At 66.7% G+C, this 56,379-nt stretch carries 53 protein-coding genes and 1 pseudogene (2 of these 54 running past the window's edge); 28 read left to right on the forward strand and 26 right to left on the reverse strand.

What is annotated here, in order from left to right; genetic code table 11:
* On the forward strand, positions 1-833 hold the 3' portion of the coding sequence (locus tag IAG41_RS17545; protein ID WP_316251182.1) for a class V aminotransferase. Its footprint begins 280 nt before the window's first position; the window shows 833 of its 1,113 coding nt (coding positions 281-1,113); its start codon lies off the left edge, out of view; its stop codon occupies positions 831-833.
* Positions 834-861: 28 nt separating this feature from the next.
* Here IAG41_RS17545 and IAG41_RS17550 read toward each other — a convergent pair whose 3' ends face one another.
* Positions 862-1,290 (reverse strand): CoA-binding protein, encoded by a 429-nt coding sequence (locus IAG41_RS17550; RefSeq protein WP_187729944.1) that lies wholly within the window; start codon positions 1,288-1,290, stop codon positions 862-864.
* A 70-nt stretch (positions 1,291-1,360) separates the two neighbouring features.
* Positions 1,361-2,317, reverse strand: coding sequence for an Mrp/NBP35 family ATP-binding protein (locus IAG41_RS17555; RefSeq protein ID WP_187729945.1), 957 nt, complete (start codon positions 2,315-2,317; stop codon positions 1,361-1,363).
* A gap of 73 nt (positions 2,318-2,390) precedes the next feature.
* Between IAG41_RS17555 and hflK the strand changes: the two genes are divergently transcribed.
* From hflK to IAG41_RS17580, 5 genes are all read left to right on the forward strand, one after another.
* Positions 2,391-3,524 carry a protease modulator HflK gene (hflK, locus tag IAG41_RS17560; protein ID WP_187729946.1) on the forward strand — a complete coding sequence of 378 codons (1,134 nt, stop codon included), beginning with the start codon at positions 2,391-2,393 and terminating at the stop codon, positions 3,522-3,524.
* Complete coding sequence (hflC, locus tag IAG41_RS17565) at positions 3,521-4,378, forward strand: protease modulator HflC (protein WP_187729947.1); 858 nt, start codon at positions 3,521-3,523, stop codon at positions 4,376-4,378. The genes hflK and hflC overlap by 4 nt, the downstream gene beginning before the upstream one ends.
* 94 nt (positions 4,379-4,472) lie before the next feature.
* Positions 4,473-5,990 carry a Do family serine endopeptidase gene (locus tag IAG41_RS17570; protein ID WP_187729948.1) on the forward strand — a complete coding sequence of 506 codons (1,518 nt, stop codon included), beginning with the start codon at positions 4,473-4,475 and terminating at the stop codon, positions 5,988-5,990.
* Positions 5,991-6,057: 67 nt separating this feature from the next.
* Complete coding sequence (locus IAG41_RS17575; RefSeq protein WP_187729949.1) at positions 6,058-7,719, forward strand: helicase HerA-like domain-containing protein; 1,662 nt, start codon at positions 6,058-6,060, stop codon at positions 7,717-7,719.
* 22 nt (positions 7,720-7,741) lie between these two features.
* The gene (locus tag IAG41_RS17580) at positions 7,742-8,413 is read left to right on the forward strand and encodes an FABP family protein (RefSeq protein WP_187729950.1); all 672 of its coding nucleotides are present in this window, start codon (positions 7,742-7,744) and stop codon (positions 8,411-8,413) included.
* Positions 8,414-8,546: 133 nt separating this feature from the next.
* On the opposite strand, the gene IAG41_RS17585 is transcribed toward IAG41_RS17580, so the two are convergent.
* Positions 8,547-9,383, reverse strand: coding sequence for a class I SAM-dependent methyltransferase (locus tag IAG41_RS17585; protein ID WP_187729951.1), 837 nt, complete (start codon positions 9,381-9,383; stop codon positions 8,547-8,549).
* A gap of 76 nt (positions 9,384-9,459) precedes the next feature.
* On the opposite strand from IAG41_RS17585, the gene IAG41_RS17590 reads away from it, so the two are divergent.
* Together IAG41_RS17590 and IAG41_RS17595 are read left to right on the forward strand one after the other, a co-directional pair.
* On the forward strand, positions 9,460-9,939 hold the full coding sequence (locus IAG41_RS17590) for a helix-turn-helix domain-containing protein (protein WP_187729952.1): 480 nt from the start codon (positions 9,460-9,462) through the stop codon (positions 9,937-9,939).
* 149 nt (positions 9,940-10,088) lie between these two features.
* Positions 10,089-12,110: an OPT family oligopeptide transporter gene (locus tag IAG41_RS17595; protein WP_187729953.1), complete on the forward strand. Its 2,022-nt coding sequence runs from the start codon at positions 10,089-10,091 to the stop codon at positions 12,108-12,110.
* Between the two features lie 12 nt (positions 12,111-12,122).
* Here the strand turns inward: IAG41_RS17595 and IAG41_RS17600 are convergent, their stop codons facing one another.
* The 3 genes from IAG41_RS17600 to queF form a co-directional block, all read right to left on the reverse strand.
* Positions 12,123-13,409 (reverse strand): glycoside hydrolase family 130 protein, encoded by a 1,287-nt coding sequence (locus IAG41_RS17600; protein ID WP_187729954.1) that lies wholly within the window; start codon positions 13,407-13,409, stop codon positions 12,123-12,125.
* Positions 13,410-13,454: 45 nt separating this feature from the next.
* On the reverse strand, positions 13,455-15,725 hold the full coding sequence (locus IAG41_RS17605; protein WP_187729955.1) for a glycosyltransferase family 4 protein: 2,271 nt from the start codon (positions 15,723-15,725) through the stop codon (positions 13,455-13,457).
* A gap of 138 nt (positions 15,726-15,863) precedes the next feature.
* On the reverse strand, positions 15,864-16,310 hold the full coding sequence (gene queF, locus IAG41_RS17610) for a preQ(1) synthase (protein WP_187729956.1): 447 nt from the start codon (positions 16,308-16,310) through the stop codon (positions 15,864-15,866).
* A gap of 53 nt (positions 16,311-16,363) precedes the next feature.
* On the opposite strand from queF, the gene IAG41_RS17615 reads away from it, so the two are divergent.
* The 4 genes from IAG41_RS17615 to IAG41_RS17630 are packed head-to-tail and all read left to right on the forward strand — an operon-like array spanning position 16,364 to position 20,838.
* Positions 16,364-17,197, forward strand: a complete 834-nt coding sequence (locus IAG41_RS17615; RefSeq protein ID WP_187729957.1) for a sulfurtransferase — start codon at positions 16,364-16,366, stop codon at positions 17,195-17,197.
* Positions 17,194-18,378: a cystathionine beta-lyase gene (gene metC, locus IAG41_RS17620; protein WP_187729958.1), complete on the forward strand. Its 1,185-nt coding sequence runs from the start codon at positions 17,194-17,196 to the stop codon at positions 18,376-18,378. The genes IAG41_RS17615 and metC overlap by 4 nt, the downstream gene beginning before the upstream one ends.
* A complete protein-coding gene (locus tag IAG41_RS17625; protein WP_187729959.1) occupies positions 18,378-19,649 on the forward strand; it encodes a mechanosensitive ion channel family protein in 1,272 nt (423 codons plus the stop codon). The genes metC and IAG41_RS17625 overlap by 1 nt, the downstream gene beginning before the upstream one ends.
* A gap of 52 nt (positions 19,650-19,701) precedes the next feature.
* On the forward strand, positions 19,702-20,838 hold the full coding sequence (locus tag IAG41_RS17630; protein WP_316251183.1) for a GNAT family N-acetyltransferase: 1,137 nt from the start codon (positions 19,702-19,704) through the stop codon (positions 20,836-20,838).
* A gap of 37 nt (positions 20,839-20,875) precedes the next feature.
* Here IAG41_RS17630 and IAG41_RS17635 read toward each other — a convergent pair whose 3' ends face one another.
* From IAG41_RS17635 to IAG41_RS17650, 4 genes are all read right to left on the reverse strand, one after another.
* The gene (locus IAG41_RS17635) at positions 20,876-22,549 is read right to left on the reverse strand and encodes a hypothetical protein (protein WP_187729961.1); all 1,674 of its coding nucleotides are present in this window, start codon (positions 22,547-22,549) and stop codon (positions 20,876-20,878) included.
* Between the two features lie 39 nt (positions 22,550-22,588).
* The gene (locus tag IAG41_RS17640; RefSeq protein ID WP_187729962.1) at positions 22,589-24,334 is read right to left on the reverse strand and encodes a hypothetical protein; all 1,746 of its coding nucleotides are present in this window, start codon (positions 24,332-24,334) and stop codon (positions 22,589-22,591) included.
* The gene (locus tag IAG41_RS17645) at positions 24,331-25,845 is read right to left on the reverse strand and encodes an NAD(P)/FAD-dependent oxidoreductase (RefSeq protein ID WP_187729963.1); all 1,515 of its coding nucleotides are present in this window, start codon (positions 25,843-25,845) and stop codon (positions 24,331-24,333) included. The genes IAG41_RS17640 and IAG41_RS17645 overlap by 4 nt, the downstream gene beginning before the upstream one ends.
* Positions 25,846-25,938: 93 nt before the next feature.
* Complete coding sequence (locus tag IAG41_RS17650; RefSeq protein WP_187729964.1) at positions 25,939-26,430, reverse strand: winged helix-turn-helix transcriptional regulator; 492 nt, start codon at positions 26,428-26,430, stop codon at positions 25,939-25,941.
* A 150-nt stretch (positions 26,431-26,580) separates the two neighbouring features.
* Here IAG41_RS17650 and IAG41_RS17655 point away from each other — a divergent pair, with 150 nt between their 5' ends.
* From IAG41_RS17655 to IAG41_RS17690, 8 genes and pseudogenes are all read left to right on the forward strand, one after another.
* Positions 26,581-26,892: a CC_3452 family protein gene (locus tag IAG41_RS17655; RefSeq protein ID WP_187729965.1), complete on the forward strand. Its 312-nt coding sequence runs from the start codon at positions 26,581-26,583 to the stop codon at positions 26,890-26,892.
* Positions 26,893-27,053: 161 nt separating this feature from the next.
* On the forward strand, positions 27,054-29,141 hold the full coding sequence (locus tag IAG41_RS17660; protein ID WP_187729966.1) for a RelA/SpoT family protein: 2,088 nt from the start codon (positions 27,054-27,056) through the stop codon (positions 29,139-29,141).
* Between the two features lie 184 nt (positions 29,142-29,325).
* Positions 29,326-29,673: pseudogene (locus IAG41_RS17665) on the forward strand (YciI family protein); the annotation flags it as partial.
* 114 nt (positions 29,674-29,787) lie between these two features.
* Entirely contained in the window at positions 29,788-31,047 is a 1,260-nt protein-coding gene (locus tag IAG41_RS17670; RefSeq protein ID WP_187729968.1) for an RNA polymerase sigma factor, read from the forward strand.
* A gap of 123 nt (positions 31,048-31,170) precedes the next feature.
* Positions 31,171-32,109 carry an acyl-CoA thioester hydrolase/BAAT C-terminal domain-containing protein gene (locus tag IAG41_RS17675; protein ID WP_187729969.1) on the forward strand — a complete coding sequence of 313 codons (939 nt, stop codon included), beginning with the start codon at positions 31,171-31,173 and terminating at the stop codon, positions 32,107-32,109.
* Complete coding sequence (locus tag IAG41_RS17680) at positions 32,106-32,648, forward strand: hypothetical protein (protein ID WP_187729970.1); 543 nt, start codon at positions 32,106-32,108, stop codon at positions 32,646-32,648. The genes IAG41_RS17675 and IAG41_RS17680 overlap by 4 nt, the downstream gene beginning before the upstream one ends.
* Complete coding sequence (locus IAG41_RS17685; RefSeq protein WP_187729971.1) at positions 32,645-32,956, forward strand: winged helix-turn-helix domain-containing protein; 312 nt, start codon at positions 32,645-32,647, stop codon at positions 32,954-32,956. Before IAG41_RS17680 ends, IAG41_RS17685 begins: the two co-directional genes overlap by 4 nt.
* A 54-nt stretch (positions 32,957-33,010) precedes the next feature.
* Positions 33,011-34,036: a glycosyltransferase family 2 protein gene (locus IAG41_RS17690; protein ID WP_187729972.1), complete on the forward strand. Its 1,026-nt coding sequence runs from the start codon at positions 33,011-33,013 to the stop codon at positions 34,034-34,036.
* A 218-nt stretch (positions 34,037-34,254) separates the two neighbouring features.
* Here IAG41_RS17690 and IAG41_RS17695 read toward each other — a convergent pair whose 3' ends face one another.
* Both IAG41_RS17695 and IAG41_RS17700 read right to left on the reverse strand, forming a co-directional pair.
* Positions 34,255-34,983: a class I SAM-dependent methyltransferase gene (locus IAG41_RS17695; RefSeq protein WP_187729973.1), complete on the reverse strand. Its 729-nt coding sequence runs from the start codon at positions 34,981-34,983 to the stop codon at positions 34,255-34,257.
* A gap of 1 nt (position 34,984) precedes the next feature.
* The gene (locus IAG41_RS17700) at positions 34,985-35,377 is read right to left on the reverse strand and encodes a GtrA family protein (RefSeq protein ID WP_187729974.1); all 393 of its coding nucleotides are present in this window, start codon (positions 35,375-35,377) and stop codon (positions 34,985-34,987) included.
* A 91-nt stretch (positions 35,378-35,468) separates the two neighbouring features.
* Here IAG41_RS17700 and IAG41_RS17705 point away from each other — a divergent pair, with 91 nt between their 5' ends.
* Positions 35,469-37,346, forward strand: coding sequence for an AcrB/AcrD/AcrF family protein (locus IAG41_RS17705; RefSeq protein ID WP_262408743.1), 1,878 nt, complete (start codon positions 35,469-35,471; stop codon positions 37,344-37,346).
* Here the strand turns inward: IAG41_RS17705 and IAG41_RS17710 are convergent.
* From IAG41_RS17710 to IAG41_RS17740, 7 genes are read right to left on the reverse strand one after another with little or no spacing between them, the layout of a single operon-like run.
* Complete coding sequence (locus tag IAG41_RS17710; RefSeq protein ID WP_187729975.1) at positions 37,303-37,944, reverse strand: MarC family protein; 642 nt, start codon at positions 37,942-37,944, stop codon at positions 37,303-37,305. The two genes, IAG41_RS17705 and IAG41_RS17710, sit on opposite strands and share 44 nt — an antisense overlap.
* Complete coding sequence (locus IAG41_RS17715; RefSeq protein ID WP_187729976.1) at positions 37,941-38,531, reverse strand: hypothetical protein; 591 nt, start codon at positions 38,529-38,531, stop codon at positions 37,941-37,943. Before IAG41_RS17715 ends, IAG41_RS17710 begins: the two co-directional genes overlap by 4 nt.
* Positions 38,531-39,406, reverse strand: a complete 876-nt coding sequence (gene folD / locus IAG41_RS17720; RefSeq protein WP_187729977.1) for a bifunctional methylenetetrahydrofolate dehydrogenase/methenyltetrahydrofolate cyclohydrolase FolD — start codon at positions 39,404-39,406, stop codon at positions 38,531-38,533. The genes IAG41_RS17715 and folD overlap by 1 nt, the downstream gene beginning before the upstream one ends.
* Positions 39,396-39,704: a DUF167 domain-containing protein gene (locus IAG41_RS17725; RefSeq protein WP_187730143.1), complete on the reverse strand. Its 309-nt coding sequence runs from the start codon at positions 39,702-39,704 to the stop codon at positions 39,396-39,398. The genes folD and IAG41_RS17725 overlap by 11 nt, the downstream gene beginning before the upstream one ends.
* Position 39,705: 1 nt before the next feature.
* Complete coding sequence (locus IAG41_RS17730) at positions 39,706-40,020, reverse strand: YggT family protein (protein ID WP_410468093.1); 315 nt, start codon at positions 40,018-40,020, stop codon at positions 39,706-39,708.
* 60 nt (positions 40,021-40,080) lie between these two features.
* A complete protein-coding gene (gene argB / locus IAG41_RS17735; protein WP_187729978.1) occupies positions 40,081-40,980 on the reverse strand; it encodes an acetylglutamate kinase in 900 nt (299 codons plus the stop codon).
* A 20-nt stretch (positions 40,981-41,000) separates the two neighbouring features.
* Entirely contained in the window at positions 41,001-41,648 is a 648-nt protein-coding gene (locus IAG41_RS17740; RefSeq protein ID WP_187729979.1) for a queuosine precursor transporter, read from the reverse strand.
* A 132-nt stretch (positions 41,649-41,780) separates the two neighbouring features.
* Between IAG41_RS17740 and IAG41_RS17745 the strand changes: the two genes are divergently transcribed.
* Positions 41,781-43,046: a NupC/NupG family nucleoside CNT transporter gene (locus IAG41_RS17745; RefSeq protein ID WP_187729980.1), complete on the forward strand. Its 1,266-nt coding sequence runs from the start codon at positions 41,781-41,783 to the stop codon at positions 43,044-43,046.
* Between the two features lie 226 nt (positions 43,047-43,272).
* Here IAG41_RS17745 and IAG41_RS17750 read toward each other — a convergent pair whose 3' ends face one another.
* Positions 43,273-44,142, reverse strand: coding sequence for a 3-hydroxybutyryl-CoA dehydrogenase (locus IAG41_RS17750; RefSeq protein WP_187729981.1), 870 nt, complete (start codon positions 44,140-44,142; stop codon positions 43,273-43,275).
* Between the two features lie 65 nt (positions 44,143-44,207).
* Here IAG41_RS17750 and IAG41_RS17755 point away from each other — a divergent pair, with 65 nt between their 5' ends.
* Positions 44,208-45,218, forward strand: a complete 1,011-nt coding sequence (locus tag IAG41_RS17755) for a DUF1176 domain-containing protein (protein ID WP_187729982.1) — start codon at positions 44,208-44,210, stop codon at positions 45,216-45,218.
* Here IAG41_RS17755 and egtD read toward each other — a convergent pair.
* The 6 genes from egtD to IAG41_RS17785 form a co-directional block, all read right to left on the reverse strand.
* Positions 45,215-46,192: an L-histidine N(alpha)-methyltransferase gene (egtD, locus tag IAG41_RS17760; protein ID WP_187729983.1), complete on the reverse strand. Its 978-nt coding sequence runs from the start codon at positions 46,190-46,192 to the stop codon at positions 45,215-45,217. The genes IAG41_RS17755 and egtD overlap by 4 nt on opposite strands.
* Positions 46,192-47,460, reverse strand: coding sequence for an ergothioneine biosynthesis protein EgtB (egtB, locus tag IAG41_RS17765; RefSeq protein WP_187729984.1), 1,269 nt, complete (start codon positions 47,458-47,460; stop codon positions 46,192-46,194). The genes egtD and egtB overlap by 1 nt, the downstream gene beginning before the upstream one ends.
* A gap of 51 nt (positions 47,461-47,511) precedes the next feature.
* Positions 47,512-48,069 carry a cob(I)yrinic acid a,c-diamide adenosyltransferase gene (locus IAG41_RS17770; RefSeq protein ID WP_187729985.1) on the reverse strand — a complete coding sequence of 186 codons (558 nt, stop codon included), beginning with the start codon at positions 48,067-48,069 and terminating at the stop codon, positions 47,512-47,514.
* Positions 48,070-48,111: 42 nt separating this feature from the next.
* Positions 48,112-48,450, reverse strand: a complete 339-nt coding sequence (locus IAG41_RS17775) for a hypothetical protein (protein WP_187729986.1) — start codon at positions 48,448-48,450, stop codon at positions 48,112-48,114.
* Between the two features lie 96 nt (positions 48,451-48,546).
* Positions 48,547-48,774 (reverse strand): twin transmembrane helix small protein, encoded by a 228-nt coding sequence (locus IAG41_RS17780; protein ID WP_187729987.1) that lies wholly within the window; start codon positions 48,772-48,774, stop codon positions 48,547-48,549.
* Positions 48,775-48,783: 9 nt separating this feature from the next.
* The gene (locus tag IAG41_RS17785; protein WP_187729988.1) at positions 48,784-49,767 is read right to left on the reverse strand and encodes a glutamyl-Q tRNA(Asp) synthetase; all 984 of its coding nucleotides are present in this window, start codon (positions 49,765-49,767) and stop codon (positions 48,784-48,786) included.
* Between the two features lie 97 nt (positions 49,768-49,864).
* On the opposite strand from IAG41_RS17785, the gene IAG41_RS17790 reads away from it, so the two are divergent.
* From IAG41_RS17790 to IAG41_RS17810, 5 genes are all read left to right on the forward strand, one after another.
* The gene (locus IAG41_RS17790; RefSeq protein WP_187729989.1) at positions 49,865-50,431 is read left to right on the forward strand and encodes an HNH endonuclease; all 567 of its coding nucleotides are present in this window, start codon (positions 49,865-49,867) and stop codon (positions 50,429-50,431) included.
* 210 nt (positions 50,432-50,641) lie between these two features.
* Positions 50,642-52,228 carry a serine hydrolase gene (locus IAG41_RS17795; RefSeq protein ID WP_187729990.1) on the forward strand — a complete coding sequence of 529 codons (1,587 nt, stop codon included), beginning with the start codon at positions 50,642-50,644 and terminating at the stop codon, positions 52,226-52,228.
* 303 nt (positions 52,229-52,531) lie between these two features.
* Positions 52,532-54,580, forward strand: a complete 2,049-nt coding sequence (locus IAG41_RS17800) for a transglycosylase domain-containing protein (RefSeq protein WP_410468097.1) — start codon at positions 52,532-52,534, stop codon at positions 54,578-54,580.
* 33 nt (positions 54,581-54,613) lie between these two features.
* Complete coding sequence (locus IAG41_RS17805; protein ID WP_187729992.1) at positions 54,614-55,615, forward strand: threonine aldolase family protein; 1,002 nt, start codon at positions 54,614-54,616, stop codon at positions 55,613-55,615.
* A gap of 160 nt (positions 55,616-55,775) precedes the next feature.
* Positions 55,776-56,379, forward strand: partial view of a DMT family transporter gene (locus IAG41_RS17810; protein ID WP_187729993.1) — the 5' portion only. 308 nt of this gene lie beyond the right edge of the window; the window shows 604 of its 912 coding nt (coding positions 1-604); the start codon lies at positions 55,776-55,778; the stop codon falls past the right edge of the window.

Raw genomic sequence — 56,379 nt, forward strand, 5'->3', positions numbered from 1 at the left:
TCTCGGCGCTGCCCAGGCGCCCCTTGCGCATCCTGGCGAGCGATGGCGAGTTCCACAGCTTCCGCCGGCAGAGCATGCGCTGGCAGGAGTCGGGCGCCGCGACGGTGGACCGCGTCCCGCTCGATCGCCTGCTCGATGCCGCCCGCACCGGCGACTATGACCTGATCTTCACCAGCCACGTCCAGTTCGGCACCGGCCATGTCTTCGAGGGCATTGCCGAACTCGCCGCACTCGCCGGGCCCGAAGGCCCCTGGGTCGTCATCGACGGCTATCACGGCTTCATGGCGGTCGAGACCGATCTCTCTGCCGTGGCCGACAGCATCTTCTACCTCGCCGGCAGCTACAAATATGCGATGGCCGGCGAAGGCTGCGCCTTCCTCCACGCCCCGTCTGGCTTTGGCCCTCGCCCCGAGATCACCGGCTGGTACGCCGAGTTCGACGACATCTCGCTTCCGCCCGATCGCATCGGCTATGCCCCCGACGGCCGCCGTTTCCTCGGCGCGACTTTCGATCCCTCGGGCCTCTACCGCTTCGTCGCGGTGCGCGACATGCTCGCCGGCGAAGGTCTGACGACGGCGTCGATCGCCGCGCATGTCGCGGCGCTCAGGGCGCAGGTGCTCGCGCGCCTGCCGCTCGACGCGAAGCTGCTCAACCCCGGCTCGCCGGCACGCTTCCTCGCACTGCGCAGTCCCTATGCGGCGCGCTGGGAGGCGGAACTTGGAGAGCAGGACATCATCACCGATGTGCGCGGCGACGTGCTGCGCATCGGCTTCGGCTTGTATCAAGACCGCCGCGACGTCGACCGGCTGATCGAGGCGCTTTCCAAGCTATAGGCAAAGCGCCTGTTGATCTTTCTCGCGACTAGCCGACCTTCGCCACCCCCAGCCGGGGAATCTCGATCGCCGGGCAGCGGTCCATCACGACCTTGAGGCCCGCCGCCTCGGCCCGTGCTGCGGCTGCCTCGTTGATCACGCCGAGCTGCATCCACACCGCCTTGGCGCCCACCGCGATCGCTTCGTCCACCGCCTCGCCCGCCGCGATCGGGCGGCGGAAGATATTGACCAGGTCGATGGGCTCGCCGATCTGCGAGAGCTCGCGGAACACGAACTCGCCATGCACATGCTCGCCGGTGATCTGCGGATTGACCGGGATGACCCGGTAGCCCTGGCGTTGAAGGAACGCCATCACGCCATAGCTCGGCCGGTCGGGCCGGTCCGACGCACCGACCATCGCGATCGTCCGCGTCGCTTCGAGCAGCGCCTTGATGTCCTCGTCACGGGTCAGCGGCATGGTCTAGCCTCCTCAAGCATTGCGCGAAAAAGTGGGAACCGGTTTTTCGCTTCAGCAATGCGCCAACAAATTACGTCTTGAGCCAGCCGTCCACCTTCGCGGCCAGTTCGGCAAACACCTGTGCTTCCGGACCGTTCCCGGCGGCGGGAGGCTGGCCGGCGTCGGACGCAGTGCGAATCGCGATGTCGAGCGGCACGCGGCCGAGAAAGGGTATCCCCAGCCTCATTGCCGCCGCCTCGGCGCCGCCGGCGCCGAACGGGTTCGATACCTCGCCGCAATGCGGACAGGCATAGCCGCTCATATTCTCAATGAGGCCGATCACCGGGATGCCCGCCTTGCCGAACAGGTCGATCGCGCGCGTCGCGTCGATCAGCGCCAGGTCCTGCGGGGTCGACACGATCACCGCGCCGGCAGGCTTGTGCTTCTGGATCATGGTGAGCTGGACGTCGCCGGTGCCCGGCGGCAGATCGAGCACCAGCAGCTCGGCGTCGCCCCAATCGGCATCGACCAGCTGACCCAGCGCTCCGCCCGCCATCGGCCCGCGCCAAGCGATCGCCTGTCCTTCGGCGACCAGCCCGCCCATCGACAGCATCGGCACGCCATAGGGCGTGTCGATCGGCAGCAATGTCTTGTCGCGCGCCTTGGGGCGGATGCCCTCGACGCCCATCAGCTTGGGCTGCGACGGACCATAGATATCGGCATCGACCAGCCCCACGCGCCGGCCCAGCTTCGCCAGCGCGATCGCCAGATTGGCGGAGACGGTGGACTTGCCCACGCCGCCCTTGCCGCTGGCGATAGCGATGATCCGGCGCGTGCGGCGCTCGCTGGTGAGGAGGACCCGCACTTCCTCAACCCCCGGAATCGCCGCAGCGGCGTCGCGCACATCGGCTTCCAGCGCGTCGCGGGTTTCGGGCGCCAGGCCGGTCACGTCGAGGACGATGCTGGCGCGCCCGCCTTCGTAACGAATTGTTGCCCGGCCCGCCGAAATCGGAGCGAGCACGGCTTCTATCTCTGCAGAATTGGTCATCTGCCGGGTCACATAGGGACACAATCGGCACACGCCACTGTAAATCCGCGCATCCAGCCTTATAAAGGCAGTCATGGCGAACATTTCTGTCCGGAACATTTTGTCCGGCATCTTCAAGAACGAGGCTCCGAAGAGCCCCTGGGGCGGCGGAAGCGGGGGCGGCAATGGCGGTTCCGGCGACGGCAAGGGCGGCGGCTCCGGGCCGCGCAATCCCTGGTCCCTCCCGCCCGATGGACGGCGTCCGCGCCCCGGTGCCGGCGGCACGCTCGATGAGCTGCTGAAGCGCGCGCGCCGCGGCGGCGGCGGTGGCAATGGCGGCGGTTCGGGCATTCCCGGCCTGCCTACGGGCCCGCGCCTCTATGTGCTGGTCGCCGCCGGACTGCTGGCGATCTGGATCGCCTTCACCTCGTTCCATTCGATCGGGCCGCAGGAACGCGGCGTGGTCACCACGCTAGGCCGCTTCTCGGGCCAGCTCGAACCGGGCTTGCGCTTCACGCTTCCCGAACCGCTTTCGTCGGTCGACACGATCGACGTCCAGGCGATCCGGGACGAGAATTTCCCGGAGAACGGCAGCGGCGAGAATCTGATGCTGACCGGCGATCAGAACATCGTCGATCTGGCCTATCTCGTGCAGTGGAGCGTCCGCGACGCACCCGATTATGTCTATCAGATCGCCAAGCCGCGCGAGACCGTGCGCGCCACCGCCGAGACCGCGATGCGCGCTGTCGTGGCCACCGCTTCGCTCAACGACACGATCACCTCGGGCCGCGCGCGGATCGAGGCGCAGGTGCTGCTGACGATGCAGCAGATCCTCGACGAATATCATTCGGGCATCGTCATCCAGAGCGTGTCGATCCAGAAATCGGCCGCCCCCCAGGCGGTGGACGAGGATTTCAAGCAGGTCACCGCCGCCCAGCAACAGGCGCAGGCGAACAAGAACAACGCCCAGGCCTATGCCCAGCAGGTGATCGCCGCCGCGCAGGGCGACGCCGCCGAGTTCGACAAGATCTACGAGCAATACAAGCTCGCGCCTGAAGTCACCCGGCGCCGCATCTATTACGAGACGATGGAACAGGTATTGTCGCGCACCAACAAGACGATCGTCGAATCGCCGGGCGTGACGCCCTATCTCGCGTTGCCGACGCTCAAAAAGCCGGATGATGGTGTCGAAACGCCGGCCAAGCCCGTGCAGGGAGGCAGCCGATGAACACGTCCTTCCTTCGCGGCCCCTGGGCGATCGTCATCCTCGCGGTGCTCGCGCTCGTGCTGCTGCTCGGCAGCATCGTGATCGTGCCCGAGCAGAAGCAGGCGGTGATCCTGCGGCTCGAACAGCCGCTGACGACGATCAACGCCTATCGCAAGGGCGAGGAGTTCGGCCGCACCCGTGCGGGCGTCTATTGGCGCATCCCGTTCATCGACCGCATCGTCTGGGTCGACAAGCGCGTGCTCGACATCGATCTGCAGAACCAGCCGGTGCTGTCGACCGACCAGCTCCGCCTCGAAGTCGATGCCTATGCGCGGTTCCGCGTCGTCGATCCGCTCAAGATGGTCATCACCGTCGGCTCGTCCGATCGCGTCACCGACAAGCTCCAGCCGCTGTTCAGCTCGGCGCTGCGCAGCGAGCTCGGCAAGCAGCCCTTCGCGGCCCTGCTCAGCGCCGAGCGCGGTCAGGTGATGGACAATATCCAGAGCAATCTGCAGAAATACGCGTCGCAATATGGCGTCGAAGTCGTCGACGTGCGGATCAAGCACGCCGATCTGCCGGTCGGCTCGCCGCTCGACAGCGCCTATGAGCGGATGCGGACGGCGCGCCAGCAGGAAGCCGCGACGATCAAGGCGCAGGGCCTGAAGGAAGCGCAGATCATCCGCGCCAACGCCCAGGCCAATGCCGCGCAGATCTATGCCCAGGCATTCAACAAGGATCCGCAATTCTACGATTTCTACCGCGCGATGCAGTCATATCGGACGACGTTCCTGAGCCCGGTCGACGGCAAGGGCGAGACTTCGATCATCCTGTCGCCCCAGAACAGCTATCTTCGCGAGTTCATGGGGCAACGATGATGCTGCAGGTTCGTTCATATTCAATCGCCGTTCAGCCGGATTGCGCGAAGTCGCGGGCTGAAAGCGACTTGTTCCTTTGAGAGGAAGACCCCCAGTGCGTTACGTCTACGCTCTTACCACTGCCATCATCCTGGGTGGCGCCGCCACCGCCATGACCCTCAACCAGCCCGCCGGCGCGCAGACCGCGCAGAACGAGCCCGGCGCGATCCAGGCTGCCGCGCCCAAGGCCGGCGCGCCGATGAGCTTCGCCGACATGGTCGCCAAGCTCCAGCCCGCGGTCGTCAACATCTCGACCACGCAGCGCGTCCAGGTAAACTCCAATCCGTTCGCCGGCACCCCGTTCGAGATGTTCGGCAACCAGCAGGGCGGCGGCCAGCCCGTCACCCGCCAGGCCGAATCGCTCGGCTCGGGCTTCATCATCTCGGCCGATGGCTATGTCGTCACCAACAACCACGTGATCTCCGCCGGCCAGCGCGGCGCGGTGGTCGAATCGATCACCGTCACTTTGCCCGATCGCCGCGAGTTCAAGGCCAAGCTGATCGGCAACGACGCGCAGTCGGACCTCGCCGTGCTCAAGATCGAGGGCGCCAACCTGCCCTTCGTCAAGTTCGGCGATTCGAGCCACGCCCGCGTCGGCGACTGGGTGGTCGCGATCGGCAACCCCTTCGGCCTCGGCGGCTCGGTCACCGCGGGCATCATCTCGGCGGTGCACCGCGTCACCGGCCAGGGTGGTGCCTATGACCGCTTCATCCAGACCGATGCCTCGATCAACCGCGGCAATTCGGGCGGGCCGATGTTCGATCTCCAGGGCAACGTCATCGGCATCAACTCGCAGATCCTGTCGCCCACCGGCGGCAATGTCGGCATCGGCTTCGCTATCCCCGCCGAGGAGGCCCAGCCCGTCATCGCCACGCTGATGAAGGGCGGGAGCATCGACCGCGGCTATCTCGGCGTCGGCATGCAGGACCTGACCGACGACATCGCCGACGCGCTCGGCCTGCCCAAGGATCGCGGCACGCTCGTCTCGCGCGTCGAGCCGGGCCAGGCGGCGGAGAAGGCCGGCATCAAGCAGGGCGACGTGATCGTGAAGGTCGCCGGCAAGGACGTCACTCCCGATCAGACGCTCAGCTATCTCGTCGCCAACACCACGCCGGGCAGCCGCGTGCCGGTCGAGATCCTGCGCGACGGCAAGCGTCAGACGCTCACCGTCACCGTCGGCAAGCGCCCGCCCGAGGATCAGCTCGCCCAGTTCGATCCCGATGACGACAATAGCGCACCAGGCGGCAGCACTCCGGGCGCCGACGCGATGGCAGCCGCCTCGCTCGGCGTCGCGGTCACTCCGCTCACCCCACAGATCGCCGGCAGCATCGGCGTCGATGCTACCAAGGTGAGCGGCGTGGTCGTGCTGACCGTCGATCCGAACAGCGACGCCGCCGGCAAGGGCCTCAAGCGCGGCGATCTGATCGTCTCGGTCAACCGCACGCCGGTCGCCAATGCCGCCGACATTGCCAAGATCGTCACGGCATCGAAGAGCGCGGGACGCACCCAGGTGCTGCTCTATGTCCAGCGCCGCAATATCGGCCAGTTCGTGCCCGTCCAGATCCCGGGCTAATTGCCCAAGATCGGGCTGACCAATGCCCGTTTCTCGCCTATGACGGCCTCCTGAAAAGGAGTTCGGCATGGGTGGAGAGACGGGCATTTTCATTGGCGCGGCCGGCGACAAGCGCCAGTCGCTGGTCCTCAAGCGGGCAAACCGCCACGGGCTGATCGCGGGCGCCACCGGCACCGGCAAGACCGTGACGATCCAAGGCATCATCGACGGCCTGTCCCGGGCCGGCGTCCCCTGCTTCGTCGCTGATGTGAAGGGCGACCTGTCCGGCCTCGCCATGGCCGGTTCGCCCACCTCCAAGACCCACGAGATCTTCGCCGCCCGCGCCGCCGAGATCGGCTATTCTGACTGGACCTATAGCGACAATCCGGTGCAGTTCTGGGATCTCTACGGGACTCAGGGCCATCCGATCCGCACCACGATCAGCGAGATGGGCCCGCTGCTCCTCTCGCGGCTGATGGACCTCAACGAAGTCCAGGAAGGCGTGCTGACCATCGCCTTCACCGTCGCCGACAAGGACGGGCTGTTGCTGCTCGACCTCGACGATCTCCAGTCGATGCTCGCCCACTGCGCCGAGCGCGCCGACGAACTCACCACCACCTATGGTAATGTCTCGAAGCAGAGCATCGGCACGATCCAGCGCTCTTTGCTCCAGCTGCGCAGCCAGGGCGGCGAGCATTTCTTCGGCGAGCCCGCGCTCAGTATGGAGGATTTCCTCGGCGTGGACGACAAGGGCCGCGGCGTGGTCAACATCCTCGCCGCCGACAAATTGATGGCGTCGCCGAAGCTCTACGCCACCTTCCTGCTCTGGCTGCTCTCCGCCCTGTTCGAATCGCTTCCGGAGGTCGGCGATCCCGACAAGCCCAAGCTCGTCTTCTTCTTCGACGAGGCCCATCTGCTGTTCGACGACGCGCCCAAGGCGCTGCTCGAGAAGATCGAGCAGGTCGTCCGCCTGATCCGCTCGAAGGGCGTCGGCGTCTATTTCATCACCCAGAACCCGATCGACGTGCCCGATACGATCGCCGGCCAGCTCGGCAACCGCGTCCAGCACGCATTGCGCGCCTTCACCCCGCGCGACCAGGCCGCGGTCAAGTCCGCGGCGACCACCTTCCGCGCCAACCCGGGCGTCGACGTCGCCACCGCGATCACCGAATTGAAGGTCGGCGAGGCCTTGGTCTCGCTCCTCCAGGAAGACGGCTCGCCCGCCCCGGTCGAGCGCGCGCTGATCAAGCCGCCCGCCTCGCGCGTCGGCCCGGTCACCCCGGTCGAGCGCGGCGTGCTGATCCAAACCGACGCGATCGGCAGCAAGTACGACCAGCTCATCGATCGCGAATCGGCCGAGGAGCTGCTCGCGCTCAAGTCGCAGGAAGCCTCCGCCGCGGCCGCCGAGGCCGCCGCCAAGACCGAGGCCGAGAAGGCCGCCGCCGCCCAGGCCAAGGAAGACGCCCGCCTCGCCAAGGAGGCCGAGCGCACCCGCCTCGCCGAGCAGCGCGACGCGGATCGCCGGGCCCGGCTCGACGCCCAGGCCCAGCGCGCCGCCGAACGCGAAGCCGCCAACAATCCCTGGAACCGCGCGATCAACTCCGCCACCCGGTCCGCCACCTCAGCGGTAGGCCGGTCGGTTGCCAACGAAGTCAGCAAGGCGGTGTTCGGCAAGTCGAGCGGTGTCGGCGGGTCGCTGATCGGCGGGCTGGTACGCGGCGTGCTCGGCGGCCTGTTCAAGGGCCGCTGAGGCGCAACCGGGAGCACCGAGCATGGACTCGTATCACCGCGACATCTTCACCGAGCAGGAGGATGTCGATCCGAACACGCTCGCCAATCTCGGGCCGCTCCGCCGGCTCGCCGGCACCTGGCGCGCGACCAAGGGCATCGATCTGGCGCCCAAGGAAGCAGGCCCCGAGCAGCGCACCTTTATCGAACACATCACCTTCCAGGCGATCGACCCGCAGGCCAATGGCCCGCAGCTCTTCTACGGGCTGCGCTACCATATCCACATCACCACCGTGGAAGAGGACATCACCTTCCACGATCAGGTCGGCTACTGGCTCTGGGAGCCTGCCACCGGGCTGATCCAGCAGACCCTGGCGATCCCGCGCGGCCAGGTCCTGCTCGCCTCGGGCCAGGGCAAGCCCGAGGACACAACGATCACCGTCACCGCCACGCGCGGCCAGACCAGCTACGGCATCTGCTCGACCGACTTCCTCGAAGACGCGTTCCGCACCCTTGCCTATCGCATCGAGATCGTCTTCCACGACGAAGACAGCTGGAGCTACGACATCCAGACAACGCTCACCGTGCGCGGCCAGGCCGAGCCCTTCAACCACCACGACCGCAACACGCTGCACCGGACCGGCGCGGCCAAGCCCAACCCTTGGGCGCAGATCATCGCCAGGCGGGCGGCGAAGGCCGGGTCGGGCGGAGCCTGACTCGCCCGGCCGAATCGAGGCCTTGCTCGTGCTCCTGCGAACGCAGGAGCCCAAGGGTCACACGCGACTCCCCGGCAACTCTAGGCTCCCGCTTTTGCGGGAGCGCGATTTTGGCGAAAGGCTCCCGATGGGGTCACACCCCCGCCGACGCCTCCACCATCCAGCACGCCGCGGTGAAGCGGACCTCGTCGACGTGCACAAAAGGATCGAACGCGGCGCGGGCCGTATCGACGATCCGAGCGCGCGTCACATCGTCCACCGAGCCCAGCACGCGCGCCAGCGGCCCGAACCGGGTCAGATAAGGCACCAGCGCGCTTTCGGGGATCGCGCACTCCACATCCACCGGCCGGATGTCGATCGCGCCCCAGCCGCTCGCCTCCAATATGCCTTGCACGCGGCTCTTATCGGCAAAGGCGAACTGCCCCGGCGCGTCGGGATCGCGGGCAGGCATGGCCGGCAGCAGCGGCGCGGCCGCGCGCTCGGCGGTGGTCATGAACGGGTTCTCCTCTGCGCCCCGCCAGACGAGCGGCCGTAGCGCAGCTCCGTCGTGCGCCGCGCGCCGCAGGTTCGCGAATGCCGCGACGGGATCGTCGAAGAACATCACGCCGAAGCGCGACACGATCATGTCGAAGCGCGGGGACTCGAAATCATGGACCTGCGCATCGGCACAGACGAAGCGCGCCGGCGATCCCTCTTCCCGCGCGCGCTCGGTGGCAACGTCGATCATCGGCTCCGAAATATCGAGCCCCAGGCATTCCGCCCCCGCGCCGATCCGTCGGGCGATCGCGAGCGTAGTCGCGCCCGTCCCGCAACCCACGTCGAGCACCCGGGTCGCGCCCGATTCGGCGACCGTATCGACGAGCATCGTCTCCAGCCGCGCGAACATGCCGTCGAGCACCGTCTGCGCCTCCACCCAGGCGCGCCCCGAATCGCCGTTCCACAGCATCGCCTGTTCGTCATTGGCACCCATCATCGTCTCCTTTTCGCTTGCCCCGGCAGGGCGGAAGCAGCACCCTGCCACTTCAAGTCAACTTGAGGTCAAGAGCGTGCGGGACCTGGACATATCGGAAGTCGCGACGCGCTCGGGCGTTCCGGCCTCGACGCTCCGATATTATGAGGAGAAAGGGCTGATCCGCTCGGTCGGCCGGCGCGGGTTGCGCCGCTTGTTCGACGGCCAGGTGCTGGAGCGGCTGGCGCTGATTACGCTGGGTCGCGTCGCCGGCTTCTCGCTCGACGAGATCGCGCGGATGTTCGGTCCCGACGGGCTTCCGCAGATCGACCGGCAGCTGCTGGCGGACAAGGCCAACACCCTGGACGACACGATCCGCCGGCTGGGCGCGCTCCGCGACAGCCTGCGCCACGCCGCCGCCTGCCCGGCGCCGAGCCATTTGGAATGCCCCAGCTTCCGCCGCATCGTCCAGGCGGCGGCCTCGGGCGCGATCGCCCCGCCCGGCAAACGCCCGCCCCTGCCGCGCCGAGCGGCGAACCGTGCCAAAGCGGCGCCGGGCCAAAAATCGCTGTCCTAGTAGGATTTGCGATGCCACGATGGCGGGCATGAAAGCATTCTCCTTTTCGATCCGTCGCCCGCAAATCTCTCACCCGCGCGCGCGCGTTGGACCCGTGACCTTTGTGACTTTAGGGTATCTGGCTACCGCTCGGGGCGGGAACTGACCGCATGGCCACCGCACCTGCGCGCCCGCTCGCCGAGCTCACCGTCCGCGGAATCATCCTCGGCGGGCTGATCACTATCCTGTTCACCGCCGCGAACGTCTATCTCGGCCTAAAGGTCGGCCTGACCTTCGCCACCTCGATTCCCGCCGCGGTGATCTCGATGGCGATCCTGCGCTTCCTGCCCGGCGCGTCGATCCTCGAGAACAACATCGTCCAGACGATCGCTTCGGCGGCAGGCACGCTCGCCGCGATCATCTTCGTGCTGCCCGGGCTGATCCTGGTCGGCTGGTGGACCGGCTTCCCTTATTGGACCACGGTCCTGGTCTGCGCGATCGGCGGCATATTGGGCGTGATGCTCTCCGTCCCGCTCCGCCGCGCGCTGGTGACCGGATCGGACCTGCCTTACCCCGAGGGTGTCGCCGCGGCGGAAGTGCTGCGCGTCGGCGCGGGATCGGCCGAGGGCGCCGAGGAGAATGCGAAGGGCTTGCGCGTGATCGTGCTCGGCTCGCTCGTCTCCGCCGGCTTCGCCTTGCTCGCCGCGATGAAGGTCGCCGCCGCCGAGGCTGCGAAGAATTTCCGGCTCGGCGGAGGCGCCACCGGCGTCTCGACCAGCTATTCGATGGCGCTGATCGGCGTGGGGCATCTGGTCGGCCTTTCGGTCGGCGCCGCGATGTTCTTCGGCATGATCATCGCCTGGGGCGGGCTGATGCCCTATCTCACCCATGGCATGACGGGCGATCTCGACACCGTCGTCAGCGCCACCTTCCGCAGCCAGGTGCGCTTCATCGGTGCCGGCACGATCGGTGTCGCGGCGATCTGGTCGCTGCTGCGCATCCTCGGGCCGATCGTTGGCGGCGTCCGCTCGGCGATGGCGGCATCGCGCGCGCGCCAGAGCGGCGAAACGCTGCCGCTCACCGAGCGCGACCTGCCGATCGGCATCGTCGCCGGCGTGGTGGCGTTCATGCTGATCCCGATCGCCTGGCTGCTCTGGAACTTCTCCGCCGGCGGCCCGGTCCACGAATATCCGCTGGCGGTGATCGGTGGGACCACCCTCTACATCCTGATCGTCGGCGTGCTCATCGCAGCGATCTGCGGCTATATGGCCGGCCTGATCGGCGCGTCGAACTCGCCGGTCTCGGGCGTCGGCATCCTCGCGGTGCTGGGCGCCGCGCTACTGCTGGTGGCGATCTTCGGCCACAGCACCGATCCGGCGCGGACCAACGCGCTGATCGCCTATGCCTTGTTCACCACCGCGATCGTCTTCTCGGTCGCGACGATCTCGAACGACAATCTCCAGGATCTGAAGACCGGCCAGCTTGTCGGCGCGACGCCGTGGAAGCAGCAGGTCGCTTTGGTGATCGGCGTGATCTTCGGCTCGCTCGTCATCCCAATCGTACTCGATCTGCTCAAGAACACGCTCGGCTTTGTCGGCATGCCCAATGCCGGGCCCAACGCGCTTTCGGCGCCGCAGGCGGCGCTCATCTCCAGCCTGGCCAAGGGCGTGCTGGGCGGCGACATCGATTGGTACCTGATCGGCTCGGGCGCGCTGATCGGCCTGGTCGTGGTCGCGATCGACGAGATCCTCGGCCGCACCGGCAAGATGCGGCTTCCGCCGCTCGCGGTCGGGATGGGCATCTATTTGCCGATGTCCCTGACCCTGCTGATCCCGGTCGGCGCGGTGGTCGGGCATTTCTACGAGAAATGGGCGAAGCGCACGGCCAATCCGGATTTCGCCCAGCGCATGGGCGTGCTGGCCGCCACCGGACTGATCGTCGGCGAGAGCCTGTTCGGCGTGGTGTTTGCCGGCATCGTCGCCTGGGTGAACCGCACCTCGCCGATCCCGCCGATCGACGCTCCGCTCGCGGTCGTCGGCGAATCGTTTCTGGGCGTGGCGATGTGGATCGCGCCATTGCTCTTCGCGGGGCTGATCGCTTTGCTCTATGCGCGCACGCGCAGCCTCGTCAGCAGCGCGCCCGTGCCGCCGCAGGCCGAACCCGAAGTCGAGACGCCCGCCAGCTTCCGCTGACGAGCACCCTCGTTAGGCCATCTGTTCGAGGATCGAGCTGATCGGCACGAAGGCAAAGGCGACTGAGCTGTCCGCCACGCCATAGGGGATGAACAATTTGTCGCGGTGGCGGATCGCGCCGCAGGTATAGACGACGTTGGGCACATAACCTTCGCGGTCCTGGTCCGCGGCGGCGAGCAAAGGCTGGGGCGAGCGGGCGAGCACCTTCGACGGATCATGCTTGTCGAGCAGGGCTGCGCCGATCGAATATTTGCGCATCGCACCCACGCCATGGGTGAGCACCAGCCACCCTTCGTCGAGCTCGATCGGCGGGCCGCAATTTCCCATCTGGACGAGCTCCCAGGGAAATTGCGGCTTGATGAGGAGATCGCCGCCCTCCCAATGGGTGATCGTGTCGGACGAATGGAGGAAGATGTTCTCGCCGTCCTGCCGGCCGAGCATCATGTATCGGCCATCCACCTTGCGGGGGAACAGCGCCATGCCCTTGTTACGCGCCGCGCTGCCGGTCATCGGCACCAGGTCGAAGCTGCGCCAGTCGCGGGTACGCAGCAGCTCGGACTGGATCACCGATCCGTTATAGGCGGTGTAGGTGCCGATCCATTCGTCGCTGCCGTCTTCGTGGGTGAAATGGCAGATGCGCAGATCTTCCAGGCCGTTCGACTGCGCCTTGGTGATCGGAAAGATGACCGTGCCCGACAGCGTCGAATCGCGGTGCCGGTACACCGTCACCGGCCCCTCGGGTATCTGGTCCTCATCCTCCTCGCGCGCATCGGCGGCGGTCGCGAAGGGCGGCTCGGGCGCCAGCGTCAGCTCGTTATGGTCGGTGATGATGCCTTCGCGGAAAGCGACCGAGGAGATATGCCCCTCGCCCACCGCGCGCAACGACATAAGGATGCGAAGCGAGCCCTTGGGCATGCCCGACTGGTCGTAATGCGGCACGGCACTGGGGTTCATCAGCGCGGCGGCGGCATAGCTGTATTCGTGGCAGAAATAGGCGCCGATCAGCTGGCGCTTCTCGTCGCCGATCTCGCTGCCGTCGAGCCCCAGCTGCGCTTCGATCTCGTCGTACCGCGTCATGAACACGCGCCGCGTCTGCCAGTGGCGCGCTTCGAAATCCTTGAGCACGATCTCCAGCTCGGCGCGCGCCTGGGCGGGCGACATGTCGAGCACTTCGGTCACCAGCCGCTCGGTACGGCTCGGCGCGGTGCCGTTCGTCGTCCAGGCGATGTGGAACGGCCGCACCACGACCCGCGAAGGGTCGGCCTTCAGCCGCAGGCTATGAGTAAACAAGTCGAGCAACGCATCCCCCGCAAAGGCCGAGCGAGCCGTCGGCACTAACGAAGGTTAAGCGACGGCCCGTTTCGGTCCTGCCACGTTTTCCGCGCTCTTTGATAGAGCGGAAATTGCGCAACTTGCCAGTTGCAGCGCCAAAATCGACTCGGCGCCCTGGTTGCGGTTGAGCCCGGTCGGCATCAGGCCGTCGAAGCAGCCGCCGTCCTGCGGACTGGCGAGCGGCATTTCGAGATCGTTGGCACCCAGATACCAGCGATAGGCGCGCATCGCCTCTTCCGCCCAGTGCGGATCATGCGTCACCTGATGCGCGGCGACACAGGCATCGATCGTCGCCTGGGCTTCCAGCGGCTGTTGGTCGAACGGCAGCGGGTCGGCATAGGGCCGGCCGAAGCTCTCGGTGCCGACCGCGCGGAAGCGGCCTTCGGGCGAGGTCTGCCGCTCGACGATCCATTCGAGCGTCTCCAATCCGACGCTGACGAAATCGCTGCGACCGAGCACCTGGCCGGCGCGCAACAGCGCCTCGGGCAGCCGCGCATTGTCATAGGCGAGCACGATCTCGAACCATTGCCATTCGGGGCGGCGTGCGCCGTCGAGAAGCGCGATCAGCTCGTCGCCGAAGCGCGTCAGGATCGTGCGGCATAGCGGGTGGCCCGGATGCGCCTCGATCATCGCCGCGGCCGCGAGCATCGCAAAGGCGCGCGCCCGGGGGCTGCCGAGATCGAGTGCGATCGACGCGGTGGAATCGAACATCGCCGAGGCCCAGTCGCGATGCTTCTGCGCATGGGCATCGCGCGCCGTGACACCCAGTGCCCATAGCCCGCGGCCGTTCGAATCTTCCGAGCCGACATCCTCGCACCAGGTACGATCGAAGTTCATGAAATTGCGGAAGCGCCGCTTGTCGCCGTTCCAGGCATATTGGACGAAGGCCGCGTAGACGCTGGTCCATTTGTCGCGGACCGCGTCGTCGATATCCTCGATCCGGCACATCAGGATCAGCGCGCGGGCATTGTCGTCGATGCAATAGCCGTGGCGGCGATCGGGCACCGAATAGATCGAATGCTGGAGCATGCCGGTCGAATCGCTCATCCGCTCGACTGCACTGATATCGGGCTTGAGCGGCGCCAGCTCGACGCGCGCCTTGACGAAGCGGCGCGGCTTGGCGGCGACGATCGTTTCGATCTCGGCCATCGTGCGCTCGGCGAGGCACGGCCACAGCATCGTGCGGCCACGGGCATAGGCACGCGCCGACAGCGCAATCAGCGCCGCCTTGTCCGACAAAAGCTTCGCGATCTCGCGGGCGAACCCGGCGCTGTCGCAGAAATCGACGAGCACGCCGTGACCATCGGCCAGGATCTCGGTCGCGTGGACATAGGGCGTGGAGACCACCGCCTTGCCGACGCCCACCGCGTAGGAAAGCGTGCCCGAGGTGATCTGCGCCGGATTCATATAGGGCGTCGCGTAGATGTCCGCCGCCTGGAGATAGTCGATCAGCTCGTCCTGCTCGACGAACACGTCGATGAAGCGGACATGGTCCGCCACGCCCTTCTCGGCCGCCAGCGCGACAAGACGGTCGCGATAGGCTTCGCCTTCATTGGCGACGAGATTGGGGTGCGTGGCGCCGAGCACGACATAGAGCGCCTCCGGCCGCGCCGCGACGATCGCGGGCATCGCCGAGATCATCGTCTCGATACCTTTGTTGGGCGCGAGCAGGCCGAAGGTGAGGATGACGTCGCGGCCTTCCCAGCCGAATGCCGGCTTGAACATATCGGGGTCGGCAAAGGCCCGATCGGGCACGCCGTGCGGGATCATCACCAGCTTGGAATCGGAGACGCCGTGGACGCGCTTCAATATGTCGCGACCCCGCTCGGCCATGACGACGACGCGCGACGCGCGACGCAGCAGCGCCTCCATCACGCGGCGCTCGTCGGCGCTTGGCTTCTCGAGCACGGTGTGGAGCGTGACGATTACCGGGATCGACAGCCGATCGGTGAGCGCGAGCAGGAAGTCACCCGCCGAGCCGCCATAGATGCCATATTCGTGCTGGATCCACAGCGCCTGCGCCCCGCTCGCCTCGATCTCCCGGGCGGCGTCGACATAGGCGGCGCGATCATGCTGCGGGATCGCGCGGGTCACTTCGGGCGGATAGGCGTAGAGCCCAGGGTGATCGTCCATCGCATAGACATCGACCTGAAGGCCGGCATAGCGCTCGACAAGTGCGTTGTAAGTATCGGTCGTGTAGGTAGCGAGGCCACACTTGCGCGGGAGGAAGTTGCCGATAAGGGCAAGGTGCCGGATTCCCGGAATTTTCTGCGCCGGTGTCATTCTCGACCTTTCGCTAGTGCAACTCGATTCTGGGCAGAGCGCCCTGTTCCTCCTTAGAAACTCGCATTTTTCGATATGGTTGCATTATTGTGCAATGCAACATGGTACAGCAGCGGCAGGCCGTTGTAAATGCGAGGTTCAGCCGCGCCCCCGGTAGCCGGGCACATCCTGGGCCGGTACCCAGACGCCGGCCGGGGGCTCACCCGACTGCCAGAACACGTCGATCGGGATGCCCCCGCGCGGATACCAATAGCCGCCGATCCGCAGCCATTCGGGCTGCATTTCGCGAAACAGCCGCTCGCCGATCCCGACGGTGCAATCCTCGTGGAAAGCGCCATGGTTGCGGAAGGATCCGAGGAAGAGCTTGAGCGATTTGGATTCAACGATCGTTTCGCGCGGCACATAATCGATCACCAGATGCGCGAAATCGGGCTGGCCGGTGATCGGGCATAGCGAGGTGAATTCGGGCGCGGCGAAACGCACCAGATAGCGCGTGCCGGCGCGCGGATTGGGAACATAGTCGAGCTCGGCCTCGTCGGGCGAGGCGGGGAGCGCGGAGTGTTTTCCGAGATGCTTGGCGTCCATCGCGGCTATGTAGGCGTTTGCTCCCCGCTTTCCATCCTTCTAGGAGCAGGGCGATGGACGGACTCGTAACGACCGAATGGCTGGCAGGCGCGCTGGGCGCGGACGACCTGCTGGTGCTCGACGCAACCTATACTTCGACCCTGCCCGGCGCCGCGAAGCAGGATCCGCGCGCGGAATTCGTCGCCGGGCATATCCCCGGGGCCTGGTTCCTCGATCTCGACACGCTGGTCGATGTCGAGGATCCCCTGCCCTCGATGCTGCCGCCCCGCGCGGTGTTCGAGGCACGGATGGTCGAGCTTGGCGTGACGCCGGGCAGCCGGATCACCCTCTACGACAACAGCCCGCACCACACTTCGTGCCGCGCCTGGTGGGTGCTGCGGATGCACGGCGTCGAGGCGGCGATCCTCGACGGCGGCATCGCCAAGTGGAAAGCCGAAGGGCGCCCGCTGGAGACCGGCGTCGTCGAGGCGACGCCCGGCAGCTTCACAGCGGGGCCGGCCAAGGCCAAGGTCCGCACTCTCGCCGAGATGAAGGCGACATCGGAGCAGATCGTCGACGCCCGTTCGCTCGCCCGCTTCACCGGCGAGGAGCCCGATCCCCGCCCCGATTGCGGTTCGGGCCATATCCCGGGATCGAAGAGCCTCACCTATGGCAAGCTGTTCAATCCCGACCGGACCTGGAAGCCGTTCGATGCGATCCGTGCCGAGTTCGATGCCGCCGGGATAGACCTGACCAAGCCACTGGTCGCGACCTGCGGATCGGGAATCACCGCCGCCGTGCTCGTCTTCGCGGCGCATCTTCTGGGACATGAAGTGGCATTGTACGACGGCAGCTGGTCTGAATGGGGCGCTGACCCCGCCACCCCCAAGGCGATGGGCCCGGCATGAGCGACGAGAAGGACGCCACCAGGGTCGTATCCGCCGGCCGCCGGCCCGAATGGACCCAGGGCATCGTCAACACGCCCGTCTGGCGCGCCTCGACCATCCTCTATGATTCGGTGGCCGAACTGCGCGAGCGCGGCGCGGCCGACACGCATCACAAGCTGTTCTACGGCCGCCGCGGCACGCCGACCCAATGGTCGCTTGCCGACGCACTGACCGAGCTCGAACCGGGTGCTGAAGCGACCCTCCTTTATCCTTCGGGCGTGGCCGCCGTTGCCTCTGCGCTGCTCGCGGTGCTCTCGCCCGGCGACGAGCTGCTGCTGGTCGACAGCGCCTATGATCCGACGCGCAATCTTGCCGCGGGCATGCTCAAGCGCTTCGGTATCGCCACCACCTTCTACGATCCGATGATCGGCGCAGGCATCGCCGATCTCTGCACCGATCGCACCAAGGCAATCTTCATGGAGAGCCCGGGCAGCCTGACCTTCGAGGTCCAGGATGTCCCCGCGATCGTCGCTGTCGCCAAGGCGCGCGGCATCACCACCTTGATCGACAATACCTGGGCGACGCCGTTGCTGCTGCCGGTGATCGGCATGGGCGTCGATTATTCGATCCTCGCCTGCACCAAATATGTCGTCGGCCATTCGGACGTCATGCTGGGATCGGTGACCGCCGCTCAGGGCCAATATGAGCGGCTGCGCGCCGCGACCTACCAGCTCGGCCAATATGCCAGCCCCGACGACGCCTGGCTCGGATCGCGCGGGCTGCGCACCATGGCGGTGCGGCTCAGGCAGCATGGCGAGGCCGCGCTCAAGATCGCCGAATGGCTCCAGACCCGCCCCGAAGTAGCGCGCGTGCTCCACCCGGCCCTTCCCGATTGCCCCGGCCACGAGATCTTCGCGCGCGACTTCAAGGGCGCGTCGGGCCTCTTCTCCTTCGTGCTGGACGGCGGCAGCGAGACGGCGCGCGCCGCGCTGATCGACGGCCTGAAGCATTTCGGCATCGGCTTCAGTTGGGGCGGCTTTGAGAGCCTGGCACTGCCAGTCGATCCGCAGCGCCATCGCAGCGCCACCAGATGGCAGGCCGAGGGCCCGGTGGTCCGCCTCCAGATCGGGCTTGAGGATCCGGACGACCTGATCGCCGATCTCGAGGCCGGCTTGGCCCGTTTCGCGGGCGCGCGCGGCTGATGGAACGGCTGGGCGCCTGGCTGGCGGGACACAACCTGCCCGGGGCGCCCGAACTGACAGAGGCCGCGGTCGCGCTGGGCCTAGTGATTGCGGCGCTGACGCTTGGTTGGCTGGCGGGGCGCTATCCCGGCACCCGACTGGCGCGGTTCTGGACCGCACACCTCCACGGTCATGTCGAGGGCATCCATCTTCGGCTGTGCAGGATCATGCGGCATGGAACCGCCACGATACTAATCGCGATCATCGCTGCGGCCTGGCCATGGCAGCCGCTGGCGGCGCTCGGCATCGGCTTCGCCGAGGCTTCGGCGGCGGCGCTGCTGAGCATCGAGGTCTTGCGCGGGTTGAACCTGCCGCGCTGGGCCGCCTGGACCTTCGCCGCACTGGTCTTCGCCGCGATCCTCTCCCACGCGATCGGCGGGTTCGCGATGGCGCAGGAGACTCTCGACCGCGTGGGCGTCCAGATCGGCCAGCGGCGTTTCACGCTCCTGTCGGCGCTCACTTTCGCGATCACCGTGCTGCTGCTCTTCGCCGGGGTGCGGCTGGTCAACCGCGTGCTCGCGCAATGGGTCCTCTCGGCGCACGAATTCGATCCCACCCAGAAATTGCTCTTCCAGAAGCTGGCGGGCATCGCTGCGGTGGTGGTCGCTTTCTTCATCGGCGTCGACCTGCTCGAGATCGACCTCACCGCCTTCACCGTCTTCTCGGGCGCCTTTGGCTTGGCGGTGGGCTTCGGCATGCAGAAGACGATCGGCAATCTGATCGCCGGAATCATCCTGCTGATGGATCGCTCAATCAAGCCTGGGGACGTGATCGTGGTCGGCGACAGCTTCGGCTGGGTGAACAAGATCGGCGTGCGCGCCGTCTCGGTCGTCACCCGTGACGGCAAGGAGCATCTGATTCCCAACGAGAATCTGATGACGCAGGAAGTGGAGAACTGGTCCTACACCGATCGCAACGTCCGCGTGCGCATCCCGGTCACCGTCTCCTATAGCTGCGACCTCAAGCTCGCGCAGGAACTGATGCTCCGTGCCGCCGCCGAGAGCCCGCGCGTGCTCGACAGTCCCAAGTCCAACGTCTGGCTGATGGCGTTCGGCGAAAACGGCGTCGAGCACGAGATTCTCGCCTGGATCAACGACCCCGAAAGCGGCGTCGGCAATGTGCGAAGCGACGTGCTCAACCGGCTCTGGTGCCTGTTCAAGGAGAACGGCATCACCGTGCCCCTGCCCCAGCGCGAGGTGCGGATGCTGGACTCCGGACACGCCCCGACCTGAAAATCCGCGGCAGGTACTCCCCGCGGCCCGGATATCGCCCTACATTCCCCGCGTGCCTTCCCCCGTAACCGCCCATATCGCCGACGGCGTCGCATCGATCCCCGCCGCGGACTGGGATGCCTGTGCCGGCGCCGGCAATCCGTTCGTCAGCCACGCCTTTCTCTCGATCCTCGAGCGGTCGGGATCGGCGGGCGTGCGCGCCGGGTGGCAGCCTTTGCCGATCGTGATCGACGGCGCGGACGGCAGGCCCGCGGCGATCGCGCCGGCCTATGCCAAGACGCACAGCCAGGGCGAATATGTCTTCGATCATGGTTGGGCCGATGCCTGGGAGCAGGCGGGCGGCCAATATTATCCGAAGATCCAGGTTGCGGTGCCGTTCACGCCGGTACCTGGGCCGCGGCTGCTGCTGCGCGACCCGGCGCTCGCGCCCGCGCTGATCGGCGCGATCGAAGCGGTGACCGACCAGAACCGGCTCTCTTCCGCCCATGTCACCTTCCTCGACGAGGACCAGCTCGGTTGGTTCGAGGCGGCGGGCTGGCTGGTGCGCGCCGGCACCCAGTTCCACTGGCAGAATCATGGCTATGCGAGCTTCGAGGATTTCCTGAGCGCGCTCGCCAGCCGCAAGCGCAAGGCGATCCGCAAGGAGCGTGCCCAGGCGCTGGACAGGCTCACCGTCCGCCACCTAACCGGCCCTGAGATTACCGAGGCGCATTGGGACGCCTTCTGGGCCTTCTACCAGGACACCGGCAGCCGCAAATGGGGCCAGCCATATCTGACCCGCGAATTCTTCTCGCTGCTCGGCGAAGAGATGGGCGACGCGGTGCTGCTGATCTTCGCCGAACGCGACGGGGTGGCCGTAGCGGGCGCGCTCAACCTGATCGGCGCCGACGCGCTGTACGGGCGCTATTGGGGCTGCGTCGAGGAAGTGCCCTTCCTCCATTTCGAGCTCTGCTATTATCAGGCGATCGACGCCGCGATCGCGCGCGGGCTCGCGCGGGTCGAAGCCGGCGCGCAGGGTGAGCACAAGCTGGCGCGCGGTTACGCGCCCGTCACCACCTGGTCGGCGCACTATCTCCCGGATCCGGGCTTCCGCCGCGCGGTGGCCGATTTCCTCGCGCGCGAGCGGTTGTCGGTCGAGCAGGAGCAGGAGTATCTGGGCGAGATGATGCCCTTCAAGCGCGCGTGCTGATCCTCCCTTCCCTTCCAGGGAGGGGGGCAGTCTCAACTCACTCCGTATTCCCCAGTACCTCGCCCTTTTCCGCGGCCTCGCGGAGCACCTGCGCCTCGGGCTTGGGGACCGGCAGGTCGCCCGGATGAAGCGGCGGCCCGGCCACGCTGTGGTCGATGCGGAACAGCGCGCTGGTGCCGTCGCGCCACACCGGGATCAGCCCCTGCTCGAAACGCGGATCATAGGCCGGCGGGCGGATCAGCCAGACATAGTCGAACGCATCGCGCGGGAAGATCGCCAAGCTGCGCGCGATCGGACGCCACCATTCGCGCGGGCACTGGATATCGGTGACGATCTCCGACGGATCATGCGCGAAGGGCCGAGCGGCGCGATAGCGCACGGTGAGCAGCTGGCCGCCAGGCATCGACCATTGATCGTTGGTGTAGGAGAGCTTGCGCTCGAGCGCGAGCGCCGGAACGTGCTGGAGGCGCGTCATTCGCCATTCGTTGTAGCAGGTCTCGCCGACGAAGCTCACCAGCCGCGATCCTTCAGGCAAGTGATCGAGCGCCTTCAGCTCGCGATCATAGGATTGGTCGTAGAGAAAGAAGCTGTAGGTGGTCGCGCCAATCCGGACGAGGAAGAAGGTCATGCCGAGCACTGCGACGGTGGCGGCGCCGCGGATCGACATGCCGGGCTTGGGCCGAATCGCAATGATCGCGATCGCCAGCAGGAAGGGCACTAGCCGCATGTCCGCATAGGCCGACCCGAACACGACGCGCGGCAGCATGACATAGACGAGCGCGAGCAGGATCGCCGAGAGCGCCAGGTTGCGCGAATATTGGATGTTGGGGTCGCGTACCGCCTTGAGCATTAGCAGGAACAGCACGCCGATGCTGGCAATGTCGAACAGCTGCCAGCGGTCGCGGAACACCTGGGTGATCCACATCATCTTGGCGCGCCAGTTGAACCAGTCGAACGTCTGGCCGCTGACATGCCCGCCGCTGCGCCACATCAGCATCAGCAGCGCCGGCGGCGCGAGCACCAGACACTGAATGCCGGCATGGAACCAGGGCAACAGCCAGGTGTGGACGAAATCCTCACGCCAATGCACGCCGGGGCGGCGGCGCAGGTCGTGCTGGCGGATCAGCTCGGCCGAGAAGGCGAGCACGCCGAGCACGCCCCAACCGAAGGTATGGGTGATCCAGATCAGCACCGAGATCGGCAGGAACACCAGCGATCGGAACTGCAGCTTGCCCAGCCGCGCGAGCCGAAGCCACCAGCCGAAAGCGAGCAGCGCCAGCGCCATCGACAGCGCGAAATTGACGAAGCCGAAATGGAACGGGAAGGCATAGGCAAGCGGCAGCGCGAACAGGGCGCTCGCCGGGATGCGGCCATGCACCTCGCGCGAGATCCACAGCAGCCCCGCGACCGTCATCGCGGGGATCGTGATCACGATCAGCTTTACCGCGAGTTCGAGCCCGAAGAGCTTCTCGAGCGGAATGATCAGAAGATCGACGCCGAGATTGCCCATCAGCGCCCAGTTGAAATCATACCATTCGTGGAGGTGCGGCACCTGGTCGTAGACCAATTGGACGCGGTACCGCCCCATATGCCCCGGCAAGTCGACGAGCGGCGGAATGTCCGGCCAGAGCAAGGGCACGATCGCAATCAGGGTGGCGATGGCGACAAACCATCGTGTCTGCCACCAATGTAGAGCTTCGCCCCGTTCCATCCGCGCTTCTAGGCATGTGGGCAGCGTGGCTGCAAGCGGCTAGCGAAGCTTCCAGACAAGGACCGGCGAGCCATGGACGGCGACGGGTTCAAGCCATTGGAATCGCTCACCGCGTTCGAGCCGTGCCCAGAAGCCGTTAGGAGCCGACTCGCGGTAGAGCTCAGGTTCGTTGAGGCCCGGGCACACCACGACATATTGCGCGCCGTGCGCCGCGATCAGCTTGTGCGCCTCCTCGGGCGTGCCGGTAAAGGCAGCGATCACGTCGTGCATCGCGGCCATGTTGCGGTGATGACCGCTGGCGATGGCGCGCTGATGCGTCGCGACGATGATGTCGGGCGCGATGTCGATCGGGGCGAAGAGCAAAGCCGGCGGCAACTGATCGACGGCGCGCGCCTGGGTGCCGTCGGCGCAGGCGGGACGGCCCTGGGCGGCATAGCGTTCCTGCGCGGCGCGCATCGCCTGGGTCTGGGGAAAGCCGAGCAGCGCGACAGCTGCGAGGCCGGGCGAGGCGATCAGTAGCGCGGCGGCGGTGGCGGCGGTGCGCGGCAGGACCGAGCGAATCGCACGCGCGCGCGTCAGCATCGCGCTCAACGCCCAGGCGACGCCCGGCACGGCGATGGCGTTGGCGGTCGCGCCCGCGCGCATCACCAGCGCGGCAATCAGCGTCGCGGGGATCAGGGCGGCGAGATAGAGGGTCCAGCGGACGCGCGCCTCGGTGGTGCAGCGGCCGAGCGCGAGCACGGCGCCGGCGATCCCGATGATCGGAAGGCCCACGGTCATGACCGCCCAACTCGGATATTGCTGCCAGACCGGCAGCCCCTCCGAAACCTTCTCGTACCAAAGCGACCTGGTCAGCGGATCGAGCCGGGCGAAGGGCCCGGCGACGCATTCGGGCGCCTGGAACAGCAGCCAGCCGATTGCCGCGGCACCGGCAATTGCGAGCACACCGATCCGAACGGGAAGCGGCGCGCGGCCCGCAAAGGTAGCGAGCGTGGTGCCCAACGCGGCGACGCCGAGCGATGCGATCCAGTCTGGCGTCAGCGCATCGCACAGCGGCGCGACATAGCCTGGGCCGCGCGTGGCGAGCTGGAGCAGCAGCGCCGCGCCGAACAGGCTCCAGACCATGGCGATCAGCGACGCGCGCCGCGCCGGATCGAACGCCCAGGCGAGCGCGGCGATGCCGCACAGGGTGGCGGCGATCGGCAGGCCTTCGAGCGAGATGGTGATCAGCGCTGCGAGCGACAGCCCGATCAGCATGCCAGCGCGGATCGTCGGCTTACCAGCGAGCAGCAGCAGCGCCGCGAGCGCGAGGACGACCTGCCAGCCGTGATGATCCACCCTGAGCGGCCGGGTCTGGTAGAGGATCGGTACCGACAGCGGCACGATCAGCACCGCCATCCGGGCGATGTCCGATCCGGCCAGTCGCCGCGTCAGATGCGCCGCGAGCGCGAGGATCGCGAGCAGGGTGACAAGCGGTACGACAATCAGCGCGGCCTGCTCGGCGCCGGCCTGGCCCAGCAAAGGCCGCGTGGCGAGGATCACCGCGGCGATCGGCAGGTCGACGAGTCGCGACCAGTGCATCGCACCCGCGGCGAGCCGATGCTGGCTGACATCCCACCAGCTCTGCCCGGCAAGCCAGTCGCGCACCTGCATCAGGCGCATGGGATCGTCGGGATCGGGAAATTTCAGGCGCGCCAAGTCGCCCCAGCTCGCCGCGACCAACACGACGCAAGCGAGTGTCCAGGCGATCGCGATCGCTGGCCAGAGGCTGGCGGACCGGTTCACGCCGCGCGCAGGCGGCCCGGCACCTGGCGTTCGGATGCGAGCGCCGCCTGTTCGCCCTCGGTGCCGCTCTCATGATATTCGGCGTCCTCATTGACGTTCCACACGTCATAGACACGCTCGCCCGCCTCGATATTCCGGACGGTGAGCATCGCCGTCATCATCGCATGATCCTGGTTGTTGTAGCGATGCATGCCGTTGCGGCCGACCAGGTGGAGCGTCGGATAACGCGCCTCCAATTCGCGGCGCAGCACGTCGACATTGTCGCGATAGCTCCCGTCATAGACCGGATACGCCTTTTCCTGGCGCACCACCGCGCCGCCGACGACCTGTTCGGCGCTGCACAGGCCGAGCATTGCCAGTTCGCGCGTGGCGAGCGCGATCAGCTCGTCATCGGCCATGCTCCACAGGCCGTCGCCCTCGAAGCAGAAATATTCGAGGCCGACGCAAGCGATCGATTCGTCGGGCACCATCTCGGGCGACCAGCTGCGGAAATTCTGCACGCGGCCGACCTTCACGCCCTGTTCGTGGATGTAGATCCAGTTATCGGGAAACAGGTCCTCCGAACGGATCATCAGCGCCACCGTCAGGAAGTCGCGATAGTGAAGGTCCATCGCTGCCGGGATGCTCGCGGGCATCGGCTGGACGCGGCTCGCGAGCTCGCGCATCGGCGCGGACGAGATGACGTGTGCGGCGTTGACGGTGACGATCTCGCCGTCGCCGCGCGTCGCCTGGACGTTCCAGCGGCCGGTCGCCTCGTCGAAGCGCATCGCCTTCAGCGCGTGATCCATCAGCACAATATTGCCGCCCTCGACCATCCGGTCGCGCGCGGCTTCCCACATCATGCCGGGGCCCTTGCGCGGATAGCGGAAGGTCTCGAGCAGTGTCTTGGTCTCCATGCCGTCATTGGGCTTCTTGTTGAGTCCCAGCGAGCGCTTGAGCCCGTCGATCACGGCCTTGCCCAGGCTCAGCCCCTTGATGCGCTGCGCTGCCCAGTCGGCCGACATCTCGTCGCACGGCATGCCCCACACCTTCTCGGTATAGGTCTTGAAGAAGATCGAATAGAGCTTGTGGCCGAACTGGTTGACCACCCAGTCCTCGAAGCTCTTCACCTCTTTCCTGGGAAAGGCCTTCGCTTTGGCATAGCTCAGCATGCACAAGGTCGAGGTGAAGATGCCGAGGTTCATTAACGCCTCGAACGCGCGCAGCGGATAGCTGTAGAATTTGCCGCCATAGAAGATGCGGCTCATCCGCGGGCGCTCGATGAAATCGTTGGGCAGGATCTCGTTCCAGAGATCGACCACTTCCTTCGACTTGGAGAAGAAGCGGTGGCCCCCGATGTCGAAGCGGAAGCCCTCATGCTCGACGGTGCGGCTGATGCCGCCGACATAGACCGGATCCTTCTCGAGGATCGTCACCGAATACCCTGCCTTGGTCAGCAGATAGCCGGCGGTCAGGCCAGCCGGGCCGGCGCCGATGATCGCGACGTCGACGGCATTCTTGGGTGCGGGCATTCCGGTGCTTCCCCCGTGGAGCGTTGTGCCTCGGGGAATGCGGCCTGAAGGGCTAAGGTCTGGTTAACAGGCGGCTAAATGCGGCTGGTCCGGCTATTCCGCCGCGCGAACCTCGGGCTCCTCGGCCACGTTCTCGGGCAACGCCCACAGCATGTCGCCCTTGCCCAGCGCGCGCCCGTCATGTGAGCGCACCGTGACCGGCGCGATCGGCCGGTGATCGCGCGCGTCGACCAGGATCGGCATCGCCGGCACGCCGGTCTCCCAACGCTCCCCCCATTGGCGGAGCGCCACCATCGTCGGCAGCAGCGCATAGCCCTTGTCGGTCAGGCGATATTCGATCTTGCGGCGGTCGTCGGCGCAGGGCTGGCGGACTAGGATGCCATGCCCCACCAGCCGCGCCAGGCGGTTGGCCAGGATGTTGCGCGCGATGCCGAGTTCGGACTGGAATTCCTCGAAATGGTGCAGGCCATTGAACGAGCCGCGCAGGATCAGGAACGACCAGCGTTCCCCCATCGCCTCCAGCGCCGCCGGCAGACTGCAATCTCGCGCCAGTTCGCGCAGCGACTCTCTGATCGCACCACCCATAAGCAATCACCTTACGGCAAAATCCGCGCCAGCGGAACGGGATAAAATATTGCAACGCAACACTAGTTTCTGCTTGCAACTTACCTCTATGTCAATTAGGTAGTGATTCGCAACTAGATTGCACGATAAACTTCCCCAGGAGGAACTGTCATGAGCCGTTTCTTTGCTGTCGCGGCAGTCGCCGCGGCCACGCTGGCGCTCACTCCCGCAGCCGGCATCGCCCAATCCCGCGGCTATTACTCCGCCACCCCCGCGACCGCGCCTGAAAAGGCCAGCCTGGTCACGCGCTCGACCATCTGGAAGTGCGGCAGCGGTGTCTGCACCGCGAGCAAGGCGAATGCCCGTGACGGCATCGTCTGCGAGCTGGTCGCCCGCGAAGTCGGCACGCTCACCGCATTCCGTGCCAACGGCGCCGATTTCGATGCCGATGCGCTTGCGAAGTGCAACGCCAAGGCGCGCTGATCCGAACAGGATCGGGGCTGCCTCCGAGCGACAACTGAAAGCGCCGTCGGCCTCTCCCGGGCCGGCGGCGCTTTTGCATTCGTGCCACACCGGGCTCCCTTCTGGAGTCTGCGCCCACTAAAACGTTGCAATGCAGCGTCGCAGCGCCCCATTTAGGAGACGTGCTGCGTCAATATGAACTTGTGGACCGGGTCCTGTCATACGACCCCGATGCCGATGAAGCGTTGCTCAACCGCGCTTACGTGTTTTCGGTCAACGCGCACGGCACCCAGAAGCGCGCCTCGGGCGATCCCTATTTCAGCCACCCGATCGAAGTCGCGGGCATCCTGACCGATCTCCACCTCGACGCCGAGACGATCGCCACGGCGATCCTGCACGACACGATCGAGGACACCGTCGCCACCCCCGAGGACATCCACCGTCTGTTCGGCGAGAATGTCGCGCGCATGGTCGACGGCGTCACCAAGCTGTCCAAGATCGAGGCGCAGACCGAGAGCGAGCGCGCCGCCGAGAATCTCCGCAAATTCCTGCTCGCCATGTCCGACGACATCCGCGTGCTGCTGGTCAAGCTTGCCGACCGGCTGCACAATATGCGCACGCTCCACTTCATCAAGAACGAGGAGAAGCGCCGCCGCATCGCCCGCGAGACGATGGACATCTATGCTCCGCTCGCCGAGCGGATCGGCATGTACGAGTTCATGAAGGAGATGCAGACGCTCGCCTTCAAGGAGCTCGAGCCCGAAGCCTATGAATCGATCACCCGCCGACTCGATGCGCTCAAGATCGAGGGCGAGGACCGCATCGCCAAGATCGCCTCGGGCCTGAAGCTGCTGCTCGGCCGCAACGGCATCGAGGCCGAGGTCAGCGGGCGCGAGAAGCATCCCTATTCGATCTGGAAGAAGATGTCCGAGCGGCATGTGTCGCTCGAACAGCTTTCGGACGTGATGGCCTTTCGCGCGATCGTGAAGAGCGAGGAGGAATGCTACCGCACGCTCGGCGTGATCCATCGCCGCTGGCCGATGGTCCCCGGCCGCTTCAAGGATTACATCTCGACACCCAAGCGCAACGGCTATCGCTCGCTGCACACCTCGATCATCCACGCCGAGAACATGCGCGTCGAGATCCAGATCCGCACCGACGACATGCATGCCCAGGCCGAGTTCGGCCTCGCCGCGCACTGGGCGTACAAGCAGGACGCGGTGCGCCCCGATACCCAGGTGAGCTGGATCCGCGACCTGATCGAGATCCTCGACCATGCCGAGAGCCCCGAGGAGCTGCTCGAGCACACCCGTATGGCGATGTACCAGGACCGGATCTTCGCCTTCACCCCCAAGGGCGAGCTGATCCAGCTTCCCAAGGGCGCGACCCCGGTCGATTTCGCCTATGCGGTGCACTCCAACCTGGGCGATCAGGCGGTGGGCGCCAAGGTCAATGGCCGCGTCGTGCCGCTGCGCACCGAGATCGAGCAGGGCGACCAGGTCTCGATCCTCCGCTCCAAGGCGCAGGAGCCCCAGGCCAACTGGCTCAACTTCGCGATCACCGGCAAGGCACGCGCCGCGATCCGCCGCCATATCCGCCACAAGGAGCGCGACGAGACCGTCCGGCTCGGCCGCAAGCTCTATGACGAGATCGTCCAGCGGCTGCCCACCCCCGCGGGGTCGGAGGCGCTGGGCGACGCGCTCAAGCGCCTCAAACTGCCCGACGAGGAGGCGCTGATGGAGGCGATCGCGCGGCGCAAGCTGACCGACGCGCAGGTGCTGGAGGCGGTGATGCCCGGCTCCACCGACGGCGAGGATCATGCGATGCCGACGCAGAGCGCGGCGATCGATATCAAGGGCCTAACCCCCGGCGTCGCCTTCCATTTGTCCGAGGATTGCCGACCGGTCCCGGGCGACCGCATCGTCGGGCTCAGGCGACCCGGCCAGCCGATCGAGGTCCATGCGATCGACTGCGTCAACCTGGCCGATACCGACGACGAGGATTGGGTCGACTTGACCTGGGGCGACAAGGCCGAGGGCGGCACCGCGCGGATCAACGTCACGCTCAAGAACGAGCCCGGCGCGCTCGGCGCGATCGCCACCTTGATCGGCCAGCACAAGGCCAACATCCTCGGCATGCGGATGGATAACCGCGACACCACTTTCCACACCAACACGATCGACCTCGAAGTCCGCAACGCGGCGCATTTGATGCGGCTGCTGGCGGCGCTCAGGGCGGCGGATGCGGTTAGCTCGGCGGAGCGGGCCTAGGGCTTGGATGCACGCGCCAGACGGAATCGGCCGGAAACGAACCGGCTGCTTTCGTTCAAGCCGTGCGTGATCGCGTTGAATTTTGCCGGCAGGAAAAATTCCGCCGCCCCTGTCGAATCGGCCGAAGCCCGTTCGTCGTAAGAGCAGGAAGCCATAACGGGCTCCGATCGAAGAGGAGATGAAAATGCGTGTGATGGTGTTGGTCAAGGCGACGCAAGACAGCGAAGAAGGCATCATGCCTTCGGCCGAGCTGTTCGAGGCGATGGGCAAATATAATGAGGAGCTGATCAAGGCCGGCATCCTGCAGCTGGGCGATGGCTTGAAGCCCTCCTCGAACGGCAAGCGCGTCGCCTTCGACGGCCCGAACCGCGCGGTGATCGACGGCCCGTTCGCCGAGACCCGCGAGCTCGTCGCCGGCTTCTGGATCTGGGAAGTCAAGGACATGGACGAGGCGGTCGCCTGGGTGAAGCGCTGCCCCAACCCGATGTTCGGGCCGAGCGAGATCGAGATCCGCCCGTTCTACGAGATGGCGGACTTCGCCCATCTGTTGACGCCCGAGGCCGAGGCGATCAGCGACCGGGTGCGCGCCGGGCTCGAGGGACGCTAGGGGCTTCCGGTCGCCGCATGCTTTCCTTAATCGGGAAGCGTGGCGGCGACCGAAACCCAAAGGGCGATCGAGACGGTCTTCCGGATCGAGCAGGCCAGGCTCATCGGGGGCCTGGCCCGCATGGTGCGCGACGTCGACCGGGCGGAGGAGCTGGCGCAGGACGCGCTGGTGATTGCGCTCGCCGAATGGCCGGCAACCGGCATTCCCCGCAATCCCGGCGCCTGGCTGATGGCCGCGGCCAAGCGCCGCGCGATCGACGGACTTCGCCGCGCGCGGATGCTCGACCGCAAGCACGCCGAAATCGCCCGCGATCTCGAGGAGGAACGCGACACCAGCGTCGAGGATCTGGAGGCGGCGATGGACGACGATATCGGCGATCCGTTGCTCGGGCTGATCTTCACGGCCTGCCACCCTTTGCTCTCCCCCAAGGCGCGGGCAGCGCTCACGCTTCGTTTGGTCGGCGGCCTCACCACCGAGGAGATCGCCCGGGCTTTTCTCTCCAGCGAGCCGACGATCGCGCAGCGCATCGTCCGCGCCAAGAAGGCGATCGGAAATGCCGGACTCGCTTTCGAAGTGCCGCGCGGCTCCGAGCGCGCCCTGCGCCTCGCCTCAGTGCTCGAGGTGGTCTACCTCATCTTCAACGAAGGCTATGCCGCCACCGCGGGCGAGGAACTGGTCCGGCCGTCGCTCTGCGCCGAGGCACAGCGGCTCGGGCGTATCCTCGCAGGCCTGGCGCCGGAGGAACCCGAAGTATTCGGCCTGCTCGCCCTTATGGAGATCCAGGCCTCGCGCCTTGCCACGCGCCAGGCGCCGGACGGAAGCTTCATCCCGATCACCGAGCAGAACCGGGCACGGTGGGACCAGCTGCTGATCCGCCATGGCCTTGCGGCGCTCGAGCGGGCCGAGGCATTCGGCGGCGCCGACGGCCCCTACGCGCTCCAGGCTGCGCTCGCCGCCTGCCACGCCCGGGCCCTGCGCGCGGAGGACACCGATTGGAAGCGGATCGCGAGCCTCTACGACCGGCTTCGCGCGGTGATGCCCTCGCCCATCGTCGATCTCAACCGCGCTGTGGCGCACAGCATGGCCTATGGCCCGGAAGCCGGACTCGCGCTGGTCGACGCAATCGCCGAGGCCGCGGCTCTCAGAAACTATGCGCCGCTGCCGGCCGCGCGGGCCGATTTTCTCTTTCGCGCGGGACGGCTCGCCGAAGCCCGGGGCGAGTTCCTCCGCGCCGCCGAGTTCACGCGCAATGCACGGGAGAAGGAATGGCTCCTCGCCCGCGCCGCGGCTTGCCAGTGAACGATGTAGGGTAGCGGCTACCGTTTTCATTCGAATGGCAACCCGCAACCAGGCGGTTGACTCACTCTGCATCACAGAGTAATTAACTCTGCGATACAGAGCAATCGGAGAAATCGTCATGAATTGTTGTTCGCGGCCGCCCTGGCGGTGGCCGTCCCCTTTGCCGCGCCCGCATTGGCGCAGACCGTCCCGGCAGCGGCCCCGGCTGGTATCGCCATTCGCGACAATGGGCTGGTCGCCACCTGGTATCCGCCGGCAAGCGGCAAGCGCGGGCCCGTGATCCTGGTGCTCGGCGGGTCCGAAGGCGGCGAGAATGGCGGCAAGCGGCTGGGCGCCGCCTTCGCTGCGCATGGCTATGGCGTGCTTGCGCTCGCCTATTTCAAGACGGAGGGGCTGCCGCAACAGCTCCAGGAGATCCCGCTCGAATATTTCGCCAAGGCCGTGGTGTGGCTCAAGGCGCAGCCGCTGGCCGATGCCGGCCATATCGGTCTCTACGGCATCTCAAAGGGCGGTGAGGCCGCGCTGCTCGTCGCGTCGCTGCAGAGCGAGATCAAGGCAGTGGTCGCCGCGGTACCGAGCTCGGTCGTGTGGCAGGGGATCAACTTCGCCAATTATCAGGACGTGAAATCGACCTTCAGCCTGGGCGGGCAGCCGGTCGCCTATCTTCCCTATGATACCAGTGCCCCATTCAGCGGCGTGCTCGATCTCTATGTCCGCAGCCTCAAATTCGCCGACGCGCATCCCGATGCGGCGATCCCTGTCGAACGGATCAACGGGCCGGTGTTGCTGCTTTCGGCGAAGGGTGACTCGCTCTGGCCGTCCTCGGCGATGTCCGATCGGGTGATGCAGCGGCTCGACGCACATCATTTCCGCTTCGAGCACCGCCACATCGCCTATGTCGATACCGGGCATGGCGGCCTCTCGCCGGCCGACGGACGCATGCGCAACTCGGGCTATGACAATCTTGGCGGCACTGAGGTAGGCAACGCCGCCGCGCGCGCGGATGCCTGGACACAGACCTTCGCCTTCTTCGATAAGGCGCTGGGAGGCCCGGCACGATGAACATTGCAGGCGAGGATGCGGCAAGCGCATTGCGTGAGGTCGAACGGACCCGGCGCCGTGCCTTCGAGCTCAGCGGCTATGCCCATGCCGGCGATAGCCTGATCGGCTGGGGACTGGTGTGGCTGGTCTGCAATCTCGTCACGCAGCTCGCACCTCACTGGGGCAATAACAGCTGGCTGATTGGCATCCCTGCTGCGGTGGCGTGGTCGATGACCCGCAAGCCCAGGGGCGGTGCGCGTGGCGGCGGCTGGCGCTCGGCCGCAACCGCGCTGGCCGCTTTCGGCTTCTTCGCCGCATTGATGCTCGTCGCCGGCATCCGCGATCCGCTCCAGGCCAACGCGCTGGTGTCGCTCTGCGTCGCCACGGCCTATGTCGTGCTCGGCATCTGGGCGGGCGCCCGTTTCGCCTGGATCGGGCTCGCACTCGCTGCGCTCGTCCTGGCCGGCTGGTTCCTAGACCGATCGCACCTCTATCTTTGGCTGGCATTCGGCGGCGGCGGTGCGTTGCTGCTCAGCGGGCTGTGGCTGAGGCGCGCATGAGCGAGGGACCGGACGAAGTCGTTCACCAGTCGACCCGGCTGCGCATCCTCGCCGCGCTCGATGCCGAGCCCGACCAGGCACCGCTCGACTTCTCGCGGCTCAAATCGGTGCTCGGCACCACCGACGGCAATCTCGGCGCGCATCTCGGGACGCTGGAAAAGGCGGGTTACGTCTCGGTCGACAAGCAGGCGGTAGGCAAGCGCACGCGCACGCTGGTCGCGATCACCGCGGCCGGGCGCACCGCATTCCTGAGCCATCTCGCCTTCCTCAAAAGCATCGTGGATCAGTCGCGGATCGGCGGGCGCTGAGCCGCGCGCTTTTCCGTGTGACTGGGCCGCGACACCGCGCTAGACACGCCGCCCATGAAACGGCCCGCGCTCTCCGTCGTCATCCCCTGCTACAACGAGGAGGCTTGCCTCGAGATGCTGCACGCGCGCGTCTCGGCAGCCGCAAAGTCCGCCGTGGGCGAGGATTACGAGATCCTCCTGATCAACGACGGCTCGCGCGACGCGAGCTGGCAGGTGATGCAGCGGCTTTCCGCGAGCGATCCGCACCTGGTGGCGATCAACCTGTCGCGCAACCACGGCCATCAGCTCGCGCTGACCGCCGGACTCGATCTGTGCGCGGGCGATCAGATCCTGATCATCGACGCCGATCTGCAGGATCCGCCCGAGCTGCTGGCCGACATGCGCGCCACGCTGGCGACCGAGGGCGCGGATGTCGTCTACGCCGTGCGGCGCAAGCGCGAGGGCGAGAGCATCTTCAAGAAGGCGACCGCAGCGATCTTCTACCGCGCGCTCGACCGGATCACGGACACGCCGATCCCGCTCGACACGGGCGACTTCCGGCTGATGACCCGGCGCGCGCTCGACGCGTTCCTGTCGCTGCCCGAGCAGGCGCGCTTCATCCGCGGCATGGTGGCGTGGATCGGCTTCCGCCAGGTGCCCTTCGTCTATGACCGGCACGAGCGGCACGCCGGCACCAGCAAATATCCGCTGGGCAAGATGATCCGCTTCGCGCTCGACGCGATCACGGGCTTCTCGACCGCGCCGTTGCGCTTCGCGAGCCATGTCGGGCTGCTGCTCACCGCCGCCTCGGCGCTGCTCGTGCTCTACATCCTGATCGGCTGGCTGATGGGAAGCGCGATTCCCGGCTGGACCTCGCTGATGCTGGTCGTGGTGGTGCTCGGCGCGGTGCAGATGTTCGTGCTCGGCATGATCGGCGAGTATCTGGGCCGGCTCTATGTCGAATCGAAGCGGCGGCCGCTTTATATCGTCGCCGATGTCGCCGGCCCGGTGCAGGGCCACGCCTCGCTCGGCTATCGCTTCGAGGATTCGGGCGAAGTGAACGTCGCGCCGCAGGCGGTGCGGAGCGAAGCTGCGGAATAGGCTATCTTGCAATGTAGGATTTCAAAGGCGATTCGAGGATCGGTCTTTCTCATGGTCGAGACCCCAAAAAAACGCCTTTTGACGGGGAAGAAGAAATTTCGACAATGTAGGTGTCAACCGTGTCAACCGGTCACACGCGAAGGTCCTGAAAAACCATCACTTCTACGATTCGCCTTTTATTCGCCGGTTGAGGCGAATCGATAGTCGGCCGGTCCGGACTATTTCGGCGACGCCAGCACGATGATTGATAGGCCAGGCGGCATCGGCACGCGGCCGAGCAGGTGGCGCTCCAGCCCGAATATGCCTTCGAATACCGTGTTGAGCGGCTTGGGCGGCGGCGAATCGTCGCTGTCGTCCTTGCCCATCAGCTTGCCGGCGAAGCGCGCCGCGACCGCGACGGGAAAGAGCAGCGAGTTGAACCAGTGCAGCTTACGCCATTTGAGCCCCGCCTTGTCGAGCGCGGCGATAAGCGTGCCCTTGGAATAGCGGCGCTTGTGGTGGTTCACTACATCGTGCGCACTCCACATCCATTGATGCGCGGGCACGGTGATCAGGATCTTGCCACCGGGCTTGAGTGCGGTGGCAATTGCCTTGAGCGCAGCGACATCGTCCTCGACATGCTCCACCACATCGAGCACCGCGACCAGATCGTAACTGCCGGGCTGCACCCCCTCCAGTTCGGGCAGCGGCGAGGAGCCGACCTTCTTGCCCAGCCGTTCGCTGGCCTGGGCCGCGGCGGTCTCGTCGATCTCGATCGCATCGATCTCGCCGAACTGGGCGAGCATCGGCAGGTTATGGCCGGTACCGCAGCCGATCTCGAGGATACGCGCGTCCTTGGGCAAATCGCCGAAGCGCGTCAGATAGTCGGCCAGGATCTCGCGACGCGCGCGGTACCACCAATGCGTGGTGTCGTGCGCGGCCATGCGTTCATAAACGATGCGATCCATATCAGGCGAATACCAGACGACGATTGAGACCGAACGTGACGAGCGGAGTCACGCATACGGCGGGAACGAGCGGCCACCAGGTGGGGCCATGCACCAGCGGCCCAGTCAGCAACCAGGTGAACCCCGCATTGAGCAGCATGCTGACCGACTGGACCGCGAAGAACTTCGATTGCGTCTTGATGCTGCCCGTATCGGCGCCGTGCCCACGGAAACTCCAGGCGCTGTGGACGAAATAGCCGAAGATGACTGCGACGAAGAATCCCGCGATCGATGCGACGACCGGATGGATCACATAGGTCGCGAGTGGCCAATAGACGGCGGCATATACGACCGTGGCCAGCCCGCCCGCGATACCGAAGCGGATCAGCTGGCCGAGCAGGCCCTCCCCCCACATCGCTTCAAATCGTTGAAAGATCGCCGTCACTCTCGCTTGCCCTTGCGCAAGGCGTCGCCCTAATGCGGTGCGCGAAGCGAGGGAAGCGATTTTGAAGTTCAAGGGTCCGGGCGGGTTCCGCCTCCAAGACGAACTCGAACAGCGCTGGCTGGGCTGGACACTCATATTCTGGGTGTGCGTCGTCGTCTGGTTCCTAATCCAGCGCCAGGGTAATATCTACTGGCTCGCGCTCGGCGACACCGACGACAATATGCGGCTGATGCAGGTCCGCGCCTTGCTCGCCGGTCAGGGCTGGTACGATTTGCGCCAGTATCGGCTCGATCCCGCGCTGGGCGGGTTCGACATCCATTGGTCCCGGCTGGTCGACCTGCCGATCGCGGGACTGATCCTGATCCTCAAGCCGTTCCTGGGAACCGCCGGCGCGGAGAAATGGGCGTGCGGCATCGCGCCGCTGCTGCCGCTGTCGCTGGCGATGATCGGCATCGCGCTCACCATCCGCCGGCTCGTCTCGCTCCAGGCCTGGCCGATCGCGCTGATTGTGCTGATGGGCTGCACCTCGACGATGCTGATGTTCGCGCCGATGCGGATCGATCATCATGGCTGGCAGCTCGCAGCGCTGGCGATGACGGTGGCGGGCCTCGCCGATCCGCGCCGCGCGCGGGGTGGCGCGACCGTCGGCCTTTCGAGCGCCTTCTCGCTGACGATAGGGTTGGAGATGCTTCCCTATTGCGCGATGGCCGGGGCGATCATCGGGCTGCGCTGGGTGTGGGAAGCGGCCGATGTGCGGCGCATGCAGGTCTATGGCCTGACGCTGGCGGGCGGATCGGCGCTGGGTTTCGCGCTCTTCGCCTCGAACGCCAACCAGGTGATGCGCTGCGATGCACTGACCCCTGTCTGGCTGACGGTGATGATCGCGGCGGGAACTCTGCTCTTCGCACTGTCGCTATGGAATCCGGAGAAGCGTTGGGTCCGCCTCGTGCTGGCAGCGCTGGCGGGCGCCGTGATCGCAGGCGGCTTCGCGCTGCTGTTCCCGCAGTGCCTGGGGCGCCCTGAACAGGTTTCGGACGAGCTCTACACCACCTGGCTGAGCAATGTGCGCGAGGCGCGGCCGATCTATCGCCACGCGCTCAAGACCGCTTTCCCGATCGCGGCGCTACCGATCATCGGGATCATCGGCGCCGGCATCGCGACCTGGCGCGCGCGCAAGAGCGAGGCGCTTGTCGGCTGGGCGGCGGTGGCGCTGTTCACCGCCTTCGCCGGATCGATGCTGCTCTGGCAGATCCGCGCCGGGCCGGCCGCGCAGATGCTGAGCGTGCCTGGGGCCACGGCGCTGGTCTGGACACTCACCCCCTGGTTCCTGAGCCGCGGATCGTTGCTGGTGCGCGTGCTCGGATCGGTAGCGGGCTTCCTGATCGTCTCCGGGCTCTTCACGGGACTAGTGCTGCCCTGGCTGCCGGACGGCAAGCCCTCCACCGGGCCCGATCTGGTCGGCAAGGCGAACGCCGCCTGCGCACGCGTGTCGCAGCTCCGCACGCTCGACCGGGTTCCCCCCGCGATCATGTTCACCCATGTCGATATGGGTCCGCGGCTGATCACCGTGACGCACCACGACGGAGTCGCGGGACCCTATCACCGCAACGGGCAGGCGATCCTCGACGTCCATCATGCCTTCACTGGACCGGCAAGGGGTTTCCGGCCGATCGCGGCGCGGCACAAGGCGAGCTATTTGCTGATCTGCCCCAACATGGCCGAGACCACCGTCTATCGCTCGCGCAGTCCCAACGGCTTCTACGGCCAGCTCCATCGGGGTCAGGTGCCGAACTGGCTGGAACCGGTGACGCTGCCGAAGAACTCGGCGTTCCGGCTGTGGAAGATCCGCTACGACCTGCCGGACGTGCCCGAGCCGGCGCCGCTCAAGCTAAGGGTCAATGCCCCGAAAGCGCAGGCCCCGCGACCAGCGAAGCCCTGATCCCATCCATCACGAACTGCACTGCGAGCGCGGCAAGCAGCACGCCGAGCAGGCGCGAGATCACCGCTTCGATCTTGGCGCCGACGACGCGCATGATCGGCCCCGCCGCCAGCAGCGAAACGAGGGTCAGCAGCAGGATCGCCGCCATCGCCGCAAGCACGACAACCGAGCGCACAATCCCGTCATTCTGTGACATCAGCAGCATCACTGACGCGATCGATCCGGGGCCCGCGATCATCGGCATTGCCATCGGGAAGATCGAGATGTCTGGTGCCTCGGACGCCCTGACCTTCTCGGCCCGGTCCTCACGCCGCTCGGTGCGCCTCTCGAACACCATCTCGAGCGCGATCAGGAACAGCATGATGCCACCGGCGATGCGAAAGGCATTGAGGCTGATGCCGAGCGCGCCGAGCAACGCTTCGCCGAACAGCGCGAAGCCGACCAGGATGACTGCCGCGACGAACACCGCGCGCACCGCCATTACGCGGCGATGCGCAACGCTCGTCCCCGAGGTCAGCCCCGCGAAGATCGGCGCGCAGCCGGGCGGATCGATCACCACGAAGAAGGTGATGAAGGACGAGACGAAGAGCTCGATCATTTGGGAGCGGCGACCTTGTCGTCGACGACCAGCTGCCAGTGCCGACCATTCCAGAGCATCGCCTGAAACCAGCGACTTCCATTCGGGTCTACTTTCCATGCCCATCTAAGCGAGCTGTCCGGGGCTCGCCCTTGATGGACGGCGGGGTCGACCCAAACGTCAACCGGGATGCGCGGCGGCTTGCAGGAGGCGCGATGGATGTGAGGGCGTTCGGGTAACGGTCGCGGCGCGCTGGTGACGTCGCCGGCATCGAGCGTCCATCTCCATGCGCCGTTCCGCTTTTCCCAGACGGTCGTGAAATAGCCGAAGCTGCGAGGCCGTACCCACGGCCCGGTATTCACCGCGACCATGCCATCGCACGAGACATAGCTCTCCGCCGGCCACCATTGCACGGCGATCGGTGGGTCCCTGTCGGGCAGCGACTCCGCAGCCTTCACTGGCTCTGGATCGAAAATGATCGCGTCCGGCGCGGCGAATTCGCGAAACGCCGTCCACTGCCCCTTGGCCTGCGCCGCCGCATTGAACGCGCGCTCGGCATCGACCGCCGTCTGGGGCGCGGTCGCCTGGAGGACGAGCGCGAGCAGCATCAGATCGCGCCCTTCTCCAGCGGCACGCCGGCATTGCGGTGCGCAGCGACCAACGTGTTGCGCAGAAGGACGGCGATCGTCATCGGCCCCACGCCACCTGGCACCGGTGTGATCGCGCCCGCCACCGCAGCGGCGCTGCCGAAATCGACATCGCCGACCAGCCCCTCGTCGGTGCGGTTGATGCCGACGTCGATCACGGTCGCGCCCGGCTTCAGCCAGTCGCCCTGGACGAAATTGGGCCGGCCCACCGCCGCGACGACGATATCGGCGTGGTGGAGATAGTGCGGCAGGTTGCGCGTGCGCGAATGGGCGAGCGTGACGGTGCAGTTCCTCGCAGTCAGCAGCGCGGCCATCGGCTTGCCGACGATGTTCGAGCGGCCGATCACCACCGCGTCGAGTCCCGAAAGGTCGCCCAGCCGGTCCTCGAGCAGCAGGACACAGCCCAGCGGCGTGCAGGGGACGAAGCCATAGAGCCCCGTTGCCAGACGGCCGGCATTGACCGGGTGGAAGCCGTCGACATCCTTGTCGGGGCTGATCCGGGTGAGCACCACCTGCTCGTTGATATGCCTGGGCAGCGGCAGCTGGACGAGGATGCCGTCCACCGCCGGATCGGCGTTGAGCCTGTCGACCAGTGCGACCAGATCGTCCTGGCTCGTCTCGGCGGGCAATTTGTGCTCGAAGCTCTCCATTCCCGCCTCGCGGGTCATCTTGCCCTTGTTGCGGACGTAGACCGAGGAGGCCGCATCCTCGCCGACCAGCACCACCGCAAGCCCGGGCGCACGCCCCGCCGCTGCCCGGAAGCCGGGCACGAATTCCGCTATCCGCGCGCGGAGGCCCGCCGCGAATGCCTTGCCATCGATGATCTCAGCCGTCATGCGCCCCGCCATAGAGGCTGGCGGCGATCTCTGCCAGCGCCTCCGGGTCGCCCGCGAGCGCCAATCGCTTGAGCCGCGCCGTATCGCCGGCGATCAGCGTCACCGCCCGCTTGGGAATGGCGAAGGCCTTGGCGACCAGCGGCACCAGCGCTGCATTGGCCGCGCCCTCCACCGGAGGTGCCGCGAGCCGGGCGGAGAAATACTCCTCGGTGCCCGCCGCAAAGACGTCGCGCGACGCCCGCGGAGTCACGCGGACGGCGATCTCGATGCCGTCTCCCCTGGTGCGCCAGGCGGCCAGGTCACACCCCCGAAAGGATGACCTGCCGAATCAGCCCCGGCACGACGATGTTGTTGAGGATATAAAGGATCAGCAGGACGATCAGCGGAGAGATGTCGAGCGCGCCGAAATCGGGGAGGACGCGCCGGATCGGGCGGTAGAACGGCTCGGTGACTCGTCCCAGTCCCTGCCACAGTGAGCGGACGAATTCGTTATGCGTGTTGATCACGTTGAACGCGATCAGCCAGGAGAGGATCGCCTGCACGACAATGACCATGGTGGCGACCCAGAGCAGGAACTGGACGATCTGCAGGATCATGATGAGGATGTTGGTCAATCTACTCTCCGCGAGGTGTGTTGCGCCCCAAATACAGGAAAGCGCGGGCTTCTCACAAGCTCAGGCGTGAACCAGCGTGCCGGCGCCCTGGCGCGTGAAGATTTCGAGCAGCATCGCGTGCGGAATGCGCCCGTCGAGGATGACGGCGGCATCGACGCCTGCATTGACCGCGGCGACGCAGGTCTCGACCTTGGGGATCATCCCGCCCGAAATCGTGCCGTCGGCCTTCAATGCGGCGACGCCCGCCGGATCGAGATCGGTCATCAGCTCGCCCGACTTGTCCATCACCCCCGGCACGTCGGTCAGCAGGAAGAAGCGCGCCGCGCCGCAGGCCCCCGCGATCGCCCCCGCCATCGTGTCGGCATTGATATTATAGGTATGGCCGTCCGCCCCCATCGCGATCGGCGCAACGACCGGAATGAACCCCTGCGCCGCCAGCGACTGCAGGATCGAGGCATCGACCGCGACCGGCTCGCCGACAAAGCCCAGGTCGACATGGCGTTCGATGCCCTGGAGCGGATCTGGCTCGCTGCGGCGGACCTTCTCGGCGGTCACCAGCCGGGCATCCTTGCCCGAGATGCCCACCGCCTTGCCGCCGGCCTGGCCGATCCAGCCGACGATCTCCTTGTTGATCGATCCGGCCAAGACCATTTCCGCGATCCGCGCGGTTTCGGCGTCGGTCACGCGAAGCCCGCCGACGAACTGCGATTCGACGCCCAGCCGCTTGAGCATCGCGCCGATCTGGGGGCCGCCCCCATGGACGACGATCGGATGGATGCCGACTGCCTGGAGCAGCACGACATCCTCGGCGAAATCGCGTGCAAGCTCCGGATCGCCCATCGCATGGCCGCCATATTTCACGACGAAGGTCTTGCCCGCATATCGCTGGAGATAGGGCAGCGCTTCGGTGAGCGTTTCGGCCTTGGCGAGCATCGCCGGATCGGGAGCATGATCGGTCATGCGCGGCCCTTTAGAGCCGCTCAGCCCGCACGTCCATCAAGCCGGCGGCCAAGCGCGACGAAGCCCGTGATCAGGAACGGGACGAGGACGATCGACAGCACGACCTTGGTCAGCATCTGCCCGGCCATCAGCTCGAGGATCGGTCGCTCGCCGAGGAACGAGATCGAGATGAACAGGACGGTATCGACGATCTGCGAGACGACGCTGGCGACCATGCCGCGGAACCAGACCAGCCTGCCCCCGCCTTCCCGGCCCTTGAGCTTGGCGAAGATGAAAACGTTGAGTGTCTGCGAGATGCCATAGGAGATGAACCCCGCGAGCATCATCCGCACGCTCTGGCCGACGACGATCGGGAAGGCATCGACCGCGGGCGGATACATGCCCGGATCGTGCGGCAAGGCCAGTACGAGCTGGATCAGCGCCGCCGAGGCGAGGAGGGGGATGAAGCCGAAACGGACGAGCGCGGTCGCAGTCTTCTGCCCGTGCAGCTCGGCGACCGCGCTCGACAGCACGACCAGGATCAGGAAGCCGAATATCCCCGCCTCGACTGCCAGCGGCCCGAGCGCGACCTGTTTGACGCCGAGGACCCCCGCCATGCAGACCATGCCGCCATAGAGGATCGAGAATAGGAAGAGCGAACGCGGGATCGCGGGGCTGGGATTGTCCATCGCCCGGACGCTAGCGGCAAAGCGCGGGCGGTGGAAGATGGCGGGCGCCCTCTGGCAACACGCCGCACACCGTGTATGCTCATCCGGTTTTGCCGGCCAATCGAGCCGGTACTGGGGGCGCGACCAAAGCGGATGACTCATTTCCCGATCGGCATTTTCGGCGTGCTCGCGATCCTCGGAATCGCGTTCCTGCTTTCGTCCAACAAGCGCGGGATCCGGTTGCGCGTCGTCGGCGCGGCCTTCGCGCTCCAGGCGGGGATTGCGGTGCTGGTGCTTCGGACGAGCTGGGGACAGACGGCGCTGCATACGCTTTCCAACGGCGTATCGGCGCTGCTCGGCTATGCCGGCGCGGGCACCAGCTTCCTGTTCGGCCCGCTCGCCAAGCCCGAGCTGGGCGGCCAGAGCTTCGCGATCGCGGCGCTGCCGGTGATCATCTTCTTCGCCGCGCTCGTCTCGATCCTCTATCACCTCGGCGTGATGCAGTTCGTGATCCGCTGGATCGGCGGCGGCATCGAGAAGGTCGTCGGCACCAGCAAGGTCGAATCGCTATGTGCCGCGGCGAACATCTTCGTCGGCCAGAGCGAATCGCCGCTGGTGATCCGCCCCTATCTCGCCCGCCTCACCCCTTCGCAGCTCTTCGCGGTGATGACCGTGGGCATGTCGGGCGTGGCGGGGACGATCCTGGCGGCCTATGCCAGCCTGCTCGGGCCGGCTTCTTTGCCCTATCTGCTCGCCGCCTCGTTCATGGCGGCGCCGGGCGGACTGCTGATGGCCAAGATCATGATGCCGGATCCGATCGCGACCAAGGACGGCGAGCTGCCGCTGGGCGACGATCCCGAGGAAGAGATCATCAAGGTCGCCGAACAGGACCTGGAGGAGGAGCGCGCCGCCAACCTGATCATGGCCGCCTCGATGGGCGCCTCGACCGGCGTCAAGATCGCCGTCGCGGTGGGCGCGATGGTGCTGGCGTTCGTCGCGCTGGTGGCGCTCGCCAACGGCCTGCTCAGCGGCGTGGGCGGCTGGTTCGGCCATCCAGAGCTGAGCTTCCAGTCGATCATTGGCGCCGTGTTCGCGCCGGTGATGTACCTGCTCGGCATCCCATGGCACGAGGCGCTGGAGGCCGGCGGACTGTTCGGCACCAAGGTGGTGCTCAACGAGTTCGTCGCGTTCATCGATTTGGGCCATCTGACCGATCTGGCGCCGCGCACCCGGGCGATCGTCACCTTCTCGCTGTGCGGCTTCGCCAATTTCAGCTCGATCGCGATCCAGATGGCCGCGACGGGCAGCCTAGCGCCCAATCAGCGGCCGATGATCGCCAAGCTGGGCATCCGCGCGCTGATCGCAGGCAGCCTGGCGAACCTGATGTCGGCGGCGCTGGCGGGGCTGCTGCTGCCCTAGGTTGAGCGCGCATCCGCCGATTTTTCGACCACCGATTCGGCCAATCGGCTGGTTGAACGAAGAAAAAGCGGAATCGTGGTTTCTCAATAGCTTCGTGCCCAACCGGTTGACACGGTTGACACCTGCTATGTCGAAATTCCTTCCTTCCCAAAAAATGGGTTTTCAGGGTCCCACGATGAGAAAGAGCCGTTCTCCGGATCGACCTTGAAACCCTACATTGCAAGCCTCACCGCGTCGGCACGGGCTCCGCACCGGTATAGTCGTAGAAACCGCGCTTGGTCTTACGGCCGTACCAGCCGGCCTCGACGTATTTGACCAGTAGCGGCGCCGGGCGGAACTTGGGATCGCCGGTGCCTTCGAACAGCACGCGCGTGATCTCGAGGCAGGTGTCGAGGCCGATGAAATCGGCCAAGGCGAACGGCCCCATTGGGTGGTTGAGGCCAAGCGTGATCGCAGCGTCGATGTCGGGGATCGTCGCCACGCCCTCGCCCAATGCGAAGCACGCCTCGTTGAGCATCGGCATCAGCACGCGGTTGACGATGAAGCCCGGCGCATCGTTGGCGTGGACGATGCGCTTGTTCAGCGAGCTCCCGAATGCCTCGACCGCGGCGACGGTGGCGTCCGAGGTGGCGAGCCCCCGGATCAGCTCGACCAGCCCCATCACCGGCACCGGATTGAAGAAGTGCACGCCCATGAAGCGCGCCGGATCGGGCGAGGCCTGGGCAAGGCGGGTGATCGGGATCGACGAGGTATTGCTCGCCAGGATCGCATCGGCGCCGAGCACCTTGCCGACCGTCTCGAAGATCTGGCGCTTGATGGCCTCGCGCTCGGTAGCCGCCTCGATCACCAGTTCGCAGGGCCCCATCGCCGAGACGTCGGCGACCGGCTGGATGCGGGCCAATGCGGCTTCGGCATCGGCGGCGGTGATCTTTTCCTTCTCGACCGCGCGGGCGAGCTGCTTGGCGATGCCCGCCTTGCCGGCCTCTGCCCGGGCCTGATCGACGTCGGAGAGCAAAACGGCATAGCCCGCCTGCGCCGAAACCTGGGCGATGCCCGCCCCCATTTGCCCCGCACCGATAACGCCGACCGTCTTCATCGCATGACTCCTCAATCCTGGCGGCTCTCCTATCGACTCCTTCTGCGATCGGCTAGGATCGGCGCATGCTGCTCCTCGCCCTGCTCGCCGCCGATCCCGTGACCGGACCGATCAAGACCTTCGGCGACTGGGCGGTGGCCTGCGACAATGTCCACCAATGCGAGATGACCTCGCTGCTGCCCGGCGACGGCATGTCGGTCGAGGGCTCGGGATATGACGAGATCTCGCTGTCGATCGCGCGCGGTCCGGGGCCCGCGGGCGCCTTCACCGTGGAAGTCTCGATCAACACCCAGACCAAAGGCGCAGCGGCGCTGCGGATCGACGGGCAGACGGTAGCGAACGGCGTGCCCGCCAACGACACGCTGCGCTTCGTAGGCGCGGACGCCGATCGGATCGTCGGGGCGATCGGCAAGGGTAAAGAGGTAGCGCTGACCGGCCCCGGCAGGAACCGGATCGGGCGCGTCTCGCTGGCCGGCTCTTCGGCGGCGCTGCGCTTCATCGATGCCGAGCAGGGCCGCGTCGGGACGGTCAGCGCCGCCATCGCCAAGGGCAGCAAGCCCGCCACGGCCGTACCCATGGTACTACCGGCGCCGGTGGTGCGCTTTTTCAAGCCCTCGGGCACGGCGGTGCGGGTGACGCCGGCGCTCAAAACCGCGATGGTCACCGCATCGGATTGTGGCGAGGAATATGAGCGCGAGGTCCCCAAGGTCGAGGCCTATGCGCTCGGCGGCGGTAAGACGCTGGCACTGCTGCCGTGCGGCGCGGGGGCGTACAACTATATGTCCGTCCCCTTCGTCCTTGCCGCGGGCAGGCCGGTGTTCGCGACCTTCGACTCGCAGCCGGGGATGAGCGAAGCGGGTGCCAAGATGCCGATGCTGGTCAACGCCAGCTGGGACCCCAAGACCGCGCGGCTCTCCAGCTATTCCAAGGGCCGCGGGCTCGGCGATTGCGGATCGGCCGAGGTCTATGTGTGGGACGGGGCGCGCTTCCGGCTGGTCGAGCAGCGCGTGATGGGCGAGTGCCGCGGCTCGGTGAACTGGCTCACCGTGTGGAAGGCGCAGGCGGTGGCGCGCTAGGGCGCCATCCGGATCGGCTGGGCCTCGCACAGGATCAGCCCGAACCAGTCCTGGGGATCGCTCCATTCCTTGATCGGCGTCCAGCCGCCGGCGCGGAGCAACTGGCGAGCGCCGTTGGGCCCGTATTTGTGGCTGTTCTCGGTGTGGATCGTCTCGCCTGCCGACATGCTGAAGGGACGGCCATCGACCTGGAAGCGCACGTCGCGCACCGCCTCCAGATGCATCTCGATCCGCGCGGCATCGGCATTCCAGATCGCGCGGTGGCGGAAGGCGTCGAGCGGAATCGTGCCGCCCAATTCGCGGTTGATCCGTTCGAGCAGGTTCAGGTTGAACTCGGCGGTGACGCCATGCTCGTCGTCATAGGCTGGGATCAGGATATCGGGCGACTTGACCCGGTCCATGCCGATCAGCAGCCGCGCACCCTCGCCCAGCCATGTGCGCATCGCGCGAAGCAGGTCGACCGCGTGCCAGGCGTTCATGTTGCCGATCGTCGAGCCGGGGAAGAAGCCGAGCTTGGGCATGTCCTTCACCTGCGGCGGCAGCGGCACGGGGCGCAGGAAATCGGCCTCGACCGGATAGACCGGCAGCCCGGGAAAGGCCTGGGACAGTTCGTCGGCCGACTGGCGGAGGAAATCGCCCGAAATATCGATCGGGACATAGGCAGCAGGGTCGATCGCACGCAGCAGGATCGGCGTCTTGGTCGACGAGCCCGAGCCGAACTCGACCACCGCCGCGCCGCGCGCCGCCAGCGCACCGAGCTCGGGCCCGGTCTGGCGGAGCAGGGCCGTCTCGGTGCGGGTCGGGTAATATTCGGGGAGATCGGTGATCGCCTCGAACAGTTCCGACCCGCGGCGATCGTAGAACCAGCGCGCGGGGATGGCGCGTGGGGACGCGGCCAGGCCGTTGAGCACGTCGCGACGGAAATTGGGATCGGCTAGGCCGAGTTGGCCGTCCTCGAGCTCCTGCTTAAGCATTACAGGTCCTTTGCAAGCCGGACGCCGGTGAACTGCCAGCGCTGATGGGGATAGAAGAAGTTGCGATAGGCCGCGCGCAGATGCCCGCGCGGCGTGGCGCATGAGCCGCCGCGCAGCACGAACTGCCCGCTCATGAACTTGCCGTTATATTCGCCCACGGCGCCCTCAGCCGCCTTGAAGCCGGGATAGGGGCGATAGGCGCTGCCGGTCCATTCCCAGACATCGCCGAAGAATGCGGGGCCACCCGAGGACGGGCGCGGCTCGACCGGGCCGGCGGCATCGAGCTGGTTGCCGCCGAGCGGGTCGTGGCCGGTGGCGGCGGCCTCCCATTCGAACTCGGTGGGCAGGCGCGCGCCGGCCCAGCTGGCATAGGCATCCGCCTCGAAGAAGCTGACATGGGTGACCGGCGCTGCGGGATCGATACCGCGGCGACCGTCAAGGCCGAAACGCGTCCAGACGCCGTCGTCCTGGCGCCAGTAGAGCGGCGCCTCGATCCCCTCCGCCTGAACCCAGGACCAGCCGTCCGACAGCCAATGCCGCGGATCGCGATAGCCGCCATCGGCGATGAACGCCGCCCATTCGCCATTGGTGATCGTGCGATCGGCAATGGCGTGCGGGTGGAGCAGCTCGGTGTGGCGCGGGGTTTCGGAATCGAACGCGAAAGCTTGCGAAGTTGGCGAGGGGGCGCCGATTTCGACCACGCCTGCCTGTCCCTCGATCCAGCCGATCGGGCCGGGCATCGCCACCGGCACCTTGGGCGCGCCGGGCCAAATGGCTGATTCCAGGGGATTTACCGAGAAATGATGGAGGATGTCGGTGAGCAACAGCTCCTGATGCTGTTGTTCGTGATTGCATCCAAGCTCCACCAAAGTTTGCACCTGGGGCGGCAGATCGGGCAGCGCCGCGAGCAACGCCTGGTCTACCGCATTGCGATAATTCAGGATTTCCGCGAGCGAGGGGCGCGCCAACATTCCCCTCTGCTTTCGCGCGTGGCGAGACCCTTCGGCTTCGTAATAGCTGTTGAACAGGAACGGGAAGCGATCGTCGAACAGCCGATAGCCGGGCACGTGATCGCGCAGGATGAAGGTCTCGAAGAACCAGGTCGTGTGTGCGAGATGCCATTTGGCGGGCGACGCATCGTCCATCGACTGGATCGTCGCATCAGCATCGGAGAGCGGGGCTACAAGTGCTGTACTCAGCGCCCGGACCCGCGCGAAGCGGCTGCCGAGCGCACTAGAAGCTGGGGCCGGACCAGTTTCCGTTCGCATTTTGTTCTCCTAGCAGGCCGAATCCTGCCGGTCAATTGCCGTTCGCTCAGGTCAGCGCGACGCGCCGGGAACCCAGAGAACGTCGCCGCCGCCATTTTGGTTCACCGCCCGCGCGGCGACGAACAGGAGATCGGAAAGCCGATTGAGATACGCAAGGGCCGGCGGCGAGAGTTCGACCGTTTGCCCCGCAGCAACGGCGGTGCGTTCGGCGCGGCGGACGACCGCGCGCGCAAGGTGGAGCGCGGCGGCGGACGCCTCGCCCGCGGGCAGGATGAAGCTGGTCAGCGGCGCCAGGGCAGCGTTGAGATGATCGATCCGCTCCTCGAGCCAGGTCACCTGAGCGGGAACGATGCGGAGCGCGCCCTCCATTGCGATCGGCGTGGCAAGATCGGCACCGAGATCGAACAGGTCGTTCTGGATGCGCGCGAACATCTCGCTGAAGCTGCCCGGCCCCAGCGCCGCGCGGGCGACGCCGATCGCGCTGTTCGCCTCGTCGACATCGCCGATCGCGGCCATGCGCGGATCCGCCTTGGACACGCGCGATCCGTCGACCAGCCCGGTGGTGCCGGCATCACCGGTGCGCGTGTAGATCTTGTTGAGCTTGACCATCGGCGTGGTCCTACGCCGGACGGGATTGCGGCGGAAGGTCTTTCAGGGCGCGCGATAGGTGATGCGATACTGCGTCACGGATCGCCCCCCGACGCGGCACGTGCCCGCTTCGTCGATCGAAATCACATTGACCGTGGCGGTCGCCCACGGTTGCGCCCCGCAATCATTCTCCCGGCCGGACCCGATGCGCAGCGTCACCACCCCGTCGATGTCCGTGGCCCCTGCGCCATATACGACCCCGATCGCCCCCTGCCGCACCGGCGAACGCGAATCTCCACTGCCTAACGCCACCGGCGATCGAGCACCCGCGCGCTGGACGTCTTGCGCGGGGGCGTTCCACGCGAATAGGAGCAAAGTGGAAGTCAATATCGCACGGATCATCAGAAGCATCCTTTCGGACATGGCTCTTCGCCGTACTGAACGATCACTTTACGATAATTTCGGATTGCTTTCCAGACTGGCCTTTTGTCCAGCCGCTTAGTGGCTTGCCGACGCGAAGAGCAGGATCAGCGCGATGATGCCGATCGCGATCGCCTGGAACATGATGCGCTTCTGCATCAGCTTGTTGGACTTGAGCGCGCGCTCGCTGGGGCCTGGGCCTTCAAGGTCCTGGCTGGTGGTGCCGGCCATGTTGACCAGTCCCCGGATGAGGAAGAACAGCGTCGCGAGCATCGCGGCAATGAGCAGTATGGCTAGGAAGAGCATCCCCTGTCCCTACTCCTGTGCGGCGGCGATTCCAACCGGCAGCGATCCGGCGCGCAGCCGGTCGGCGAGCGCGCGGCCGTCCTCGCCGGCGAGGCGCATCGCCTCGAGCGTCGGGGCGCCGTGGCGCTTGGCGAGGCGGCTGCCGTCGGGCCCGAGCAGCAGATCGTGATGGCGATATTCGGGGGTGGGCAGGCCGAGCAGCGCCTGGAGCAGGCGGTGGACATCGGTCGCGCTGAAGAGGTCCTTGCCGCGGATAATATGGGTGATGCCCTGTGCGGCATCGTCGACGGTGACGGCGAGATGATAGCTGGCGGGCGCGTCCTTGCGCGCGAGGACGACGTCGCCATGCGCGCGCGGGTTTGCCGCGATCGTGCCGGCGAAGGCGTCGTGCCACGTCAGATCCTCCCCGAGCTCGTCTCGGGGAGGGGGACCGCCGGCCGTAGGCCGGTGGTGGAGGGACGCCCCGGGCACCGGCGCGTCCGCGCCGGCCCCTCCACCATCGCTACGCGATGGTCCCCCTCCCCGAGCGAGCTCGGGGAGGAGTTTCAACGCCGCTTCCATGTCCAGCCGCCAGCTGTGCGGTTCGGCGGCGAGGCGGGCCGCGTCCTCGGGCAGGCCGCGGCACGTGCCCGGATAGAGCGTGCCTTCGGGGCCATGCGGGGCGCTGAGGCTCGCGGCGATATCCGCCCGGGTGCAGAAGCAGGGATAGAGCAGGCCCATCGCCCTCAGCCGATCGAGCGCGGCCTGATAGCGATCGAGCCGCTGCGACTGGAACGTGACTTCGTCGTCCCAGCCCAGCCCGAGCCATTCGAGGTCACGCAGGATCGCATCGACATGCGCGGGGCGCGAGCGGGTTCCGTCGATATCCTCGATGCGCAGGCTGAAGCGCCCACCGGCCCCGCGTGCGAAGTCGTGTGCCAGACAAGCCGACCAGGCATGACCGAGATGGAGGCGCCCGGTCGGACTCGGTGCAAATCGGCTGTGGATAATCATGAAACCGGCCCTTGACCACGAGTCGCGGCATATGCTGTCATGATGGCGTCACGCTGTCGCGCAAGAGAGCATGGCACCACAAGGGGCGAGGGAGCGCATGTATCATCCCGATTTGATCCGCCATCCGGACGGTTGCCCGGCACTCGTATTGAACGCCGATTATACGCCGCTCAGCTATTATCCCCTGAGCGTATGGCCCTGGCAGACGGCGATCAAGGCGCTGTTCCTCGATCGGATCGATGTCGTCTCCTATTATGAGCGCGAGGTTCGAAGTCCCAGCGCGAGGCTGAAGCTTCCTTCGGTCATCGCGCTCAAACAATATGTGAAACCTTCGAATTTCCCGGCCTTTACGCGGTTCAACCTCTTCCTTCGCGACAAGTTCGCCTGCCAATATTGCGGCGCGCCGCGCGACCTCACCTTCGACCATGTGATCCCGAGAGCCCAGGGCGGACGCACCACCTGGGAGAATGTCGCGACGGCCTGCGCGCCCTGCAACCTGCGCAAGGGCGGACGGACGCCGCAACAGGCGAAGATGCCGCTCCACATCACCCCGATCCGCCCGACCAGCTGGCAGCTCCAGGAACATGGCCGGCGCTTCCCGCCGAACCATCTGCACGAGACCTGGCACGATTGGCTCTATTGGGACGTCGAACTGGAGGCTTGAGGGTCGAGCCCAGTGGGCGATCACGGCGCTATCCACCCGTCCGTCACACCGGACTCGTTCCGGGGTCCACGCAGCCTCGCGCGATGACGCATGGAGCTCTTGTCCAGCGCTTGCTTCCCGGTGGGCCCCGGGGGGCCCCGGAACAAGTCCGGGGTGACGGTATAGATTTCGCTCGCTAGCATCGCGAAAAGCCGGGGGAGAAGACCGAAAATGAGCGGATTCCAAACGACACGCCGCCAGGCGCTTGCGCTGTCGCTGGGAAGCGCCGCGGCGCTGGCCATCCCGTCCTGGGCGCGCGCCGCCGATCTCGACGAGGCCGCGATCGACGCGATCGTCAAGCCGTTCATGGCGGCGTTCGGGACGCCGGGGATTGCGGTCGCGATCGTCCGGCCGGGGATGCCGGCCTTTGTGAAGGGCTATGGCGTCAGGACGCTGGGCAAGGCCGGCGCGGTCGACGCACATACGCGGTTCGGCATCGCCTCGCATTCCAAGGCCTTTACCGCGGCGGCGCTGGCGCTGCTGGTCGATGCGGGCAAGCTCGGCTGGGAAGACCCGGTCGTGAAGCATCTGCCCGAGTTCAGGATGTACGATCCGGCGGTCACCCAGATGATGACGGTGCGCGACCTGCTGGTGCATCGCAGCGGGCTTCCATTGGGCGCAGGCGACCTGATGTTCTTCCCGCAATCGAGCCATGTCGCCGAGGACGTGCTCAAGGCACTGCCCTATCTCAAGCCGGTCCGCGGGTTCCGCGCGGGATATGACTATGACAACATCCTGTACCTGGTTGCCGGGGTGCTGATCGAGCGGGTCTCGGGCCAGCCCTGGGACGCGTTCGTGCAGGCGCGGCTGCTGACGCCGCTCGGCATGACCGACGCGGCACCGGCGCGACGGCTGCTCAAGACCGAGAATATCGCGGGGCGCCATGCGCGGCTGGGGCCGCCGGTGCGCGGGATCGGCAAGCTCGAGGTGGTCCAGCCCGACGAGGGCCCGATGGTCGACGCCGCGGGCGGAATCAATGCGAGCGTGACCGACATGGCAAAGTGGCTGCAGGTGCAGCTCGACCAGGGCAAGCTGCCCGGCGGCGGCACGCTCTGGTCGCCCGAACAGGCGCAGGAGATGTGGGCGCCGCAGACGATCACCGCGTCGAGCGAGGGACCAGCGGCGGACAACCCGGCGCGGCCGATCCTCCAGGCCTATGCGCTGGGCTGGTTCGTGCAGGATTATCGTGGGCTCAGGATGATCCAGCATAGCGGCGGGCTTTCGGGACAGGTGACCTATTCGGGGCTGCTGCCGTCGCGCGGAATCGGGGTCTCGGTGTTCAGCAATGTCGAGGAAGGCGTGTCGTCGGCGATCCGCAACGCGATCCTCGACCGGCTGATCGACGCGCCCGCGTTCGACTGGGTCGCGGCCTATGGCGCGCGGGTGAAGAAGGGCCAGGAAGAGGCGCTGGCGAGCGTCGCGGGCGGCGTGGACAAGGCGCCGGCGGGAGGGCCCTCGCTGCCGCTCAAATCCTATGCCGGGCGCTACCGCGATCCTTGGTACGGCGATGTCGTGGTGAGCGAGAAGAGCGGCAAGCTGTGGATCGACTTCACGCCGACGCCGGTGTTCAAGAGCGTGCTCGAACCCTGGGGACCGGACGCGTTCCGGACGCGGTTCGCCAGGGATGCCGGCGAGGATGCGGTGGTGAGCTTCGTCGTGAAGGACGGCAAGGTGAGCGGGATGACGATGAAAGCGCTCTCGCCGCTGGCCGATTTCAGCTATGATTTCCAGCACTTGGCTTTCGTACCGGTTCCGTGACAACTGTGTTATTGTAATAACACAGTTGGTTCGCTAGATTCGGCCCATGATGGGTAAGGAGCGCGTACGCGGATAATGGCGAAGGACGAGGATCCCTTCGAACGGCGCTTTCCGCTGCGGCGCTCCGCGGAGGAGGTCACGGTTCCGCCCGAGCCGCGGGCACGCGAACGCATCGGCATTTGGAAGCCGCGCGCGCTGGAGGCGCCCGCGGTCGAGCTGGCGGGGGCGCTGCCGCCGCTCGAGGCGCCGCGCCGCGCGACGACGGTGCCGCCTCCCTCGCCTCCCCCTTCCCCACCGCCGCCTATGCCGCCGGTCGGGGAGCCGGCGCCTTCCGGCGACACGACCAATGTCCCGGTCCTCCCGCCTGCCCGCCGCCGCCGCAACTGGCTGAAATGGGCGACGCGGGGCGTGGCGGCGCTGATCGTCCTGTTCATCGTCGCGGTCGGCTGGCTGGCGCTGACCGCGCCGCTCTCCAAGTCGCTGCGGCCGCCGGCACCGCCTTCGATCACCCTGCTCGCCGAGGACGGCACGCCGATCGCGCGGCGCGGCGCGGTGATCGGCCAGCCGGTGGATGCGGCGAAGCTGCCCAAGCATGTTCGCGACGCATTCGTTGCGATCGAGGACCGGCGCTTCTACGGCCATTGGGGCGTCGATCCGCGCGGCATATTGCGCGCCTTCGTCCACAACGTGACGAGCTCGGGCGGATCGCAGGGCGGCAGCACGATCACCCAGCAGCTCGCCAAGAACGCCTTCCTCAATTCGAAGCGGACCTTCGGCCGCAAGGCGCAGGAAGTGATGATCGCCTTCTGGCTGGAGGCGTGGCTCTCGAAGGACGAGATCCTCTCGCGCTATCTGTCGAACGTCTATTTCGGCGACAATGTGTATGGCCTGCGCGCGGCCGCGCAGCATTATTTCAGCACGACGCCCGAGGACCTGACCGTCAGCCAGGCGACCTTGCTGGCGGGACTGGTCCAGGCGCCGAGCCGGCTCGCGCCGACGGGCAACCTCAAGGGCGCGCGCGACCGGCAACGCCTCGTGATCGGCGCGATGGTCGAAGGCGGCTTCCTCGAGAAGAGCGAGGCGGCGGACGTGCGGCCGGCGGTGCTCCGGGTGAGCAAGACCAAGGAGCTGCCCAACGGGACCTATTTCGCCGACTGGGTGCTGCCCCAGGCACGCGACCGCGCAGGCGGCGTCGCGACCGAGCAGACGGTTCGCACCACGCTCGACTCGCGATTGCAGCAGGTCGCCGAGCGGGTGGTGAAGAGCTCGGGGCTGCGCCAGTCGCAGATCGCTTTGGTGGCGATGCATCCGGACGGGCGCGTCGTCGCGATGGTCGGCGGCAAGAGCTATGCCGACAGCCCGTTCAACCGCGCCACCCAGGCGCGGCGCCAGCCGGGATCGACCTTCAAGCTGTTCGTCTATCTGGCCGCGCTCAGATCGGGGATGACCCCCGACAGCATGATCGACGATACGCCGGTGACGATCGGCGACTGGAAGCCCGAGAATAGCGACGGCCGCTATGCCGGGCGGATCACGCTCCGCCAGGCTTTCGCCAAGTCCAGCAACGTCGCGGCCGCCCGGCTGACCCACCAACTCGGCGTCGCGCGCGTCACCAAGGCGGCGCGCGACCTGGGCATCTCGACCCCGATCGGCAACGACGCCTCGATCGCCTTGGGCACCTCGACCGTATCGCTGCTCGAGCTGACCGCCGCTTATGCCGCGATCTCCAACGGCTCCTATCCGGTGCGGCCGAGCGGGCTCGACAATGAGGAATCGGCCGATGACTGGCTGGCGCGGCGGCTGGGCGGCGCGGCGCAGTTCCGCGGTAATGAGCTGGAGGATATGCGCTCGCTGCTGGCGACGGTGGTCGAATCGGGCACCGGGCGCGGCGCGGCGCTGCCGATCCCGACCTTCGGCAAGACCGGCACGACGCAGGACAGCCGCGACGCTTTGTTCATCGGCTATGCCGGCGACCTGGTCGTCGGCGTGTGGCTGGGCAATGACGACAATACCGCCAATCCCGGCCTTGCCGGGGGCGGGCTGCCCGCGCGGATCTGGCGCGACTTCATGGTGCGGGCGATGAATTTGACGCTGCCGCCGCCCCCGCCGGTGGAGGAAGAGCAGATCGACAATTCGATCGACCTGGAGGGCGTGCTCAACGGCGTGGGCGTGCGCCTGGACGAGGACGGCGTGCAGATCGATGCCGATCGCCTGCGCGACATGCTGCAAGGTGGCGACGAGGAGGACGCGACGGGTGGGCGAGACAGCACGCCGCCGCGCGACAGGCCGCGCCGCCCCGGGCCGGACGGCGATTCTCGCCGCGGGGCGCCGGACGATAGCGAGCAGCATTGACGCCCGCGCCCGGGCTGCCGCAAGGGCGTGACCATGCGCTTCTTCTCCGACAACGCCGCCCCGGTCTGCCCGCAGGTCCTGCAGGCACTTGCAGACGTCAATCGGCTCGACACCGCCTATGACGGCGATCAATGGTCGCAATCGCTCGACGGGCGCTTCTCCGACCTGTTCGGCACCGAGGTGCGCGCGCTCTGGGTGCCTTCGGGAACCTCGGCCAATGCGCTGGCGCTGGCGGCGCTCTGCCCGCCGCATGGCGGCGTGGTCTGCCACCGCGACGCACATATCCAGAACGACGAATGCGGCGCGCCCGAATTCTATACACACGGCGCCAAGCTGATGATCGGCGAAGGCGTGGGCGCGAAGCTGACGCCGGAGAGCATCCTGGCGGTGATCGACCTGATCGCCAACGACGTCCACCGCGTCCAGCCGCACGCGATCTCGATCACCAACGCCACCGAATATGGGCTGGTCTACACCCCCGCGCAGGTCGCCGCGATCGGCGCGCTGGCACGCGAGCGCGGGCTGGGGCTGCACATGGACGGCGCGCGCTTCGCCAATGCCATGGCGCATCTCGGCTGCGATCCCGCCGAAGTGACCTGGAAGGCGGGCGTCGACATATTGAGCTTCGGCTTCGTCAAGAACGGCGCGATGAGCGCCGAGGCGCTGATCTTCTTCAAGCCCGAGCTGGCCGAGCTGACGCTCTATCGCCGCAAGCGCGCCGGGCTGTTGCTCTCCAAGGGCCGCTATCTCGCCGCGCAGATCCTGGCGATGCTCAAGGACGATCTGTGGATCGCCAATGGGCGCGCGGCGAATGCGGGCGCGCGACTGCTGGCCGATGCGGCGGGCGAGCGGCTCGTGCATCCGGTCGAGGCAAACGAAGTGTTCCTCAAGGTTACGCCGGAAGAGGCCGCGGGGCTGCGCGCGCTGGGCTTCGACTTTTACGACTGGGCACCGGGCGAAGTGCGGCTGGTGACGTCATGGGACCAGAGCGAGGATGCGATCCGGCCGCTGGCCGAGGCGATCGGGAGGCTGTGAGGGGCATTCTCAAATTCCTCCCCAAGCTTGTCTCGGGGAGGGGGACCAGCCGCAGGCTGGTGGAGGGGTGCGCCGGTAAAACCGGCGCGTTCCGCGCCGGCCCCTCCACCACCGGCTCCGCCGGCGGTCCCCCTCCCCGAGCGAGCTCGGGGAGGATTTGATGGAAACCACCCCCCGCTCCACTCGGCTCTCCGTTCTGATCCCGTTTGCGGTGGTCACGCTGATCTGGGGCTCGACCTGGCTGGTGATCAAGGACCAGCTCGCGGTGGTGCCGCCAAGCTGGTCGGTCTGTTACCGGTTCGCGGTGGCGGGGGTGGCGATGCTGGCCTGGGCGGCGCTGCGGCGCGACCGGCTGATGCTCGACATGCGCGGCTTCCTGTTCGCCGCCGCGCTGGGGCTCGCCCAGTTCGTGTTCAACTTCAACTTCGTCTATCGCGCCGAGCAGCACATCACCTCGGGCGTGGTGGCGGTGGTCTATGCGCTGCTGCTGATACCCAACGCGGTATTGGCGCGGATCTTCCTGGGCCAGAAGATGGGGAGGCAGCTGCTGATCGGATCGGCGGTGGCGATGGCGGGCGTCGCGCTGCTGTTCGTCCACGAGGCACGGCTGAGCCCGGTGGGGCCGCACGAGGCGCTGATCGGCATCGGGCTGGCGCTGTTCGGCGTGCTCTCTGCCTCGATCGCGAACGTGATGCAGGCGACGGGAACCGCCAAACTCTATCCGATGTCGACGATGCTCGGCTGGGCGATGCTGATCGGCGCAG

Source organism: Sphingomonas sp. JC676 (genome assembly GCF_014489075.1).
Taxonomy (GTDB): Bacteria; Pseudomonadota; Alphaproteobacteria; order Sphingomonadales; family Sphingomonadaceae; genus Sphingomonas.

What these genes read in the sequence shown, in the direction of transcription:
- IAG41_RS17710 (WP_187729975.1), bottom strand. Translation starts at nt 37,944, where the DNA reads ATGATCGAGCTCTTCGTCTCGTCCTTCATCACCTTCTTCGTGGTGATC.
- IAG41_RS17595 (WP_187729953.1), top strand. Translation starts at nt 10,089, where the DNA reads ATGGCCACCGCACCTGCGCGCCCGCTCGCCGAGCTCACCGTCCGCGGA.
- IAG41_RS17685 (WP_187729971.1), top strand. Translation starts at nt 32,645, where the DNA reads ATGAGCGAGGGACCGGACGAAGTCGTTCACCAGTCGACCCGGCTGCGC.
- IAG41_RS17650 (WP_187729964.1), bottom strand. Translation starts at nt 26,430, where the DNA reads ATGGGTGGTGCGATCAGAGAGTCGCTGCGCGAACTGGCGCGAGATTGC.
- egtD (WP_187729983.1), bottom strand. Translation starts at nt 46,192, where the DNA reads ATGCTTAAGCAGGAGCTCGAGGACGGCCAACTCGGCCTAGCCGATCCC.
- IAG41_RS17555 (WP_187729945.1), bottom strand. Translation starts at nt 2,317, where the DNA reads ATGACCAATTCTGCAGAGATAGAAGCCGTGCTCGCTCCGATTTCGGCG.
- IAG41_RS17780 (WP_187729987.1), bottom strand. Translation starts at nt 48,774, where the DNA reads ATGCTCTTCCTAGCCATACTGCTCATTGCCGCGATGCTCGCGACGCTG.
- argB (WP_187729978.1), bottom strand. Translation starts at nt 40,980, where the DNA reads ATGACCGATCATGCTCCCGATCCGGCGATGCTCGCCAAGGCCGAAACG.
- IAG41_RS17790 (WP_187729989.1), top strand. Translation starts at nt 49,865, where the DNA reads ATGTATCATCCCGATTTGATCCGCCATCCGGACGGTTGCCCGGCACTC.
- IAG41_RS17690 (WP_187729972.1), top strand. Translation starts at nt 33,011, where the DNA reads ATGAAACGGCCCGCGCTCTCCGTCGTCATCCCCTGCTACAACGAGGAG.
- egtB (WP_187729984.1), bottom strand. Translation starts at nt 47,460, where the DNA reads ATGCGAACGGAAACTGGTCCGGCCCCAGCTTCTAGTGCGCTCGGCAGC.
- IAG41_RS17745 (WP_187729980.1), top strand. Translation starts at nt 41,781, where the DNA reads ATGACTCATTTCCCGATCGGCATTTTCGGCGTGCTCGCGATCCTCGGA.
- IAG41_RS17625 (WP_187729959.1), top strand. Translation starts at nt 18,378, where the DNA reads ATGGAACGGCTGGGCGCCTGGCTGGCGGGACACAACCTGCCCGGGGCG.
- queF (WP_187729956.1), bottom strand. Translation starts at nt 16,310, where the DNA reads ATGGACGCCAAGCATCTCGGAAAACACTCCGCGCTCCCCGCCTCGCCC.
- IAG41_RS17700 (WP_187729974.1), bottom strand. Translation starts at nt 35,377, where the DNA reads ATGTGGGGGGAGGGCCTGCTCGGCCAGCTGATCCGCTTCGGTATCGCG.
- IAG41_RS17680 (WP_187729970.1), top strand. Translation starts at nt 32,106, where the DNA reads ATGAACATTGCAGGCGAGGATGCGGCAAGCGCATTGCGTGAGGTCGAA.
- hflK (WP_187729946.1), top strand. Translation starts at nt 2,391, where the DNA reads ATGGCGAACATTTCTGTCCGGAACATTTTGTCCGGCATCTTCAAGAAC.
- IAG41_RS17755 (WP_187729982.1), top strand. Translation starts at nt 44,208, where the DNA reads ATGCTGCTCCTCGCCCTGCTCGCCGCCGATCCCGTGACCGGACCGATC.
- IAG41_RS17795 (WP_187729990.1), top strand. Translation starts at nt 50,642, where the DNA reads ATGAGCGGATTCCAAACGACACGCCGCCAGGCGCTTGCGCTGTCGCTG.
- IAG41_RS17645 (WP_187729963.1), bottom strand. Translation starts at nt 25,845, where the DNA reads ATGCCCGCACCCAAGAATGCCGTCGACGTCGCGATCATCGGCGCCGGC.
- IAG41_RS17605 (WP_187729955.1), bottom strand. Translation starts at nt 15,725, where the DNA reads ATGACACCGGCGCAGAAAATTCCGGGAATCCGGCACCTTGCCCTTATC.
- IAG41_RS17695 (WP_187729973.1), bottom strand. Translation starts at nt 34,983, where the DNA reads ATGGATCGCATCGTTTATGAACGCATGGCCGCGCACGACACCACGCAT.
- IAG41_RS17785 (WP_187729988.1), bottom strand. Translation starts at nt 49,767, where the DNA reads ATGATTATCCACAGCCGATTTGCACCGAGTCCGACCGGGCGCCTCCAT.
- IAG41_RS17580 (WP_187729950.1), top strand. Translation starts at nt 7,742, where the DNA reads ATGGACTCGTATCACCGCGACATCTTCACCGAGCAGGAGGATGTCGAT.
- IAG41_RS17575 (WP_187729949.1), top strand. Translation starts at nt 6,058, where the DNA reads ATGGGTGGAGAGACGGGCATTTTCATTGGCGCGGCCGGCGACAAGCGC.
- IAG41_RS17800 (WP_410468097.1), top strand. Translation starts at nt 52,532, where the DNA reads ATGCCGCCGGTCGGGGAGCCGGCGCCTTCCGGCGACACGACCAATGTC.
- IAG41_RS17775 (WP_187729986.1), bottom strand. Translation starts at nt 48,450, where the DNA reads ATGATCCGTGCGATATTGACTTCCACTTTGCTCCTATTCGCGTGGAAC.
- IAG41_RS17615 (WP_187729957.1), top strand. Translation starts at nt 16,364, where the DNA reads ATGGACGGACTCGTAACGACCGAATGGCTGGCAGGCGCGCTGGGCGCG.
- IAG41_RS17740 (WP_187729979.1), bottom strand. Translation starts at nt 41,648, where the DNA reads ATGGACAATCCCAGCCCCGCGATCCCGCGTTCGCTCTTCCTATTCTCG.
- IAG41_RS17750 (WP_187729981.1), bottom strand. Translation starts at nt 44,142, where the DNA reads ATGAAGACGGTCGGCGTTATCGGTGCGGGGCAAATGGGGGCGGGCATC.
- IAG41_RS17715 (WP_187729976.1), bottom strand. Translation starts at nt 38,531, where the DNA reads ATGCTGCTCGCGCTCGTCCTCCAGGCGACCGCGCCCCAGACGGCGGTC.
- IAG41_RS17655 (WP_187729965.1), top strand. Translation starts at nt 26,581, where the DNA reads ATGAGCCGTTTCTTTGCTGTCGCGGCAGTCGCCGCGGCCACGCTGGCG.
- IAG41_RS17550 (WP_187729944.1), bottom strand. Translation starts at nt 1,290, where the DNA reads ATGCCGCTGACCCGTGACGAGGACATCAAGGCGCTGCTCGAAGCGACG.
- IAG41_RS17805 (WP_187729992.1), top strand. Translation starts at nt 54,614, where the DNA reads ATGCGCTTCTTCTCCGACAACGCCGCCCCGGTCTGCCCGCAGGTCCTG.
- hflC (WP_187729947.1), top strand. Translation starts at nt 3,521, where the DNA reads ATGAACACGTCCTTCCTTCGCGGCCCCTGGGCGATCGTCATCCTCGCG.
- metC (WP_187729958.1), top strand. Translation starts at nt 17,194, where the DNA reads ATGAGCGACGAGAAGGACGCCACCAGGGTCGTATCCGCCGGCCGCCGG.
- IAG41_RS17770 (WP_187729985.1), bottom strand. Translation starts at nt 48,069, where the DNA reads ATGGTCAAGCTCAACAAGATCTACACGCGCACCGGTGATGCCGGCACC.
- IAG41_RS17585 (WP_187729951.1), bottom strand. Translation starts at nt 9,383, where the DNA reads ATGGGTGCCAATGACGAACAGGCGATGCTGTGGAACGGCGATTCGGGG.
- folD (WP_187729977.1), bottom strand. Translation starts at nt 39,406, where the DNA reads ATGACGGCTGAGATCATCGATGGCAAGGCATTCGCGGCGGGCCTCCGC.
- IAG41_RS17635 (WP_187729961.1), bottom strand. Translation starts at nt 22,549, where the DNA reads ATGGAACGGGGCGAAGCTCTACATTGGTGGCAGACACGATGGTTTGTC.